This window comes from Pantoea sp. PNT03 (assembly GCF_014852515.1).
Lineage (GTDB): Bacteria > Pseudomonadota > Gammaproteobacteria > Enterobacterales > Enterobacteriaceae > Pantoea > Pantoea leporis.
Genome location: NZ_JACVBT010000001.1, coordinates 1379892 through 1437562, shown reverse-complemented (window position 1 = coordinate 1437562; position 57671 = coordinate 1379892). Strand labels below are relative to the sequence as shown.

Sequence of the window (57671 nt, the reverse complement as noted above, 5' to 3'; positions counted from 1 at the left end):
AATGACCGCTGGTGTCTTTTCTTACTCTGCCGTTCTGATGGGTTCGCCCATTCTGCTCAAATTGTTTGATGACAATCCCACGCTTGCCCGCCACGTATTTCAACTGATTAAACAGCAGGAAAACCTGTTCACCGTTAACCGCGCTGAATCCGAAGTGATGTCGGTCAACCACGCCGCAGGCCACCATCCGGTGATCGTCAGCGAAGCGGTGTTTGCGTTAATTAGCGTGGCACACGCCGTGAGTTTACTGCCGGACAGCGCCTTCAATTTCACCATTGGGCCGATTGTGAAGCGCTGGAAAATTGGTTTTCAGGGACGTGCGGTGCCGCCTGCGCCAGAAATCGCATCCCTGCTAAAGCTGACCGATCCGCATCAGGTCGTGCTCAACCCACATGATCGCTCAGTGTTTTTGCAACAGCCAGGCATGGAGATCGATCTCGGCGCCATCGCCAAAGGCTACATCGCCGATCGCGTGCAGGCGTTTTTACGCCAGCAGGGCGTGCAGCAGGCGCTGATCAATCTGGGCGGCAATGTGCAAACGCTGGGTTCGCCGCCGCACGAGCCGCAGGGTTGGGGCATTGGCCTGAAAAAGCCGTTTGGTCGTGATGATGAGCTGTTAGGCGTGCTGCAGGTGCAGGGCAAATCGGTGGTGACGTCGGGGATTTATGAGCGCTACTTCGAACTGGACGGCCGCTGCTGGCATCATATTTTTGATCCGCAAACCGGCTATCCGCTTGATAACGAACTGCTGAGCGTGACGGTGATTTCCGATCGCTCGATTGATGGCGATATCTACACCACGCTGCTCTTTGGCATGGGCGTGGAGCAAGGGCTGGCTTATCTCGCTGACCAGCCCGACATCGACGCGGTGTTTGTCACGCGCGATCGGCAGATCATCTGCTCCTCGCCGCAGCACTTTCACTTCCAGCAGCTCGATGTCGACTGGCAGCTACGTTACTGACAATATTGCTGCAGCAGCGAATGGTATTCCGGCTGCAGGCGATAGCGGTACACCGGACGGCCGGTCGCGCCATAGTGAATGCTGGTGAACAGAATATTAATCTGCGCCAGCCAAATCAGGTATTTACGACACGACACGCGCGAGATGTTCACTTCAGCTGCCAGTTCGTCAGTCGAAAATTCATGCCCCGGATGCGCATCAATCCACTGACACAGCGTGCGCAGCGTTTGCGGCGTTAAGCCTTTTGGCAGGCGCTTATTGTCGTGCTGCGTCGCCGGGCTGCCGTGAATCAGCAGATCCACATCCGCTTGCTGATAATAATGCTGATTGTCCATCAGCGATTTCTTCTGCCGCCAGCCGGTCAGCGCCTCTTCAAAACGTGGGAACTGGAACGGTTTGATCAGGTAATCCACCACGCCGTAGTGCAGCGAGGTTTTGATATTCTCCGCATCGGCCGCCGACGAAATGATGATCACTTCCACCGCGCTCTGCGCCGTGCGCAGTTCCGGCAACAGATCGAGGCCATTCTCCTGCTGCATATAGATATCCAGCAGCACCAGATCGACCGCAGTATCGCTATTGAACAGGATCTCTTTCGCCTGCTTCAAGGTTGAGGCGGTGCCACAACAGTGAAAGCCCTGAATTTGGCCGATATACGCGCGATTAAGCTCGGCGACCATGGCGTCATCATCGACCACTAACACATTGATCATGCGGATTGGTTTCCTCCATCCCAGGGAAGTTGGACTAAAAATTGGGTAAACACGCCGGGTTCTGACTCCACACTCACGCTGCCACCGATATTTTCGGTTTGCTGCTGCAGCAGAAACAGCCCGACACCGCGGTTTTCACCTTTGGTGGAGAAGCCTTTTTCGAAAATGGTGCTGAGATGATCGGCTTCAATGCCTGGACCATCATCACTCACTTCACAGGTCAGCCAACCGTTTTGGTAGTGCAGCATCACGTGAATCTCGCCTTCTACCTGCTCGCTCATCGCATCCAGCGCGTTCTCAATCAGATTGCCGATCACCGTAATCAGCGCCGCCATCTGCTGCTCATTGCCGCTGTCGGGCAGGAAGCTGGCATCGCTGATGGTCAGGCGATGGCCGCAATCCGACGCGCGGTTGATTTTGCTCAGCAAGAAACCAGCAATCACCGGCGACTTAATCTTATCGAGCAGGAAACCGATCTCCGTCTGGTAATTATTGGCGGTTTTGAGAATGTAGCTCTCCACCTGCGTGTAGTTTTTCATATGCAGCAGGCCGAGGATCACATGCAGCTTGTTCATAAACTCGTGCGAGCGCTCACGCAGCGCATCGACGTAGTTTACCATGCCCGTCAGACGCTGCATCAGTTGACTGATTTCCGTCTTGTCCCTGAAAGTGCAGACCGCGCCGATAATCCGTCCCTGCGTGCGCACCGGTACGGTGTTGCTTAGCAACACGCGGCCATTCACATTCAACTCTTCATCACGCCGCGCCCGCCCACTGTGCAGCACATCCCGCAGATGATCGTCAATCACTGAGGCATCGTAGATGCGGTCGCCGCTGATGGTGCCCATCGAATCGTTCAGCAGCGATCGCGCCGCCTGATTCACCAGCGTCACCTGTGCCTGATCATCCATCGCCACCACGCCTTCTTTTAGCGAGTTGAGAATCGCCTGACGCTGTTCAAACAGGGTAGAAATTTCGTAGGGTTCGAGGCCAAACAGGATGCGCTTCAACACACGCACCAGCACCAGGGTGCCGATGGCGCCCGCAAAGGTGCCAATCAGGATAGTCCACAAGATGCTCCAGCGGCTTTGGTTAATCTGATCGGTAACGGCGCTGAGTGAAATGCCCACTACCACGACACCAATCTGCTTATGCTGCGCATTATATACCGGCGTATAGACGCGCATTGCCCGGCCCAGAACACCTTGATTGACGGAGACGTTTTCATGACCGCGTATCGCGGGCTCAATATCAGTGCCAATAAAGTGCTGGCCGATGAGTTCAGGATTCAGGTGCGAATAGCGGATGGTATCCATATTGGTCACCACCACAAACAGCAGGTTATTGCTCTCCTGCACGGCTTTAGCAATGGGTTGGATGCTGGTGGCATTTGGCGGCAATATCAGCGCGTGCTGAATCTCAGGAAATTTGGCCAGCGTGCGCGCCACCGCCATGGCTTTATCCTCCAACTGCGCGCGCGTCGCTGCGCCAATCTGGAAGAAATAGAACATATGCACGCTGAGCAGCACCAGCACAATCACTGCGCTGAGCATCAGGGTGACCAGCGTATTGAGCTTCATCGGCTGCTTGCGCGCCGCGATTCCTTGCTGTGAAGAAGACATGATCGCTCTCGGAGGAGAAGAGGGCACATATTATGACGGATAAACAGAAGAAGGTCGCGCACCATGTAAGGCCGCCATTCGTGGCGGCCTCGACATTGGCGGTACTGAATTAACTCGATTTAACGCGATTCGCAAAGCTCTTACGCAGCTTTTGCAGTTTCGGTGGGATTACCGCCATGCAGTAGCCGTTGCGCTGACCCGCGCCTTGCCAATAATCCTGATGATAACCTTCTGCCGCATACCACTCTTTCAGCGGCTCGATGGTGGTCACTACCGGATCGCTCAGATTCTCCTGCGCGCGCGCAATCGCGGCAATCGCTTCGGCTTCCTGCTCAGCATTCGCCGGGAAAATCGCAGAGCGATATTGGGTGCCAACATCGTTGCCCTGGCGGTTCAGCGTAGTGGGATCGTGGGTGGCAAAGCTGATATCCAGCAGATCGCCGTACTTCACCTGCTCTGGATCGAAACCGATGCGAATCGCTTCTGCGTGGCCGGTCGCACCGCTGCACACCTGCTCGTAGGTTGGATTCGGGCGTGCGCCGCCGGTATATCCACTCTCGACTGACTCCACGCCAATCACATCTTTAAACACTGCTTCAGTACACCAGAAACAGCCACCTGCGATCACCGCATATTCGGTTGCCATTATATCTACTCCTGTCAGGGCGAAAGAATCAAAGTGGGGGCAAGCCCATATCAATTCAAGCAGTTAAATTAACATTTCAGGCTTAAAGTCGCCGCGCTTGTCGAGCCGCAAATTGCTCATCACGCTGAAGCGTCCTTCGCCGGTGTAGTGCAGCGTCGGCGGAAACTCCGGCGTTTCGGCTACATGCGCTTTAACGATCTCAAAGATAAAGAAGTTGTAGTTATCTACCATGGAATCGTCATACAGCTGGCACTCAAAGCTGGCAAAGCAATCGCCGATTAACGGCGCATTGACCACGCTGGCCGGTTCGGGTGTCAGATTGAAGGCATCAAACTTATCGAGACGATCGCCGTGGCTGTTACCGATCGCCACCACGCTGTCCACCAGATTGGCCGACGGCACGTTAATCACGCACTGGCCGCTCTGGCGAATCAGTTCATGGCTGTAATTGCCGCCGGCAATCATGCAGCCAACCAGCGACGGCGAGAACTCCAGAATGGTGTGCCAGCCGAGCGTGATGATGTCGCGATGATCCTCAAACTGGGAACTCAGCAGCACCACCGGACCCGGCTCCAGATACTTCCGCGCTTTGCTTACCGGAAAGTCGATTTTATGCATCGGGATTCTCCTGTTGTAGGTACAGACACATTAAGTGTAGATGCCAGCCTTTACCGAGCCGAAAAATCGCGGCATGTTATCGGCTACCTCTTACCAACAGGCCAATAATATGAACAACATCCTGTGTCAGACCCTTAACCTTCGCTATCCGATCGTTCAGGCGCCGATGGCGGGCGTCTCGACGCCGGAACTGGCGGCGGCGGTGAGCACCAGCGGGGCGCTGGGTTCGATCAGCGTGGGCGCTTCAACGCCGCAACAGGCGGATAGCATGATCCGCAAAACGCTCGCCCTGACAGCCGCGCCCATCAACGTCAACGTCTTCTGCCACGCGCCGGTGCAGCGCAATCCTCAGCAAGAACAGGCGTGGATCGCACGTTTCAAGCCGGTGTTTGCTCGCTATGAAGCGACACCGCCCGATGCGCTGTCAGAAATTTATCAAACGTTTGTGGATAACCACGCGATGCTGGAGGTCCTGCTGGACACCGCGCCCGCCGCAGTAAGTTTCCACTTTGGCTTGCCGTCCGCCGCTGTTGTGCAGCGCTTGAAACGTCGCGGCATTATCACACTGGCGAGCGCCACCAGCGTTGCTGAAGCAGGTGCCATCGAAGCCGCTGACATCGATTTTATTGTGGCGCAGGGTATTGAGGCGGGCGGGCATCGCGGGATATTCCATCCAGAAAATGACGATCAGCAGCTCAGCACCTTTACGCTGGTGCGGGCGATTCGTCGGGCCTCGCGGCTACCGGTGATTGCCGCCGGCGGCGTGATGGATGGCGCGGGCATGGCTGCCATGCTCAAGCTGGGCGCGGCGGGTGTACAGCTGGGTACCGCGTTTATTCTGTGCCCGGAATCCGCCGCCAATGCGGCATACCGTCAGGCGCTGAAAAGCGCGCAGGCCAACAGCACCGAAATGATTGCCGCCATTTCTGGCCGATCGGCAAGATGTCTCACCAACGATTTTTGCCAGCTGGCGCGCGAGTTCGCGCAGGATGCCATTCCCCCTTATCCACTCACCTACGCGCTGGGCAAAGCGCTCGCTGCCGCCGCCGCCGCTAAAGGCGCGCACGGCTTTGGCGCGCAGTGGGCCGGGCAGGGCGCCGCGCTGGCGCGGGAAATGCCGGCGGCAGAATTAATTAACACGCTGGTGGCGGAGTGGCAGGCGGCGTAACGCAGCTTTTCTGCTGCGACTATCTCTATGGTTGAGGAGACGATGATGACAAACCCAGCTGGGATAAATCCCGGAGAACAGGTCGTTTTATACGACGGCGTATGCAAACTGTGCAACGCGTGGGTGATGTTTCTCCTGCGTCACCGCATTCCACGCCATGTACGTTTTGCGGCGGTTCAGAGTGAGCAGGGGAAAGCGCTATTACGTTTTGTCGGTCTGCCAGATGAAGATATTCGCACCATCGTCCTGATTGATGGGCAAAATCATTGGCTCCGTGCGCAGGCAATTTTCCGCATCATGCACTATATGCCGTGGCCGTGGCGCGTTTTGTCTGTCGTGAGGTTTATGCCTGACGTTATCAGCAATTATTGTTACGACCGCATTGCGCTAAATCGCTATCGGCTTTTTGGTCGCTACAACGAGCATTACCCCATTAAATCCGATTATCACGGACGATTTCTAGACCAGTAAAAATCGTCCGTTAATCCTCGAAACGGTACGCTTGCTGCGTAATGGTTTTAGCCATCATCGATTTAATCCATTCCGTAGGTTCCCGTTTACCGCTGCGTTTGTGTGAATAGATTTTCACGGTGAACTTTGGCGCGGGAAACGGCAACCTGAATGAGGTCACATCGGCGGCCTGTTTAATTTTACTGGCAACGAAAGACGGGATCGCCATCAGCAATTCACTTTCCGCGATAATAAAGGGCGCACTCAGCATTGACGGCGTTCTGATGGCGATGCGGCGTTTAAGGCCAATGCGCGCAAGATGGGAATCCAGCAATCCCTGTTTTTCATTCCACGGCGTAACCACCAGATGCCCGGCGGCAAGATAGTCGTCAAGATTCAGACTGCTGCGTCGCGCATTGGCAATCACCATAAATTCATCACTGAATAAATCGGTCTCTTCGAGATCGGGATGATGCATGCCATCCGGCTCGCTAAAACTCAGCGCCATATCGATTTCACCCGCCAGTAATTCAATCAGCGCCGGATTATGCGGCAAATGGCAGAGTTCAAAACTCAGGTTGGGTGCCGTATCAGTCAGCGCATGCATCAGCCGCGGAAAGACACAAAAAGCGGTGTAATCCGTTACCGCAATTCTAAAACAGTCATCACTGGTCAGCGGATCGAAAGGCTGCAGCGGACTGAGATGCCGATTTAACCCGGATAACGTTTCGGCAATATAGGGCGCCAGCTGGCAGGCATAAACGCTGGGACACATTTTGTGGCCTTCGCGGTAGAACAGCGGATCTTTAAAAAACTCACGTAATCGGGACAGCGCATGGCTTAACGCGGAAGTACTCAAACTGAGCTCAATCGCCGCCAGCCTGACCGAACGATGTCTGAAAACTGCGTCGAAAACGGGGAGGAGATTCAAGTCCAGTCGACGCAGCACATGATGCATGAAATTCACCTATCATTGATTTTATTGCACTTATTTCATCGAACATTACCCATTATGCTGGGCAGCATCAATCTGATTAAATAAGAAAATAATGCATGAAGATGACTATTCGGCCAGCCAATCCTGATGACGCGGACGCCATTTACGACATGATTGCTGAGTTGTCGGTTTATGAACATGGATTACAGCCGTCATCAACTACCGTTGAAGAGATCAGATCGACGCTATTCAATCCCGAAAGCCATAGCGAAGCGTTGATGTGCGAGATTGATGGCATAACCGCCGGGTATGCGGTGATTACCCGCAGCTACTCGGCGTGGCTGGGGCGTCGCGGACTCTATATGGAAGATTTGTACTTCTCGCCCAATTTTCGCGGCCTCGGCGCAGGCAAAGCGCTGCTGCAGTATGTCGCTCAGCACGCGGTCAATCACCAGTGCAACCGTATTGAGTGGAGTGCGTTAGATTGGGATCAGTCGGCCAGAGAGTTCTATCTCAGTATTGATGCGTTGCCGTTAAATGAGTGGGTGCGTTATCGGCTCGACGGGGCGGCATTAGAGAAATTTGCTGCCGCCACGCCGCAATAGTTCTCTGCCACAAAAGGCCCGCCAAAATGGCCTAATGCTCATGTCAGCCAGGCCAACGACGAGTGTGCAGGCCGGTGGCACTTTTGGGCCGGCTGTCCTCGCGCCGCTAACGCGGTTCCTTCACTTCGCTCGTCAGCCTAACGGACCGGCGAAGACGGGACTTCCCTGTCCCGGCTTCGCCTTTCGCCCGCGTCCTGCGGGCTCTCCTGGCTTCCTCGCTTCGTTCAGCGCTGCGAATTGCCGGCCCAAAATTGCCCCCGGCCCGCTTCGACGCTTCAGTGCGTGACGCAGCAGATGTGTCAGAGCCCGCACGATTAATGCAGCCTTAAAGCCAAATTCTTTCATAACTGACAAGTATTAGGCCAAACCGGCCGATTAATGTTATTCCCGTTAAAGCGATTGCAGGAACGTCAGCAGATCGGCGTTGAGCTGATCGGTATGCGTCACCGCAAAGCCGTGCGGTGCGTTGTCATACACTTTCAGCTGCGCGCCGGCGATCATTTCGGCGGCGACTTTCCCGGTGGTTTCGAACGGCACGACCTGGTCGTTGCTGCCGTGAATCACCAGCGTCGGCACGTCGATTTTTGCCATATCAGGACGGAAGTCGGTTTCCGAGAACGCGGTAACACAATCAATCGTCCCTTTCAGTGACGCCAGCAGCGCAATATTCAACGTCTGCGTCAGCGCGCCTTCTGAAACCGTTTGACCGGCGTTGGTGCCGTAAAACGGTGTCGCAAAATCACTGATGAACTGCGCGCGATCTTTACGTAAGCCCTGACGAATGCCTTCAAACACCGACAAATCGACGCCTGCTGGATAATCATCGGCCTTGCCGAAGATCGGTGTCACCGCGCCCAACAGCACTAAGCTATCCACGCGCGCTGTGCCGTAATTGTTGATGTAGCGCGCCACATCGCCGCCACCCATTGAGAAGCCCACCAGCGTCACGTTTTGCAGATCCAGATGGCTAATCAGGTCGTTAATATCCGATGCAAAAGTATCGTAGTTGTAGCCTTCCCACGGTTGATCGGAACGGCCAAAGCCGCGGCGATCAAAAGCGATAACGCGGTAGCCTTTCTCCGCCAAAAAATTCAACTGGCTGTCCCACATATCCCCGTCGAGCGGCCAGCCGTGACTGAATAGCACCGGCTTGCCGGTACCCCAATCTTTGAAATAGATCTGCGTACCATCCTGCGTCTTAAATGTGCTCATGTTTCGGCCTTATTAATGTCGATGAATGAAAGCGCCTTATTCAGGCGCCACGAGATAACGAACTTCCGGAGCTGCAGTGCCTTGATGAAATCCCAACACGCGGTTCTGAATCTTTTGATCGTTCATGGTGTAGCGCTCGCGCTGACGCAGATGCTCCATCCATGAGCCAACCACAAAGGTCTCGACAAACATGTCGGGTTGCAGCATGTCCTCATACAGAGACCAGTTCAGCGCGCCGCCACGCCGTCTGACGCGACGCATATCCTGCATGCACACCGCAAAGGCATGCGCATCACTGCGGTTGATCTGATAATGATAGCTGACCATCACCGGCCCGCGATCGTGACGAATCTCCAGCTCGGGCAAGGGATCGCTGACCGTGCTGAGGTCGAGGTTCAGATCCGGATCCTGATCCAGCCGCCAGCGCAGCACCGTCAGGCTCGCCAGCAGCATGCCGACAGTGGCGACAGTCAGTGACAATGGAATGCTGAATGTCGATGCCAGCTGTCCCCAAATGGCGCTGCCTAACGTCATCGAGCCAAAAAACACCGTCAGATAGACCGCCAGCGCCCGGGCTTTCACCCATTTGGCGGCACTGCGCTGCGCGCCAAGATTGAGGGTGGAAAGCACGGCAATCCACGCAAAGCCGGTAAAGAACTCGAACGCATTCAGCAACCAGAGGTGACGAATAAACGCCAGCGCCAGCAGAGTGATGGCAAACATCAGGCTCGCCAGCACCATCAGCTGATCGGGATTAAAGCGTTTGCGCATACGCGGCAACAGCAGCGCGCCGCAAATCGCGCCGATGCCGATGCAACCCAGCATAATGCCGTAGCCGCCGGGCCCGAGGCCCAGTTCGCGTCGAGCCACCAGCGGTAACAGCGCCCAACCGGCACTGCCAAACACAAAGAAAGCGATGGTGCGCACCAGCACATTGCGCAGTACCGGCGCAGCATGCACATAGCGCACGCCGGCACGCACCGCCGGGAAGAAGTGCTCCGGCGGCAAACGCTGCACGCTGGGCTGTGCTTGCCACACATACAGCACCAGAAACACGCCGAGTACCGAAAGCGCATTCAGCAGAAACACCATCCACGGACCGGCAAACGACAGAATCAGGCCGCCGAGCGCCGGGCCGATAGCGCGACTGATGTTAATGCCGAGCGAGTTAAGCGCAATCGCCGGGCCGAGCTCCTCCTTACTGACCAAATCCGGCACGATGGCCTGGAAGGGCGGAGAACTCATGGCCGCGCCGGTACTCAGCAGGAACGCCGCAATCAGCAGCACCATCGGTGTGACCAGGTCTGCCCAGGAAAGGAATGTCAGGCTCGCGGCGGCAATAAACACCCAGATTTGCGAGAACAGCAGGTATTTACGCCGGTCAACGATATCCGCCATCACGCCAGACGGCAGTGCAAACAGAAACATCGGTAAGCTGCTGGCGGCCTGCACCAGCGCCACCGAGAGCGGATCGGCGCTCAGTGTCAGCATGGTCCAGTTAACGCCTACGTCGTTCATCCATGAACCGACATTGGATACCACGGTAGCGATCCACAGCATGCGGAACACGCGCTGGCGCAGCGGCTGCCATGGTGAAACCGACTGCGAAACGGGCGGCAGATCCGCCTCGGGGATGTCATGAATGTCATTAACCTGCGCCATGAACAACCTCCGAAACGCCGCCAAACACGCGCCAGCGACCGGGGCCGGTCAGCGCCAGCGTGGTGAAAATGATCAGCAGCAGCCAGCCAAACTGTCCTTCTGCTATGCTCCAGTTGGGATGGACGAACAGCATCGCCACCAGCAGCACGCCGATAACCGGCAGGCAGGCGAGGCGGGTAAACACGCCGAGCAGGATAAACAGCGGGCAGACCACTTCAGCAACGATCGCCGCCAGCAGGCTGAAGTAGGCACCCAGGCCAAAGGGATCCTCGATACGCGTCAGTTCTTCACTGAAATGGAACACCTTCGGCAAGCCGTGCACGTGCAACAACAGCAGGCAGCCGGTAAGGCGCAGGAAGAACAGCCCCGCATCAATGCGAGGCGGCTGTGAGAGTGAATGTTTCATGGTTTAGAAGGCGAAGCAGCTGCAGCCGAGCGCGCCCCAGAAGGCGTTCTCTTCCGAAACCGGCAGGTTGGCGCCGCGCGCAATCTCGTGAGAATGCGTATGCACGCCGCACGGGCCGCTGCAGTGATGCGCTTGCTGCATCATGCCCACGCGTGTGGTGGCGGTCGGTGGCGCACTGCGATAGTGGCCGGGAACCTTGACCACCGGCGACCACTCCGGCAGCACCGGAATGAGGGGCGGCGCTTCAGAGCTGAAAGCGCCGGCGGCATAAACGATATTTCCGTCCACCACCGTCAGCACCGACTCAATGCCTTTGATCTCCTCTTCAGGCACGCTGAAGTAGTCTTTGCTCAGCACCACCATATCGGCCAGCTGACCGCTTTTAATCTGGCCTTTTTTACCTTGCTCGCTGGAGAACCAGGCGCTGCCCTGCGTCCACAACATCAGCGCCGTATCACGATCGAGGCGCGCGTTGACGTCGTACATCTGCATGCCGCCCACAGTGCGTCCCGATACCAGCCAGTAAAGCGCGGTCCACGGGTTATAACTGGCCACGCGCGTCGCATCGGTTCCTAAACCCACCGGCACGCCGGTCTCCAGCATGCGCGCCACCGGCGGTGTATGGCGAGTGGCCTCAATGCCGTAACGCTCGGCAAAGTACTCGCCCTGGAACGCCATGCGATGCTGTACGGCAATGCCGCCGCCCAGCTCTTTGATGCGGTCAAGGTTACGCTGCGTCACGGTTTCGGCGTGATCGAAGAACCAGTGCAGGCCGTTGAACGGAATGTCGCGGTTCACTTTTTCAAACACATCCAGCATGCGGCTGATCGATTCATCGTAAGTGGCGTGCAGGCGGAACGGCCAGCGATGCTCCACCAGATGACGCACCACACGCTCCAGCTCATCTTCCATGCCGGGCGCCAGATCCGGACGCGGTTCGAGGAAATCTTCAAAATCGGCGGCGGAAAACACCAGCATTTCACCGGCACCGTTGTGACGGAAATAGTCGCTGCCCTGGCCCGGCGTCAGCATGTCGGTCCACTTCTCGAAATCTTCCAGCTCGTGGCCCGGACGTTGGGTAAACAGGTTGTAGGCGATTCGCAGCGTCATCTGCTTTTTCTCATGCAGCTCGGCAATGACTTCGTAATCTTCGGGATAGTTCTGGAAACCGCCGCCTGCATCAATCGCGCTGGTCAGGCCCAGACGGTTCAACTCGCGCATAAACTGGCGGGTGGAATTGACCTGCTGCTCCAGCGGCAGTTTTGGCCCTTTCGCCAGCGTGGCGTAAAGGATCATGGCGTTCGGGCGCGCAATCAGCATGCCGGTCGGGTTGCCATTGCTGTCACGCTGGATCTCGCCGCCCGGCGGATTGGGCGTGTCTTTGGTGTAGCCGACGACCTTCAACGCGGCGCGGTTGAGCAGGGCGCGATCGTACAGATGCAGGATAAACACCGGCGTATCGGGCGCGGCTTCGTTGATCTCATCCAGCGTCGGCATGCGACGCTCGGCAAACTGAAACTCGGTCCAGCCGCCTACCACGCGCACCCACTGGGGTGACGGCGTGCGCAGCGCCTGTTCTCTCAGCATCCGCAACGCATCGGCGATCGAGGGCACGCCTTCCCAGCGCAGTTCGAGGTTGTAATTCAGGCCCCCGCGGATCAGGTGCAGGTGAGAATCATTCATGCCGGGAATGGCGGTATGGCCTTTGAGGTCAATCACTTTGGTGCCTTCGCAGTGATGCTGCATCACGTCGGCCAGGCTACCCACTTCGAGAAATTTGCCATCGCGCATCGCCACGGCCTCGGCAATTGGGTTGCCGCGATCGACAGTATGAAATCGCCCATTGGTCAAAATGATGTCTGCTTTGCCTAACGTAACCATAAAAGCTCCTGAATAAGAGGTCCTGCCAATTTCGCAGGTGAAATACTGGGTGGGATTATGTTCAGGCGGTGCGGAAAGCGTCTAGTTATACAAAAGGATAGGTATACCTTCGTATAGTTATACCTATAGATAATGGTTCGTGTGCCCAAAGGTTCTTACACTGCGCCCAGACATTCACCTCAATGGGCATACAAAAATGACAACCAGTAAATTAGAAGTACTGACGCCGCACAACTGCCAGATCATCTTCATTGACCAGCAGCCGCAAATGGCATTTGGCGTGCAGTCCATCGACCGTCAGGTATTGAAAAATAACGTGGTCGCGTTGGCAAAAGCGGCGAAGGTGTTCAACATTCCTACCGTACTGACCACGGTGGAGACCGAGAGCTTCTCAGGTAACACCTTCCCGGAGCTGCTGGATGTGTTCCCCGGCCAGGACATTCTTGAGCGTACCTCGATGAACTCGTGGGATGACCAGAAAGTGCGTGATGCGCTGGCGGCCAACGGTAAGAAGAAAATTGTGGTTTCCGGTCTGTGGACCGAAGTGTGTAACAACACCTTCGCGCTGTGCGCCATGCTGGAAGGCGACTATGAGATCTACATGGTGGCTGACGCCTCCGGCGGCACCACCAAAGAAGCGCACGACTATGCCATGCAGCGCATGATTCAGGCGGGCGTGATCCCGGTGACCTGGCAGCAGGTGATGCTGGAGTGGCAGCGCGACTGGGCGCACAAAGAGACCTACAACGCGGTGATGGATATCGCGAAAGAGCACTCCGGTGCTTACGGCATCGGCGTTGATTACGCTTACACCATGGTGCACAAAGCGCCATCGCGTCAGAAGAGCGAGCATCGCACGCTGGCACCGGTTGCTGCGCCCGTTCGCTAAATCGTCACCCAGGCGAGCGCTTACGGGCTCGCCTTTCTTTTTCAAGGAGGACCGGTGAGTCCTTTACTGATTTCTCTGGCGGCGGGTGTGTTTATCGGCCTGATTTACGCCTTGCTCAATGTGCGATCGCCGGCGCCGCCCGCCGTGGCGCTGGTGGGCTTGCTGGGCATGATTGTGGGCAGTTCGCTGGGTGGAAAATTGACGCATCCCGTAGCGCCCGTCGATAAAACCTCACGCGCGATGGCCGCTGACAGGCCGCTACCTCCCGCCACGCTCACCGCAAAACAGGCGGGTTGAACATGCTGAAAACCTATGCGATATCGCTCTCGGTCGGTATTTTAGTCGGCATCATTTATGCCGTTATCGACGTCAATTCCCCAGCGCCGCCCGTGATTGCGCTGCTTGGTCTGTTTGGTATGCTGGTCGGCGAACAGATTATCCCGCTGTGTAAGCGCCTGATAAACCGTCAACCGGTCACGCTGGCCTGGTTTCGTCAAGAGTGTGTGCCTAAAATCAGCGGCACGCCGCCATCGAGTGACAAAAACTCCTGAGGACGCGCCGCAGGCAGTGAATAATAATGAAGGAACACAGCATGCAGCTGTCGCAGCGCATTGTCGTTGTTGATGATGAACGATCGGTTCGCAGTGGTTTGAGCAATCTGCTTCAGTCGGAAGGTTACGCAACGCAGGCATTTGAGTCGGCTGAAGCGCTATTAGCGGACGAGACGGCGCTAAATGACGCTGCGCTGTTTATTATTGATGTTGAGCTCAAAGGCATGTCGGGCTTTGAGTTGTTCCGTGCGCTGGTACAGCGTCGCGCGAACCCACCCGGAATTATCATCTCCGGCAATGGCGATGAGAATATGCTCTGGTATGCCATCCATCTAGGCGCGATCACCTTTATGCGAAAGCCCATTGATATCGACCTGCTGTTTGAACATATCCGTCTGGCGTTTTCCTCCCAGGCAGCGCGCCAATGAGCACGCTTTTCCTGTCGTTAAATATCGCGGATGACGCGGCGCTGGTGCTGGCGGATGACATCGTTTTCACCCCGCTGGCGCAGGAAGGGCAGGTTGAGTGGATCGAATGCCGTCACCCGATCTCCGATGAACGCTTCGTGCTGGCCACGGCTGCGGCCGAAGAGGCGGAGTTTCCGGTAACGCAACTGCTGAAAAATGAGTATGCGCTGCGCGCCTTATTAGCAGAAAGCTGGGCGCTAAAACCGCTGCGTCACACCTTATATCAGGGGCGCTACGCCCTGATTTATCCCGCGTTTCGCTACCAAACCCTGGCGGATTATCTGCGCCTGCCAGCGGGTAAAATTCAGAAGTTCATCAGCTGCGCCGTGCTGCTGTGTAATGCGCTCAGCAAGCTGCATCAGCAAGGTTTGGTGCACGGCGACATCAAACCGGCCAATTTCTTCTTTACCGATCAAGGCGACGTGGTGCTGGGCGGCTTTGGCCTGGCGTTTATCGAAGCGGACTCACAGCAGCCGCTGCGCGCCTCTGTGACCGGCGGCACGCTGGCCTACATGTCGCCCGAGCATACCTCGCGCACCGCGCACGCGGTCAGCCGGGTCAGCGATCTCTACAGTCTGGGCATCGTGCTTTACGAATTACTCACCGGCAAGCTTCCCTATGGCAGCGCGGAAGGGGGCGCGGCTGAATGGGTGCACCATCACATTGCCTCCGAAGCGCTGCCGCCGCACCGGCTGCGCAAAGATGTGCCGCTGGTACTCTCATCCCTCATTTTACGCCTGCTAACCAAATCGCCGGAGCAGCGTTATCAAACCGTCGAAGGGGTGCTGGCCGATCTGCGCCGCTGTGAATCCAACCTGATGCCTGACGGCGTAGTTGAATCCTTCGCGCTGGGCTTACAGGATGTGCCAACCACAACGTTGTTATCCGATGTGCTGTACAGCGACCATGCTCAGGCCAGCGAGCTGCTGGCGGCGTTTGATGAGGTGTGCAGCAGCGGGAAACACTGCATGGTGGCGATTGGCGGCGCGCCCGGTGCCGGAAAATCGGCGCTGATGGCCTCGGCGCTTAAAATCCTGCGGGAAAAAAACGCGCTGCTGACGGTGACCAAAGCCGACCAGCACTCGCCCATTTTGCCCTACGTGGTATTTACCTCGGCGTTTCGATCGCTGACGCTGCATCTGCTCGGGTTGCCCGCCGAAGAGCTGGCGCGCTGGAAAACACACATTGCGCGCCAACTGGGGAATTATGTTGGGCTGGCCGTTAATCTGGTGCCCGAACTGGGCATCTTGCTCAACCACAAAGCCAGCGTGCAGGCGGATGCACGCTCGTTAGATGCACGCAATCGCCTGAATCTGGTGGCCTGCAGCCTGGTGAAAGCCTTTACGGTGCCGGGGCGGCCGCTGATCCTGCTGATTGATGACGTGCACTGGGCCGATCAGGCGACCTTGCAGCTGCTACAGAATTTGCTGCGCTCCAGCGACGATATTCCCTTATTGCTGGTGATTTCTCATCGCGATCGCGCCTCGTTGCCCTGTCCGACGGTGGTCGCCAGCCTGGAGCGCATTCGTGCGGCGGCCACGCGCATTGTGGATATCACGCCCGAGCCGCTGTCGGTGAAAAATATCGCCAGCTGGCTGGCCGGCATTTTTCACACGCGCAGCGCGGAGACCACCGAGCTGGCGCAGATCATCCATGAAAAAACCGCCGGGAATCCGCTCGCCACGCGTGAGTTTTACCGCCAGGCGGTGCGCGATCACCACATCACACACGCTGCATCCCATAAATGGACCTACAATCCGCACGCGTTGAGAAACTGCCATTACACCGCGAACGTTGCCGCCAGCGTGCTGCAACAGCTGCAGTTGCTCGCGCTGCCGCTGCGCCAACTGCTGGGCCGATTGGCCTGCATCGGCAGTAGCGGCGATCTGCCGGTGTTGGCCGGCATCCTCGATACGGCGCTTAGCGCCCTTCGCGCCACGCTGCGCCCTGCGGCTGAGGCCCGGCTGATCTCGCTGACCGATGACAGCTACACCTTTATGCATGACAGCATGCATGAGGCCGCGCTGAAGTTGCTTTCGTCGGCGGCAAAAGATGATTTTCACTTTGCCGCTGCGCGCTATTACATGCAGGCCGCGCGCCAGGATAATGCGCATGCGCTGCTGTTCAGTGCCGCGCATCACACCATCACGCTGCAAAACCGCGCACTTTTAGCGCCTGATGCCGCTGCGTTTAGTCTGCTGTTATTAAACGCCACCCGACGCGCGAAAATTATGGGCGATTACGCTTCCGCGCTGCGTTTCTTACACGCTGCCCGAGCGCTCAACGCAGCGTCAGGCGCGGAGGAGAGCGGCCCGTTTTTGTTTGAGCAAGCGGAGTGTGAGTTTTTAAACGGCAACTTATCGGGCGCGCTGGCGTTGAGCTCTGAGATTCTCGCCACGCCCGGTGCGGTCACCGATAAAGCCGAAGCGGCGTCGCTAATTGCTGAAATTCATATGCGTCAGTCCGACAGCCAGCTGGCGCTGGAAACCGCGCTGGCCTGGCTGGCGGTGTTTGACATTCATCTGCAGCGCTATCCGGATAAAGCCGAGTGCGATGTCGCCAGGCAACGGTTGAAAAAAGAGGTTGGCAAAAATCCCTACACGCGCTTCCGTTCCCTGCCGCGAGTGACCTGCCATAAAACCGAAGCGGTGATGAATTTGATGGCCAGCGCCAGCACCTTCGCCGCATTTATCAGCCCACGGCTGCAGTTCATCATCCTGTGCAAACTTCTGCATCTGACGATGGAGAAGGGCATCAGCGGTGCCTCCACGCTGGCGCTTGCCTGGTACGGCGTGGTGTGTGGTGATCAGTTCAACGAATACAGCCGAGGATTTGCCAGCGCGCTGCTGGCCCGCGAGCTGGTGTATAAGCACGACTTCGTTAGCTACAAAGCGCGCACGCTGATGCCGCTGGACCAGGTGAGCGTCTGGACCATGCCGCTCAGTTACGCCATTGAGTGCGCTAAAGCGACTTTTGATGTGGCGGTTGATATTGGCGATCGCACGTCGGCGTGTCTGGCGCTGCGTCATCTCACCATGAATTGCCTGGCGCGCGGTGACCATCTTGATGGCGTGCATACTTCGATCATGCGCGGCATGGTCTATGTGCGCAAAGCGCAGTATCGCGATGTGGAAGTGATACTCGGCATGCAGCTGGATTACGTGATGTTCCTGCGTAAGCCAGCCGGTGAGACCTTGTCCGGCGATGATTTCCATACGCCCGCGCTAAATGTGGTGCAACCCGAATACGCCATTGAACCGCTGTTTTTGATGCAGTTCTGGACGCGGCTGTATAAAGGCATGGCGCACTTCTTTGCCGGTGAGTATGCCGCCGCCCAGCGCCAGTTCAGCGACGCCGCACCGCTCACAGACGTGATTCCCGGCCATGTGCATATGCTGGATTTCCATCTCTACAGTGCGCTTTCACTCAGCATACCGCTGCAACCGAATGAGCTTGATGCCACGCAGCGGCAGCAACTGCAGCGCCATCTTGAAAGAATCATCACCTGGGCAACGGAGAACCCCGGCACCTTCGCCGACAAAGAGGCGCTGCTGCGCGCCGAACTGCTCAGGCTGGAGGATAACAGCGGCGCGGCGCTGGAGCAGTTTGAAAAAGCCATTGAGCTGTCGCGCAAAGGGCAGTTTCATCCGATCAACGCTCTGGCATGCGAACTGGCTGCGCGCTGCGCCAGTGCGCGCGGCATGGCGTTCGCCGCCGAGGGCTACATCAAAGGCGCGCTTGCCGCCTGGGATCGCTGGGGCGCGGGCGCCAAGGTGCGTCAGCTTGAAATACACTATCCGCATCTGGTGGCGCACCCGCCGCAGAGCGCGTTAAACACCGTGACCTTTGAGCAGAGCGCGGTGATCAGCGACCTGCAAAGCCTGGTCACGGCGATGCGCGCATTGACCGAAGAGATCAATCTTGATCGGCTGATCCATATTTTGATGATGATGTTGGTGGAGCGCGCCGGTGCGCAGCACTGTATTTTGATCCGCCTCATCGACGGCAATGTGCCGGAAATTCAGGCGCGCGCCTCCTCCACGGTGGAAGGCGTCAGAGTCAAAATCGTTAATGAACTGCCGGTGGCGACCGATCTGCCGCTGTCGATTCTCTCGGCGGTGATCCGCACCGGACAGGAAATCCGTACCGGTCGGCCGGAAGTGTTTAGCCCGTTTAGTCAGGATAACTATCTGGTTGCCTCTGGCGCGGCAGTGATGTGTGTGCCGATGTTTCGCCAGGCGCAAATGGTGGGCGTGCTCTATCTGGAAAACCGGCTGATGCCGGATGTTTTCACCGCGGAGCACTCGCGCATTGTCTCGATGTTAGGTGCGCAGGCTGCGGTTTCTCTGGAAACGGCGCGGCTGTATGCCGAGCTGGTGGAGGAGAACATCCAGCGGCGGAAAATTGAAAAACAGCTGCGTGCCAGCCAGACATCCCTGATGCTGGGTGAAAAAATCAGTAATACCGGTACCTGGCACTGGCATCTTGAGCCGGATATCCAGCTGATATCGGACGAATATAAACGCATCATGGGGCTGCCCGCCGGGCAGGTGAGCACCTCGATGGCCGAGTTTCAGCGGCGGGTGCATCCAGACGATCTTCAGTGCCTGAAAGCGCTGATTGAATCCAGCGTGGCGCATGGCGTGAGCATGCAGGCTGAATTTCGTATCATCCGTGATGACGGCGAATGCCGTTATATCAAAGGCATAGGTGAGCCGGTGGAGAACTGGCCGGATGTCGCCGAATATTTCGGCACGCTGACGGATATCACCGCGCAGCGTCAGTCCGAAGATGCCGCCAGAATTGCCCAGGCCGAGCTGGCTCGCGTGGCGCGCGCCACCACGGTAGGACAGCTGACCTCATCGATCGCCCATGAAATCAATCAGCCGCTGATGTCGATTGTGGCCAATGCTGGCGCCAGCCTGCGCTGGTTGAAACGCGATCCGGCTCAGCTGGAGAAAGCCAGTGAAAGCATTGAGGAGATCATTAACGAAGGGCGGCGCGCTGGCGAAATTATTCGCGGCCTGCAGTCACTGACGCGCAATAATGTCGCGGAGTATGCATCGGCCAGGCTACATCTGCTGGCGCGCGATATTCTAACCTTGTCGCGTCTGGAACTTGAGCGCCGCTCGGTGGCACTCGAACTGGATATTCAAGCGCCATGGGATGAGGTGTTTTGCGAGCGCGTACAGATTCAGCAGGTGCTGCTGAATCTGGTGATTAATGCCATTGAGGCGATGGCGGATAATGGCGGAGCGCGTATTCTGCGGCTCTCATCCTCCAATCCTGACGCGAATCATATTCGTATAGCGGTGGCCGATAACGGCAGCGGATTATCGGCAGAGGTTATCGGCAAGATATTCGACTCTTTCTACACCACCAAAGCGGAAGGAATGGGAATGGGCCTGACCATCAGTAATGAAATCATCAAACGTCATGGTGGTGTGCTGAGTGCGGAAAACCGCCCGCAGGGCGGCAGCATATTTAGCTTTACCCTACCATTAAATCTGGGGAAATAGTTTATCTGATCCTCCCGCGCTATTTCGCGGCAGGAAAATCGGACCGTTATCACTATAACGCGCGCGTTATTCATCTTGCAGTAAATGAAGTTTCTCAGCGGCTCTGACTAATTCTGATACTGAACGCACCGCCATTTTTTCCATTACGCGGCGTTTATGCACTTTTGCCGTAATTTCACTGATGCCCATTTCGGCGGCAATCTGCTTATTTAATAAACCGCGAATGACAAGCAGCATCAATTCCATTTCCCGTGGCGTTAAAGAGTGATAACGCCCGGTGAGTACAACTCTTTCCTGTGCAAGTGCTGCGCTTTTTTCGGCCAGCGCCATGGCAGCGGATACCACTTGTATCAGGTCATCCGGCATCACGGGCTTGGTGAGAAACTCAAAGGCGCCAGCCTTCATCGCGCGAACCGTCAGAGGAATGGTGCCAAAGCCGGTGAGGAAAATGGTGGGAATGGTGTATCCGCGTGCGGTGATATCCTGCGAGACATCAAAGCCGTCGAGGCCCGGCATATTCATATCGACAATTAAACAGCTCGGGGTGCGGTAATGCGGCTGATGTAAAAATTCAGCGGGGGAGGTAAAGGTCGAAATCAGGTAGCCTTCTGAGCTCAGAAGATTTTGCAGCGCGTTGATGACAGCGGGGTCATCGTCAACAATATAAATCGTTCTATCCATAAAAACTCATTCAGACTCTTACGAGTTCTATTCACTACATGCGCGCTAATATACCCGCAAAATAGTGCTGTAGGAATGGCGAAAAACGTATATGTGAATGTGATTATCTGCTGCGCTGTCAGGCCTAAAAAGGGTGAGGATGTAAAGCCATGCACTCACCCGCTATTCTTAAGGTAATAAATGCGTAACCTTAAGGTTCTTCAATTCGCGATACCCTCAAGGTGGTTTGTTCGCCACGCCCATACACTTTTCCACTGACGCGAACTTTATCACTGGCTGAATAGGTTTTCTCTTTGAAGGCCGGCTTCTCAGCATTAATGATAATCGTGCCGGTATCATCGCGGAATTTGTAGCTATCACCTTTCAGCTTTTCAATAATATGGCCTTCGAGCGTGACATAGCCGCCCTGACGGAAATCACGAATACGTGAAATCGGGGTTTGTGCGGTGTCTTCCGATCCTTTATAACCGGCATCCTGATTCTTCTGCGGCGGTGCTGTTTCACCTGATTGGTATCCGCCTTCCGCTGCGCTCACGCCAACGCTGAACATCATGATTACTGAAGCTAAAACAACCTGTTTCATACGCTCTCCATAGATTTTCCTGCTGACACGGTGTTAAGTCTGGCACAAATATGCGCGACTGCACGACAAACGCAGCGGTAATTGAAAAAAGCACAACTGACTTATTTATGCCAGGGTATGTAGACGCGGTTTTTATTTCTTTGGCTAAGCGCGACGTTAAATTAGCGCCGTGCTTATCTGCTCATTCGAATTAAGAGTGCTAGCCACTCAGGAAAATAAATCATGAAAGCTATCGTCTATAACGGGCCTTTTGATGTCTCGGTTAAAAATGTTCCTGATGCAAAAATTGTGCGTCCTACCGATGCGCTTATTCGTATTACCACCACCAATATTTGCGGTTCCGATTTACATATGTACGAGGGGCGCACCAGCTTTGAACAGGGACGCATCTTTGGTCATGAAAACCTTGGCGAAGTGGTGGAAGTGGGGAGTGGCGTCGAGCGACTTAAGGTTGGCGATTACGTTTGTATGCCGTTCAACGTCGGCTGTGGTTTCTGTGAAAATTGTGAGAGAGGGTTAACCGGTTTCTGTCTGACAGCCAATCCCGGCACCGCAGGTGCGGCCTACGGTTTTGCTGAAATGGGTGAGTGGGAAGGTGGCCAGGCCGAGCTGCTGCGCGTGCCGTTTGCCGATTTTAACTGTTTGCTGCTGCCACCGGATGCGGTGGAGAAAGAGGAAGATTATGTGATGCTGTCAGACATTTTCCCCACCGGCTGGCATGCAACCGAGTTGGCAGGCCTGCGACCGGGCGATAGCGTCGCCATCTACGGTGCGGGCCCGGTAGGCTTGATGGCCGCGCATTCGGCGATCATCAAAGGCGCGTCGCAGGTGTTTGTGGTGGATACGCACCCCGATCGCCTGGCGCTGGCGGAGCAGATGGGCGCAACGGGCATCAATGCCGTGGGCGACGCAGCGGTGCAGCAAATCCTTGATCTGACGGATGGACGCGGCACGGATTGCGGTTGTGAATGCGTGGGTTATCAATGTTGTAATCAGCATGGACACGAAGATAACAGCGCCACCATGAACAGCCTGGTCGCCTCCACCAAAGCCACCGGCGGCATTGGCGTGGTGGGCGTGTTTATCCCGCAGGATCCCGGCGCGGCCAGCGAGTTAGCCAAAGTGGGTAAAATGCCGTTCGATTTCGGCAGCTTCTGGTTTAAAGGGCAGTCGATCCGTACCGGCCAGGCCAACGTCAAAGCCTATAACCGCCAGCTAGCGCGATTGATTGCCACCGACAAAGCGCATCCGGCGAGCATTATTTCTCATCGACTGTCGCTGGCCGAAGGCCCCGAAGCGTACCGCCATTTCGACGATCGTGATGCGGGCTGGACCAAGGTGATTTTGAAACCTTAACGCATTCATAGCGCCTGTTATGCCGCATGATATTTTTGGTCGCCATTAATGGCGACCCTGTGGAGGGTGCGAAAATAATTGAAATAAAGCGCAACGGTATTTATCAGGATTAATCTTATTAATAAAACGTTAAAGCTACCATTCGGTTAAAATACCCTCGCTTTACATTCTCCTCATTAATCTCTTTAAACATCATTTCTAAATCAGGCGAAATATAAACGTTTTTATGCTCTACAGTTAATAGGGTCTTAACTGGAGGAGCATGTCACATGTCGAAAGATAAAAAAGAACAGAATTTAACCCATACCGCGCCGCATAAAGGGCCAGAAACCTCTGAGCCAGGATTAGGTGATTTAGCACCGCAAGGCGGTGGACATAAACCTGCCGCTGAACCGACGCCGCCGGGCAAGCAGCCTACCGCGCCCGGCAGCCTGAAAGCGCCCGCCACGCAAAACAGCAAACTTGAGCAGCTCGATGAGTACCGCAAAAATGGCGAAAACGCCGACCTGACCACTAATCAGGGCACCCGCATCGCCAACGATCAGAACTCGCTGCGTGCCGGTTCGCGCGGGCCCACGTTGCTTGAAGACTTCATCATGCGTGAAAAAATCACGCATTTTGACCACGAACGCATTCCTGAGCGTATCGTTCATGCGCGCGGTTCGGCGGCGCACGGCTATTTCCAGCCCTACCGCTCGCTGGAAAAACTGACCAAAGCAGGTTTCCTCAGCGATGCTGAAAAAATCACACCCGTCTTCGTGCGTTTCTCCACCGTGCAGGGTGGCGCAGGATCGGCTGACACCGTGCGCGATATTCGTGGATTCGCCACCAAGTTCTATACCGATGAGGGCGTTTTTGATTTAGTCGGCAACAACACGCCAGTGTTTTTCATTCAGGATGCGCACAAATTCCCGGACTTCGTGCATGCGGTGAAACCCGAGCCGCACAACGAAATCCCGCAGGGGCAGAGCGCGCACGACACCTTCTGGGATTATGTGTCGCTGCAACCTGAAACGCTGCATAACGTCATCTGGGCGATGTCGGATCGCGGTATTCCGCGCAGCTACCGCACCATGGAAGGCTTTGGCATCCATACTTTCCGCCTGATTAACGCTGAGGGTAAAGCCACCTTTGTGCGTTTCCACTGGAAACCGGTGGCGGGCAAAGCCTCGCTGCTGTGGGATGAAGCACAGAAGCTGACCGGCCGCGATCCCGATTTCCATCGTCGCGATCTGTGGGAAGCGATTGAAGCCGGGGACTTCCCGGAATATGAGCTCGGCCTGCAGCTGATCCCGGAAGAGGACGAGTTCAAATTCGATTTCGACATTCTCGATGCCACCAAACTGATCCCTGAAGAGCTGGTGCCGGTCGAACTGGTCGGCAAAATGGTGCTCAACCGTAATCCGGACAACTTCTTTGCCGAGACCGAACAGGTGGCGTTCCATCCGGGCCACATTGTGCCGGGGCTGGACTTCACCAACGATCCGCTGTTGCAGGGCCGTTTGTTCTCCTACACCGATACGCAAATCAGCCGTTTGGGTGGGCCGAACTTCCATGAGATCCCGATCAACCGTCCTGTTTGCCCGTACCACAATTTCCAGCGTCAGGGCATGCATCGCACGGAAATCGATACCAATCCGGCCAACTACGAACCGAACTCCATCAACAACAACTGGCCACGTGAAGTGCCGCCAGCGGCAAAAGAGGGCGGATTCGAGAGCTATCAGGAGCGGGTGGAAGGCAGCAAGGTGCGCGAGCGTAGCCCATCGTTTGGCGAATATTACTCGCAGCCACGGCTGTTTTGGCTGAGCCAGACCGCGGAAGAGCAGCAGCATATCATCGGCGCTTATTCGTTTGAGCTCAGCAAGGTAGCGCGTCCTTACATCCGCGAACGCGTGGTCGATCATCTGCTGCAGATTGACGTCACGCTGGCGCAGGCTGTGGCCACCAATCTGGGGCTGAAGCTGAGTGATGAGCAGCTCAACACCGTTCCGCCGAAAGATGTCAACGGCGTGAAAAAAGATGACAGCCTGAGTCTGTATGCGCAACCGAGCGGCGACATTAAAGGCCGTCAGGTGGCGTTACTGCTGAGCGACGGTGTGAAAGCCGCCGACGTGCTGGCGATTCTGCAGGCGCTGAAAGCGCAGGGCGTGCATGCCAAAATTCTGGCAGCGCACATGGGACAAGTGCTGGCGGATGATGGCTCGGTGCTGCCGGTTGATGCCACCTTTACCGGTCTTCCTTCGCTGACCTTTGATGCGGTGATTGTGCCGGATGGCAATATCGATGCGTTGCTGCTGAGCGGTGATGCGCGCTACTTCCTGCTGGAAGCCTACAAGCATCTCAAAGCCATCGGTCTGAGCGGTGATGCACGCCGGTTTAAGGCGCAGTTCAACGTGCAGGACAATGAGGTCGAAGAAGGGCTGGTGGAAGATGTGAAAGCCGAGGGCACCTTTATGGCGGACTTCCTTTCTGTCATGGCATCCCATCGCGTCTGGTCGCGCAGCAAAAAAGCGCTGACCGTCGCAGCCTAATGCGCGGGGCGGAGTTGATTGCTCCGCCCCGTTTTCCCTGCATCTTAGGCAAAAAAAAGCCCGCTCGTAGCGGGCTGGTCGAGATGGATACCGAAGTGATCGTGTAAACGCGTACTGTGTGTTGCTGCCACTCAATGTGGTGGAACCAGACTACAGTAATATTTCGCAACTGGTCATAGGAGTTATCGATGGACCGAAAAATAACCGTATTCGTCCACTGATGCGTGGTTTACCTGCTTAACTCTGTTGGTGGGGAAGACAGAGGACAACATGCAGTTTAAAAGAAAAATGGATAAGCCGGTTTCTTCTGACGGCGGTTTACTGAAAAGCATTGTGCTCTCTGGACTGCTGCTGTTGATCACCGTAGCCAGTATGAGTATCTGGACCTTGCGTGAAGACTGGCTGGCGACCGTGCGTCAGACCCAGGAATCCGCGATGAATCTGGCGTTATCACAATCGCGTCAGGCGGAAGACACCTTCCTGCAGACCGAGCTGTCGCTGCGTCAGGTACAGCGTGATCTGCAGCTACAGCTGGCAACGCGCATTCAGGGCGCTGACCTGAGTAATACCATGCGCGAATTACAGCGCCGCTTACCGCAGTTACACGGCTTGTTCTACTACGATCAAGATGGCAAGTGGATCGCCACCTCCGCCCAACGCGCACCCAACAATATCAATAATTCCGATCGTGAATACTTCACTTTTCAGCGCCATAACCGGCGCAACAGCGTGCATATCGGCCCGGTGATCAACAGCCGCAGCACCGGTGATTTGGTCATCCCCGTTTCCCTGCGCGTCAGTGATGCCAGCGGTGGCTTTAAGGGCGTGCTGCTGGCCACCATCAAGGTCGATTTTTTCCGTCGCTTCTACAGCTATTACGAGCTCGGTGCGCGCGATGTACTGGTGTTGATGCTGGCTGACAGCACGGTGCTGTATGCGCGTCCGATGCCTGACAGTTACATCGGCAAAAATCTCTCAGCCAGCCCGCTGTTTCAGGAGATGCTGGCGAAAATGGATCGCGGCAGCGGGCAGTGGAAATCGGTGCTGGATGGCCAGGCGCGGATCTTTGGTTTTGCGCGTTCCGATCGCTATCCGATTATCGTCGCCGCCGGTTACAACAGTGACGATCTGTTCCATGTGTGGGTTAACCGTCGGGCGCAGGATATTCTGCTCAGCATTATCCTGCTGCTGACCATCTTGCTGCTCGGTATTTTCCAGCTGCGTCAGGCGCGTAGCGTGTTGCGCTATCAGCAGGAATTGACTCAGCTGCGCGACGAACTGCACAGCGCCAACCTCGCCCTGAATCAACTCGCGCACGTTGATGGTTTAACCGGTCTGGCGAATCGAAGGGAGTTTGATCGTTTCCTGCATCAAGCGCTGGCCCACGCCGCCGCCAGCGGTAAACCGCTCACGCTGATCATGATGGATATCGATTTCTTCAAGCATTACAACGACACTTACGGCCATATTGCCGGGGATAAGTGCCTGAAAGCGATCGGTGAAGTATTAGCTGCCGTGGTTGCGCGGCGCTCCGATATCGCCGCGCGCTATGGCGGCGAGGAGTTTGCGCTGATCCTGCCTGATACCCCATTCGATGAGGGCATGACGATTGCGCATCGGGTGGTTGAGGCGGTGCGTATCAGGCAGCTTGCGCATATTTCTTCGCCCATAGGGCAGGTGACGATCAGTGCCGGCTGCGCCACCACTGCGACGTCTGCCACCCTCAGTGCGGTAAAACTGCTGGAGTACGCCGATCACGCCTTGTACCGGGCAAAGCGTGAAGGGCGTGATGATGTGAAAGGGATTAATATAGATGAATCGCAAGCGTAATTGGCTTATTCCACGGCGGGCAGCTGGTATTTGATATATTGACGCAGCGCCTCGTGCATCTGGCTATTCCTTTCGTCCTCTAAGCCGCGCTCTTCATATTCTTTCGCCAGTTGAATAATCACCTCATCATATTTCCCTTTGAAGGTGATGTTATTTACCGCCACCTGCTTAATCATTAACTCGCGCAAGGCAGCGACTTCAATCTGCAGCTGGTTTACCGTTGCTTCCAGCTCGTTTACGCGTTCTTCATTCGACATAGGTTCTCCGGATGTTATTAAGCTGTGACCGTATCAGGGGCTGAATATCGCATTCGCATGCGTGTAATTCAAGCGTGAAGCGCTTACTTCGCTACCGGCAGATCCGCTCAGGGCTTGAGTCTGTGACGCGCTGCGAAAATAAAAAGCCAGACCTGTTTCCTGTTGAGAAACATATTATATGCTGTTCTCAGCAGGAAACGCGGAGGCGTGACGTGATTAAAAGCTGGAAGCATAAGGGATTACAAAGTTGTTTGAGGAAGATGATAGCAGCGGCGTCCAGGCGCAGGACGCGGAACGCATTCGGCTTCGCCTGGAGTGACCCCGGGACCATAGACAAATCTGCCCTATATTTTGAGCATAGGAGGAGTCTATGGGCACACCACGATTTACCCCTGAGTTTAAAGAAGAAGCTGTCCGCCAGATCACCGAGCGGGGCTATTCCATCGCCGACGTTTCTGAACGCCTGGGCGTCTCGCAGCACAGCCTTTATAAATGGGTCCGCTCCATAAAACCTGATGACACCGGGGACCAGGCGCAGGATCTGCTGGATGCCCGGACGGAGATCCTCCGGTTGAAAGCGCAGCTCAAGCGAACTGAGGAGGAGCGGGATATCCTGAAAAAGGCGGTGCGGTACTTTGCAAGGGAGCCCGACTAAAGTACCGCTTCATTAACGATCACCGTCAGGTCTGGTCGGTCGCACTGATGTGTCGGGTTCTGAAGGTTGCCCGTTCCGGTTTTTACGTCTGGCTCCACTGCCCGTTATCAGCTGGAGAGCAGGATAATCAGCGGCTGCTGACGCTTATCCGCGACTCTTATACCCTGAGTGGCGGCGTCTATGAGTACCGGCGTGTCCACAGTGACCTGCGAGAAATCGGAGAGGTATGCAGTAAAAACAGGGTAGCGAAAATGATGCGGCAGAACAGAATCAAGGCCGTATATGGCTGTAAAATCCCGCGAGGAGCACGGGGACGTCCGTCAGTCATTGCTCCTCACCGGGTATAGCGGGAGTTCACAGTCGTTAAACCGAACCAGGTCTGTGTAACGGATATTACCTACATACGGACCTGGCAGGGCTGGCTGTATCTGGCCGTGGTGATAGACCTGTTTGCCCGCAATGTGGTGGGCTGGTCAATGAAACCCTCACTGTCGCGCGAACTGGCGCTGGATGCTCTCCTGATGGCCGTCTGGCGACGAAGGCCTGAGGAAACCGTTATCGTACACAGCGACCAGGGCAGCCAGTATGGCAGCGATGACTGGCGACGGTTCTGCCAGGCTAATAACCTGTCACCCAGCATGAGCCGGCGCGGCAACTGCTGGGATAATGCAGTGGCAGAATCCTTCTTCAGTTCGCTAAAAAAAGAGCGCATCAGAAAGCGGATCTATAAAACCCGGGACATGGCCCGGGCTGATATCTTTGATTATATCGAAGTGTTCTACAACCGGACCCGACGCCACAGCCACCTGGGAGGTGTCAGTCCAGAGGCCTTCGAAAAAGCCTCGTCGTGAGGACAGTGAATGTCTACGGGAACGGGGTCACTCCATTAACGGCGACCGTTATACCTTACAATCCGCGTTTTGCCATCAACCGCGCTAAATCCACCAGACGATTGGAGAAGCCCCACTCGTTATCGTACCAGGCAAGAATCTTCACCAGATTGCCGCCAATCACCAGCGTAGAGAGACCATCAATAATCGATGAACGAGCATCGCCCTGATAATCGCTTGATACCAGCGGCTCGTCGCTGTATCCAAGAATCCCCTGCAGCGGACCTTCCGCCGCCGCGGCTTTAAACGCGTCATTCACCTCTTCTGCGGTCACGTCGCGTTTCAGCGTCACGGTCAAATCCACAATCGACACCACCGGCACCGGCACGCGCAGGGAATAGCCGGTTAATCGACCCTCCAGCTCCGGAATCACCCGACCGAGCGCCTTCGCCGCCCCGCTTGAGTAAGGCACAATCGACAACGCCGCCGCCCGCGCACCGCGCAGATCTTTCTCCGGCTGATCGTGCAGCACCTGGCTGTTGGTATAAGCATGCGTGGTGTTCATTAAACCGTGCTCGATACCAAACGCCTGGTGCAGCACTGCCGCCGCTGGCGCTAAGCCGTTGGTGGTGCAGCTGCCGTTACTCACCACAAAGTGCTGCTGCGGATCGTAACGTTGATCGTTCACGCCCAGCACAATTGTCAGGTCATCGTTCTTGCCCGGCGCGGAGATAATCACGCGTTTCGCGCCACCGCTGGTGATGTGCACTGCGGCTTTGTCGCGTTCGGTGAAGAAGCCGGTGGCTTCAATCACGATATCCACGCCGACATCGCGCCAGCGAATATTCGCCGGATCGCGCTCGCTAAACACGCGCACCGCTTTGCCATCAATGCGTAATTCGCCTTCACCGGCTTCCACTTCCGCCGGTAGCCTGCCGAGCAGGGAGTCGTGTTTCAACAGATGCGCGAGGGTTTTACTGTCGGTGAGGTCGTTAATGGCGACGATTTCAATATCATCGCTGCCCAGCGCTGCACGAAAAACGTTACGTCCGATACGGCCAAAGCCGTTAATGCCGATCTTAGTCATGATTGACTCCTTTTCCGAAGATGCTGGAGTCACTCTAAGCCGATGGTGTGATGGCGTAAACGCCAAAATAGGATCACTTTACGCCAATTTCCGACAGTGGAAGCGCTGGCGATATTCGCCCGGCATGAGATGCAGCTGACGCTCAAAGCTGCGGCGTAAATTGATGCTGCTGCCAAAACCGGTCTGTTGCGCGATGCGATCCAGCGTGTCGTTGCTTTGTTCCAGTTGTTCACGCGCGGCGGCGAGGCGCGCTTCGGCCACATAGCGCGCGGGCGGCGCGCCGGTTTCACGGGTGAACACGCGGGTAAAGTTGCGCGGGCTCATGGCGACGCGCTCCGCCAGTTTCTCGACTGAGAGATCTTCGGCGAGGTTGGCGCGGATCCAGCGCTGCAGTTCACCGATCGGGCCAATGCCGCTCGGCGTTTGCAGATGAAAACGGCTGAACTGCATCTGTCCGCCGGGACGGCGCAGATACATCACCATATCCTGCGCAATATCACGCGCCACGCTAAAGCCGAAATCCTCTTCCACCAGCGCTAATGTCAGGTCAAAGCCCGAGCTGACGCCGCCGGAGGTCCAGATCGGTCCGTCCTGAATAAACAGCGGACCGCCTTCCACCTGAATCTCTGGATAGCGCGATTGCAAGGTATCGAGCAAGCGCCAGTGTGTGGTGGCGCGGCGACCTGCCAGCAAGCCGGATTCCGCCAGCAGCATCGCGCCGCCACATACCGACACCACGCGGCGCGCCTGCGGAGCCGCCAGCTTGATGAAATCGACCACCATATTGCCTTCTTCCGCGCTGTCGCCGCGCCCGGTGATCATGATGGTGTCCCACGCAGTGCGCGGATCGAGATCGGCCAGTTTGAGGTCGGCTAATAGATTGAGGCCGGATTGGCCGTGGATCACCTGATGCGATTGGGTGGTGGCGAGGCTGACGCGATAGCGCTGCTGATCGACGCCAGCCGGCAGATGCTGATTGGCGCGCATCAGGATATCGGCGATACCTGCCGCTTCAAACAGCATGCCGCCGTCGGGCACAATAATCAGAAAGGTTTTCATGGCGTGAAATAGATATTTTGACGGAATAAGCCAGAGTGTCTCATGGCGGCAATATTATGCACAATCCGTAGCGGCGCAATTTATTGCGCAATAAATTGCGCCGCTTCGTGAGGGTGCAATCATCCATCGATTAAACGGATGATTTATCCGCTATACCGATGCGCCACTGCTCGGGTGGCAACGTGCCGTTCACCGCGAAATCACCGACGATGCGATCCTTGTAAATGCGTGGATTGTGCGAGGAAAGGGTGCGCACGTTGCGCCAGAAGCGGTCCAGCCCCAGCGGTTTCAGCGTGGCTGACGCGCCCAGCGCATCAAACAGCGTCGAGCTGGCATTGAGCAGCAGATCGCTCACCACATTCAGCGACTGCGATACTTCCAGCTCGGCGATCGCCACCGCATGGTTCTCCACCTCCTGATCGCCACTAAAGTGGGCGTCATACGCTCGCTGCACCGCGCTGGCGGCGTGCAGCACAATCGCGCCGCTGCTGTAGGCTGCGCCGCGCAGGCGTCCAACCACTTGCAAAATCTGCGCATCCTGCGCGGCACGCGGCGCATTGCCGTTGCTGTAAGTGCGGGTGCGCGATGCCACCTGCTGCGCCACTTCACCGCTCTGCGCGCGGCCAATGCCAGCCAGCGTCGCCAGATGAATCAGCTGATAAAACGCCGGTGAATACCTGAAATGAATCTCTTCGTTGATGTCATCGGCGGCGATCGCCACGTTGGCAAAAATCGCCGTGCCGCTGGCGGTCAGGGTTTGGCCAAAGCCGTTCCAGTCGTCGAGCACCGTCACGCCCTCGGCGGTGCGGGAAACCGTCACCGATACGCCTTTGCCGTTTTCATCGGTGATGCCGATATCAATCCAGTCAGAATAGAGCGAGCCGGTGGTGTAAAACTTGCGGCCATTGAGCCGCCAGGATTCGCCGCTGCGTGCAATGCGCGTGGAGAATTCAGACTGGCGCGCATCGCCGGTTTCGCTCCACGCCGGCCCAACGATTTCACCGCGTCCGAGGCGCGTTAGCCACTTATCCCGAAACGGGCTGCTGCCGCTGTTCAGCACGTTCTCCACAAAGCCGAGATGACCGCGAATCGATTGCACCAGATTAGAATCCGCCTCGCCGAGCTCAATCAGCAGCGCGAACAGCTCAGGTAGCGTCGCGCCGAGTCCGCCATAGCTCTCCGGCACGCGCAGTGCGGTAAAGCCGCTCTGTTTCAGCCACGCAATTTGCTCCAGCGGCAGTTGACGCTGCAGCTCTCGCTCAATCGCGCCCGCGCGTATGTTCCTGAACACAGGACGGAAACGCTCCGCCAGCTGTTCATAACGGGATGACGGGCCAGCTCCCCAACCTGATTCGATGTGCGACATGACGCTTCTCTCCAGCATAGAAATTTTCATTACTATGTCATCGCCATCGGGCGCGATTTAATGCTTTTTCTGCGCAAGCTATTTCGCCAAATAACTAAACTCAGCTTATTTCACTATATGGAACAGATGATTCATTTCTGCATATTGACTGCCACTATTGTTATTTGCCGCGCTTTATATCTGTGTTCTATTCAAATGCGACTCCGAAAATTACCCATTAATTTCCAGAAAATATAATTTCAAGCGGAATAGATCCACGCGAAATCTGTTATTAGCGTTTGACCGGGAAATAGTGAGAAATGAAATATCAGGTTCTTCAGCGCTTATTCATACCGATATGGGCGACGATAAGTGGTGCGTTGCCCTTTAGCGTCAGCGCGCAGACCGTGCCGCCCCATTATAGTGACGGCACGCTGTTTTATCTGCACGAGCAGGAGCCGCCATGCTTGTGGGGCGGCTGGGTGCAGCAAGCTTATTTATCGCGTCAGGTTTTTGATTATCTGGTGAGTTATGACAACGGAAAAATTCGTCCGTGGCTGGCTGCCAGCTGGAGTGAATCCGCCGATCGTAAAACCATTACTTTTCATCTACGCCACGACGTTAAATTTACCGATGGCGATCTGTTTAATGCCGATGCGGTTATTGCGAATTATCCGGCGTGGCAAAAAGGCATAGGCTGGCACGGTTTTACTTATATGACCGGATTTACCAAGGTCGATGATTATACCGTGGCGCTACATTTATCTGAGCCGAATCCTGAAATCTATAACGTGCTGGCAAATGGTCATTATGGATTTCAATCACCCGATTCACTGGCGCATAACAGCAGCGAGCAGAAGTGCTTACGACCGGTCGGCACCGGACCGTGGAAAGTGGCGCGCTGGGTGCGCGGCGATGGCATCAGTTTTGTGCGCAATGACGACTATCGCTGGGCACCGCCAAACGCGCACCACAACGGCCCGGCATATCTCAAGCATCTGGAGTGGAAGTTCGTGCCGGATGCCACCACGCGCTGGGGCGCACTGGTGAGCGGCGGCGCGGATGTCATTTATCAGCCGCCATCCGCGCAGTGGCAGGCGCTGCAGCATCATTATCAAACGCTCTCCTACGTCGCCACCGGAAGGCCGCAGGCGTTCTCCTTTAATGTGCAGCGCGGTCCGTTTACCGATCAGCGGGTGCGCCAGGCGTTTGCTTACGCGCTGGACCGCAAGCAGATCGTCAAAACCGTGTTCAAAGGTGCGGTACCGTATGAGGGCAACGGCTCGCTGAGTAAAAGCACGCCGCTCTATCTCAATGTCGACGATCGCTATTCACTCAATATCGCCAAAGCCAATCAGCTGCTGGACGCTGCCGGCTGGACCGGGCGCGATGCCGCCGGCTATCGCACCAAAGACGGCAAAACGCTGGATGCGCGCTTGCCGTTTATTCAGGCGATTATCGACCAGGAGGGCGCGCTGATGCTGCAGGCGGTGCAGGATCAGGTCAAACGCGTTGGCATCAAGCTGGATCTGATCCCGCTAACGCAAACCGAAGGCTTTGCCGGCGCACGTTCGCGTCCGGCAGATAAAGAAATCAGCTTTGGTTACTGGGTTTGGCCGTCGCCCAACATCCTCGACATCGTCTACAACCATGCGCTTAACGGCGCGTTCAACGGCAACAACACCAGCTTTTTCAATAATCCCGAAGTGGAAGCGCAAATCCTTGATGCGCAGCGTGAGCCGAATGCGCAACGGCGCCAGCAAAAGTTCGACCTGCTGCAAAAGTGGTTTGACGATCAGGCGATTGCCATCGGCGGCTACAACTTCACCTACAACGTTGCCATTGCCAACAACATTCGCGGGCTTTGGCAGGATCAGGGCAACGGATTGCTGAACTTTAACGATGCTTACTTCGTGCAGGAGCAGCCATGAGTGAATTAACGTCATCGTCGCCGCAAAACAGCACCGCCGATGTGGCCAGCGTTGCCGCGCCACGCAGCCGTACGGCGTCGCTGCTGCGGCGGATTTCACTGCGCATCGCCTCCGCGCTGTTCGTGCTGTGGGGCACCATCACCGTGACGTTTTTGGTGCTGTCGGTGCTGCCGGGCGATCGCGCCACCATCCTGCTGAATATCACTTCCGGGCAGGTGATTGAACGCACGCTGGCGGAGCTGGCACCGATCAATGCGCAATACGGTTTCGATAAGCCGATTGTCGAGCAGTATCTGCACTATTTCTGGCGGCTGCTGCACGCCGATTTTGGTTTCTCCTTCGAGTTGCAGCGGCCGGTGGTGCACATCATCGCCGAGCAGCTGCTGCCGACCTTTACCCTGGCGATTGCCGCGCTGCTGCTGGCGTGGATCATCGCCATTCCATGGACGCTGCTCACCGCCGGACGCCATCGTCGGCTGGCGGCATTCGGTTCGGCAGTGGAAACCATCATGGCCGGATTGCCGCAGTACTGGATTGGCATTCTGCTGCTGATTGTTTTCGCCATCGGTCTGCGCTGGTTCCCAGTGGTCGGCGGCACCAGACTGCTCGGCACCGTGCTGCCCGCCATCACGCTGGCGATTCCGCTGGCGGGCTTTATTGGTCACGCCATTCGCGGCGAATTTGAACGCAGCATGCAGCAGCCGTTTGTGCTGTCGGCGCGGGCGCGCGGCATGAGTCTGGCGGGCGTGCGGCTGCGCCATGTATTACGCCACGCCCTGATTCCGGCCATCACGCTCAGCGGCTGGGCAATTGGCAATTTGCTCTCTGGCGCGGTGCTGGTGGAAGCGGTGTTTGCCCGGCCGGGCCTCGGCAACGTGCTGGTCAATGCGGTGAGCAACAAGGATTTTGCGCTGGTCTCCGGCATCGTGATTCTCATCAGTTTCCTCTACATCGTCATTAACCTGGTGGTTGACCTGATTTACCTGATCGTCGATCCCCGCCTGCGAGGTCGCCCATGACAACTCATCTCACGGATTACGCCGGACCGCGCATTACGCGCTTCAGCTGGCAATTGCCGCTCTCAGTGCTGCTTTCCGCCATTGTCGCGCTGTTCTTTATTGTCGCGGCCATCGCGCCTGGCGTGCTGGCGACGCACGATCCCTTCAGCACCAATCTCTATCGCGCGCTGCAAGCGCCTTCGTGGGACAACTGGCTCGGCACCGATGACATCGGCCGCGATCTCTACAGCCGCATTATATGGGGCACGCGTCAGTCGCTGCTGATTGGCATCGGCGCGATGGTGATTGCGCTGTTGGGTGCGGTGGTGCTCGGCTTTAGCGCCGCGCTGGGACCGCGCTGGCTGGCGGAGCCGGTTAATCGTCTGCTGGAAATCCTGCTGGCGTTTCCCACCTTGCTGCTGGCGCTGCTGTTTGTCGCGCTTTTGGGTCCCTCCGCCAGCAGTTTGCTGATCTCGGTCGGCATTGGCACCGCGCCCGGCTATGCGCGATTGGTGCGTGCCCAGGCATTGCAGGTCAAACAATCCGGTTATGTCGAAGCGGCGCGTGCGCTCGGACATCCGTGGCCACGGCTGTTTACCCAACACATCGCGCCAAACGTGTTCCGGCCGCTGTTCTCGCTGGTGGCGTTAGGCATCGGGCAATCGGTGGTGTGGGCATCCGGTCTGTCGTTTCTTGGATTAGGCGTGGTGCCGCCGTCGCCGGAGTGGGGCGCGCTGCTTGAAGCCGGAAAAATTAACGTCACCGTCGCCTGGTGGCTGGAAGTCTTGCCGGGCATTGCCATTGTGCTGGTGGCGCTGTCGTTTACGCAGATTGGCCGCTACATCCAGCAGCGAGCGGAAGGAGAGACGCGCTAATGAGCAACAATGTGATTGATGTGCGCGGCCTGAATATCTGGGCCAGCAGCGAAAGCGGGCAACCGCGCCATATTGTGAAGAACGTCAGCTTCGCGCTGCAACGCGGGCAATGTCTGGCGCTGGTGGGTGAATCGGGGTCGGGGAAAAGCGTCACCGCCCGTTCGCTGGTGGGATTAGCCGGTGACGGATTACACGTACGGGCTGACACGCTGAGCCTGCACGGTGAGACGCTGCAGCAGCGGAGCGACAGTTGGTGGCGCAAGATGCGCGGCAGCAAAGTGGGTTTCATTTTGCAGGACGCGCTGGTGTCGCTGGATCCGCTGCGCCCGGTGGGCAAAGAGATCGCCGAAGCGCTGGCGCTGCATGGTTGGGGCAACGCCGCCAGCCGCCAGCAGAAAGTGCAGGCCTTGCTGGAAGAGGTTGGCGTGCCGCAGGCGGCTTATCGCGCCAGCCAGCGGCCGGGAGAGCTGTCGGGCGGTTTGCGCCAGCGCGCATTGATCGCCTCGGCGATTGCGCTGCATCCGGATGTGCTGATCGCCGATGAGCCCACCACCGCGCTGGATGTCACGGTACAGGCGCAGGTGCTGGAAGTGCTGCGCCAGATGCTGGATCGCGGCACCAGCGTGATTTTGATTAGCCACGATCTGGCGGTGGTGGCAAAAATCGCCGATCAAATTCTGGTGATGCAGGGCGGATCGATTGTGGAGGCGGGCTCGGCGCAGCAGGTGCTGCAACAGCCGCAGCATGCGTATACCCAAGGTTTGATAAACGCGATTCCCAGCGAACACACCAAAGGACAACGCCTTTCCGGCAGCGCGCCCAGCGTGCCAATCCCATCCGTATTGCCCTCGGATGAAGTGCTGCTGGAAGCGCGGCATATCATGAAGCGTTTTCGCGGGCACCGCGCCGTCGATGACGTTTCCTTTACCCTGAAGCGCGGCGAGACGCTGGGAATTGTCGGCGAGTCGGGTTCGGGCAAAACCACCTTGTCGCGCATCGCGCTGGCGCTGGAATCCCCGGACAGCGGCGAGGTGCTGTTTGCCGGTCAGCCGTGGAGCCATGCGTCCGCCGCCGATCAGCGCGCCATTCGTCGCCAGATTGCCGTGGTGTACCAGGATCCGCTCTCTTCGTTCGATCCGCGCTGGCGCGTGGCCGACATCCTGCTGGATGCGATTGCGCTCGATCGGCAGGCGCCGACGCAGACGCCGCGCGAGCGGGCTATTAGCCTGCTGCAAGCGGTTGGGCTCGGCGCGGAGCATCTCAACCAATGGCCGGCGCGCATGTCGGGCGGCCAGCGGCAGCGTGTGGCGATTGCCCGCGCGATTGCGACCCATCCCAAAGTGATTGTGCTCGACGAAGCGGTCTCGGCGCTGGACGTCACCATTCAGGCGCAGATTCTCGATCTGCTCAGCGATCTGCAGGCGCAGCTCGGCGTCAGCTATCTGTTTATCTCGCACGATCTTGGCGTGATCCATCACATGAGCGATCGCGTGCTGGTGATGCAGAACGGCCAGGCGGTCGAGCAGGGCGCCGCCGATGAGGTGTTCTACCGCCCGCGCCATCCTTACACCCAGACATTACTTGCCTCGCTGCCACGCCTGGCCGCGCTGGAAACCGCTTAACTTTGCTACTGGAGCGAACATGTCACGCGAACTGATTTATAACGGATTTTTGCATCTCACGCCGAATCATCACAGCCACGGTTACTGGCGCACGCCGGAAGGTCAGGTGCAGTACAACTACAACCAGCTTGATGCCTATGTGCAGACGGTGAAAACCCTGGAAAAAGGGCTGTTTGATACCTTGTTCATCGCCGATGTAGTGGGCGTGTATGACATCGAATATGGCGACGGCAAAACCACCATGCGCGCCGGCACCCAGTTCCCCGAGCCCGATCCGATCACCATTCTTTCGGCGCTGGGTTTAGCGACTGAAAATCTCGGTCTGGTGGTGACCAGCAACGTGATTCAGACTCATCCGTTCTCGTTTGCGCGCCAAATCTCCTCGCTGGATGAATTTACCCGCGGTCGCATCGGCTGGAATATCGTGACTTCGTATCTCTCCAACGGCTTCCGCAACTACGGTTATCAGGACATTGTGCCGCACGATGAGCGCTACGAATGGGCGCAGGAGTATCTCGATGTGGCATATAAGCTGTGGGAGCTGTCGTGGGAAGAGGGCGCAGTGCTGCACGATCCCGCGACTAACCGCTTTTTCGATGCCGACAAGATCCACAAAATCAACCACGTCGGTAAGCGCTATCGGGTGGAAGGGCCGCACATTGTTGAGCCGTCGCCGCAGCGCAGCCCGGTGTTCTTCCAGGCCGGCAATTCCGACGCCGGACGCCGCTTTGCCGCGCGCAACGCCGAAGTGACGTTCCTGCCATCGCAAACGCCAGACACCGCGCGCAAAGATATCGCTATCCTCAATCAGGATGTGGTCGATTACGGTCGCCAGCCGGAGGATTTGAAGAAGCTGGTGATGCTTTCCACCGTGATTGGATCGACCGAGGAAGAGGCGAAGCGTAAGCAGCAATATCTATTCGACAATATTGATATCAATGCATTGCAGGGCTTCTACAGCGGCGGTTCGGGCATCGATCTGGCGAATATCGATACCGATACGCCGCTGACCGAATTGAGCCGCCGCGAGGAGTTCAGCCAGCACATGCGCTCGAAATTCCGTATCGCGGTCGATGCCGATTATGGGCAAGGCCGCGTGCTGACCTGGCGCGAATACCTGATTCAACATGCGCTGCTACCGGGCCGTTTCGCCGGTACGCCAGAACAGATCGCCGACCGGGTGCAGCAGTTTGCTGATGCTGGCGTTGATGGTTTTAACGTGGTGCCGGTCACCACGCTCGGCTGGTGGGATGAGTGGGTTGAACACGTGGTGCCGGTGCTGCAAAAACGCGGCCTGGCGCAAACGGCGTACAAGCCAGGCACGCTGCGCGAGAAGATTTTCCGCAAGGAGAGCAAGCTGCCGGCGACGCATCCGCAACGGAAGTTGACGCTGAGTTAATGCGGTCGCGCAATAAATTGCGTCGCTACGGAATCAGTGCACGTATTGGTAGCGGCGCGATTTATCGCGCAATAAATATTAATGAATTCTCATAGACCCAATACTCTTCAGGCCATTATCTTCACAATTCCTTCCGCTAACACCGCGATCCCGGAGTGGCTGACAGGCCGCAAACTCGACGTTTAACGCATAGCCTGCAATGTCGAAGCATTTTCGATTGCATCGACATTTTTTTGTATTTGACGTTTTTTTCTCAGTGGGTATGCTCAGCCACGTCAGGATCCCCCGGCCAGGGTTGGTTGAGACGATTACAGAGAGCCCATGAAAAACAGTAATGACAAACAGTTATGCGACATCGCGATTGGTGATGCGGTGATGGAATTATTTAACCAGGATGCGCCGGTTTCGCGTACCACGCTGCTCGCGCAATTAGAGAAGATGATACATGCGGGTGTGACGGCGGAAGAGGTACGGATCGCCAGACTGGCTTTAGAGCTGGTGACGAACAGCAGCACAGCCGACAAGGTTGAGCAATCGGAAGAGAACGTGATGAGCTTTAGGGCGAAAAACGTTTCGGCGGATGACTCAACGCAGCACTGATCGCTGTATGCCGGACAAAGGTTGTCCGGCATAACGGCGCGGCGTTACCAGCGGTACTTATTCGAATCTTCCCACTCTTTAACTTCTTTCTCCGCACGGTCTTTTTCATAACCGTAGCGTTCCTGGATTTTGCCGACCAGCTGATCGCGTTTTCCTTCAACCACGGTCATGTCATCATCGGTCAGGTCGCCCCATTTTTCCTTCACTTTCCCTTTGAACTGCTTCCAGTTGCCGCTAATACGATCTTCGTTCATGTTGATCTCCCTATTTCGTGGTGACTGTGTGCTGCCCTTCGCTGGCCTGATGCCAGCGGGTGAATTAATCCTGGCACAGGATTTGCGCTTTGCTTGCCTGAGCTGTGAGCTGACTCATAAATTTGCGAATGTGTGAGCCAGCGTGGAGAAAAAAGCCGTTAATAGCAAAAAGTGATTCTCTAACTCTTTGCTATATAAGGCATTATGTTTGCCCGGCTATACAGACAATGCCGGGTTGCGATATAGTAACCGCCGGTAAGACATTTCCGTCAACTTTTGGAAACCCGCATTCCCTGATGCCATCCGTATGAGTAAAACGCAACCCGCCGACATGAAAAGCAGAGAACGTGGCCGCCCAAGAGAGTTCGATATCGAACAGGCTCTGGACAAAGCCATGATTGTTTTTCGTCAGAAAGGGTTTCATGCGGCTTCACTCAACGATCTGGGCGAAGCGATGGGGTTAACTGCGGGCAGCATCTACAAGGCTTTTAAAGATAAGCGCAGCTTGTTTCTGCTGGTGTTTGAACGCTATCTTTCGGTGCGCAATGCCGATCTGCGCCAGCGTCTGGCACAGTTCACCAGCGGCCGTGAGAAGCTCGGCGAGCTGCTGCAGTTTTACCTTGATTCCGCGCGGGCGGTGGAAGGTCGCACCGGCTGTTTAGTGGTGGGCAGCGCGGTAGAGCTGCAGGTGCTGGATGACGATCTTTCGCAACTGGTGAGTGAAGCGGTCATTCGTAATAAAAACTTCCTTGCCTCGCTGCTCAAACTGGGCCAGGAAGATGGCTCGGTCACGCCCAATCTGGATGTGGACACCGCTGCGGGATTGATCCTCTGCATCGCCTTTGGCATGCGCGTTGTGGGCAAGATCACCGATGTAAAAGATGAACCAGAAACCATCAAGTTAGTTATGAAGCTGCTGGACTAAAATTTGTCTAATTAGGAGTCGGATACTTCCTAAATAAGCGAAGCGTAAAGACGGAGGGCAAGTGAAAGACGAAGATTCAGATATTACGGAAGAGATTCGCGCATTGGTGGGCAGGGTAGTGACACGTATCCTGCGTCCTGATGAAGCGCTTACCGTTCAGGAACTCATAGGCGCGTTGTATCGCCTAAGTTTGCGCTCCACCGACAGCAAAACCAAAGTCGCCTGCGAGAAAGCCATTCGTATCCTGGCGAAAAAACTGCACTAATAGGGTCGCGCGTGCCGCGCCTTGTTGTTCTCCTCTGCTGAAGTCTGGCAATCCCTCGCCAAACACCTCTCTGATTAAAGCGGGCGATGCGCGGTCTCTTTCGCCTTCCACAGCGCAAACAGTGTGATCAGCAACGCCAGGCTGACATACAGCGATACCCACAGCGTGCTGCCCATCTCTTTATACAAGGTCGTGATGATCAGGGGCGCAAAGCCACCGCCAATGATTCCTGCCAGCGTGTAAGCCAGTGACGATCCGGCGTAGCGCACGTGGCTGGGGAACTGCTCGGTGACAAACGCCGCCTGCGGTCCGTACATCACCGCATGAATCAGCAAGCCGCCAATGACCGCCAGCACAATCAGCACCGGCTGTGAGCTATCCAGCAGCACAAAGAACACAAACGACCAGACCATCGCCAGCAGCGCACCGGCAATGTAGACCGGACGACGGCCGAGCTTGTCGGAGAGCGCACCAAACATCGGCACCGTAATCGCATTGCCAATTGCGCCGAGCATAGTGGCCATTAACGCCAGCGGACGCGGCAGTTGCAGCACGGTGGTGACGTAGGTGAGGGTAAACACCACCACCAACGCGTACAACACGTCGGAGCCGATACGTGAACCGCCAGCGATCAGTAGCTCACGCGGATAGCGAACAAACACCTCTTTCAGTGGCGTATGCGTGGTTTTCTCCGCCTGCTGCATCGCGACAAAGGTTGGCGTCTCTTCTACGCCGCGACGCAGCCATAAGCCAAACATCACCAGCAGCAGACTCAGCAGGAACGGAATGCGCCATCCCCACTCCTGAAACTGCTCGCCGCTCAACGCAACCGTAACCAGCGTGATAAATCCGGTGCCAATCAAGGTACCGCACGAGGGACCTACCTGCGCAAACGAGGCGTTACGGCCACGCTTGTTGGCATCGCCATGCTCCATCGACAGCAACACTGCACCGGCCCATTCGCCGCCTAATGCAATACCCTGAATAAAGCGTAAGGCCACCAACAGCACCGGACTCCAGATGCCCCACACCGCATAGCCAGGCAGCAGGCCCATTAGCGCGGTGGTGACGCCCATAATCACCAGGGTGGTGATCAATACTGCTTTACGCCCGGCGACATCGCCGAGATGACCAAAGATAAAGCCGCCCACCGGACGGGAAATGTAGCCGACTGCATAGGTGGAGAACGCCAGAATGGTACCGACCAGCGGATCAAAGCTGGGGAAAAAGACGTGGTTAAACACCAGCGCCGCCATGATGTTGTAGACCGTGAAGTCATACCACTCCAGCGCGGTACCGATGGAGCTGGCCGCCGCGAGGCGACCGGTTTTGCTGTGGCTGGCGCGCGCGCCTGACGCGTGCGGCAACGTTGAATCGGTATTAGCCATGAGCCATCTCCTGTTGGGTTAACTGCCAGCTGAGGGAGTAGAGCTGTACGTCCGCGTTGAGTGCCTGCGCGGCATCGGCGGCGAGGGTTTTACACACTTGGGCATCGCGGCAGGTCAGCAGCAGCATCGGATGCATTGGTCGCGTTGCGCTGGTTTCCCGTGGCAGCGGCGAGCTCAGCGTGGTGTCAGGCGTCAGCAAACGTGAGGCGATATAGCCGGGCGTTTGCTGCACGCTGCTTTGCCAGCTGCCTAGCGATGCAACATCTGTACCCGCTTTTAAGGTCAGCACCGCCAGATGGCTACCGGTGCCTTGTCCATGCTGATGCGATATGGCGCAGACGCGGCGCATCGGATTGACCATTTTGTTGAGGTTCTTCACCGACCATTCGGTCTGGCGCGTGAAGGCGGCGTGATAATCCGCGCTGGTAAAGGCTTCCAGCGATGCGGTTTCATACAGGCCGAGGTATTTGCGTTCGGCATCCACCGCCTGGTAACGCGTGCCGCTAAGAAAGCCGCTGATGGCCACGCGCTCTTCAACGTGTTCGTGGTCGTACCATTGGTTGAAATCCGCTTCATCTGCAGCATCGATATGGGTGGCGACAAACAGCATGCCGTGGGGTTGAGTCATGATCAGCTACTCCGTTTCAGGGTGGTTTCAATCGCGGCAGCCCAGCTGAGTAACGCAGCATCGTTGCCATGGGTGGAAGAGAGCATCAGGCCAACCGGCGCAGCGCCGGGCTGATGACAAGGCAGAGAAATCGAACAGCCATCCAGCATGTTGATCACGCTGGTATTGCGCAGCATCAGCAGATTGACCTGCATATAACGCGCGGGATCGTCGAGCTCAGTCAGCGTCGGCGCGATCAACGGCACCGTCGGCATCAGGATGCCGTCGAAAGGCGCAACCGCCTGCTCGACGCGCTGTTTCCAGTCGGCGCGCAGTTGGTAAAGTTCGGCGGCATCCTCTTTGTTCAGTAAGCTGCCGCGATTAATGCGCGTCAGAACCTGCGGATCGTAGGCTTCTGGCTGGGATTGGGCGTAATGCTGATGCCATTGCCAGGCTTCCCACGCGGTAATGCCGCCACGCGCGTTAATGGAGTCCAGTTCTGCCAGCTCTTGCAGCGGCACCTCGGTGATTTTCACGCCCTGCGCGCGCAGCACATCAAGCGCATGCAGCCAGGCGGCGCTGACGTGTTCGTCAAGGCTAGCCAGCACGCGCGTCTGCGGGATAACGAAATGCGCGTCCGATAGAGTGCGTTCATCCAGCGTGAGCGGCCGATCGGCAATCACGCTATCGAGCAACCAGCAGCTGCGCACGTCGTGAGCGATCACACCGATGCTGTCGAGCGATGCCGCCAGCGGCAGCGTTCCGCGTTGATCGATGCGGCTGGCGCTCGGTTTAAAACCGGTTAAGCCGCACAGCGCCGCCGGAATGCGCACCGAACCGCCGGTATCGGTGCCAACCGCCGCCAGACACATGCCGTCGCTCACCGCCACCGCTGCACCGGAAGAGGAACCGCCCGGAATGCGCTGCTGCGCGCGCTGCCACGGATTGGCGGGTGTGCCGTAATGCGGATTGACGCCGAGGCCGGTGAAGGCGAACTCGCTCATATTGGTTTTGCCAACGATGGCGGCACCGGCCTGCTGCAGCCGATCCACCATGCTGGCGTTCGCCGTGGCTGGGCTGGTGTTGCTGAGCAAGCGGGAACCTGCGGTAGTGACTTCTCCGGCGACATCAAACAGATCTTTGATGCTGATGGGCAGACCATCAATCGCGCTGCGTGGCTGTTGCTGCTGCCAGCGCGCGCCGGCTTGTGCGGCCTGCTGCTGCGCAGCAGCGGTATATACCTTGGTGTAGACGCGTTTGCCTTCTCCGCTTTCCGCTGCAATGGCACTCAGTGCATCCTGGGTCGAGGTTTCAGGGCTGATTTGCCCGGCGAGCAGCTGCTGGCTCGCTTGCCATAACGTTGTCATAGAGAACCTCAGGCGATAACCGGCAGCGAGCCAGTGATGTAGGTGTGTTCCAGCGTGCGGTTCAGCACCGGATCGTGCAGCGCCATACGGAATTTACTGGCAGGGCGAATCCCGCCGATGGCGCTGAGCGTGCCGCACGACATGGCGAAACCTTCCTCAACCTGGCCCGCGGCAAAATAGCGGCTTAGCAGATCAAGTGGCGTCAGCAGCGAGGAGAGGGCGCCTTGCTGATAAGTCACCCAATCACCGTTGACGTTGATCCAGGCGCGCAGCTCCAGCTGATCCCAGTGCGCTTTGACGTCCGCCATGCGCCACGCGTGACCGGCCACCGGTTTGATGCACGCCTGTTTCGATAGCGCTACGCTGAACGTTTCCAGATGACGATCGGTATGATCAGAAATCAGCGAAACCCAATATTCGCCGCGATGGAAAAACACAAAGGGTTCAGCTTCACCGGACGTCTGATCGCCGACCACCTCCAGCTGCGTTTCCTGAGTTAATTGATTGGTTGCGACGCGATAAAACAGCGGCACTGCACCAGGAGCGGGCACGCCCAGCGCTTCCAGCTCCCTGATATGGTGCAGCACCGCTTCCTGATCGCGTCCTACCCAGCCCGCGATAACAAGTTGATTAATCTCAACATCCAGCACTGCCGCATCGGCGTAATCTGTTGTAAACCGTAATTGCATGGGATCGATCTCCAGGTGAGAAATGCGTGTGAAATTTCACTGTGATTTCAATCTAGCCATTTTCATGCCAGGTTTTTGTGTAATATGTCTCAGTTACCTAATAAGGATTTGCGTGATGAGTAATGTGATGGCTGAAAATGTGAGCTCGCCGACGACCCCGAAGAGCATTTCGCTTAACGAGCGCGCCTATCTGGCGTTCAAGCACCGGCTGATCACGCTGCGCTACAAACCGGGCGACTATCTCAATATCGCGCAGGTGATGGATGATCTTGAGATGGGCAGAACGCCGGTGAATCAGGCGGTGCATCGACTGGAGACGGAAGGGCTGTTGCAGATTATCCCGCGCAAGGGCGTGATGGTGTCGCCGCTGTCAATTGATGATGCGCTGGAGTTAATTGAGGTGCGTCTGGTGAATGAGGCGCTGTGCTTGCGGCTGGCTTCGCAGCGGGTCAATGCGGCGCAGATCGTCTATCTGCGGGAGATGAATCAGCGCATTGCCAATGCCAGCGCCTCACGCGATCGCGAACAGATGATGCTGCTGGATCGCGAATTTCATCAGGTTCTGGCGGACATCGCCGCCAACGGTCGGCTGGCCGATATTCTCAGCATTATCCACGCGCAGGCGCAGCGCTTCTGGGCCACCACGCTTTCCAGCGCTGCGCACATGAACGAAGTCATCGCCGAACACGAAGCGATCATTGCGGCGCTGGAGCAGGGAAATGCCGAGCTAGCGGAAGAGGCGGCGCGGGTGCATATCTATTCGTTTAAACAGGCGCTGCTGAATAATTAATATTCGGCTTCTTCACCCGGCAGCGGAATAGAGAGTTCCATGCCCTCAACCCCGGCGTAGAAAATAATCAGCTCGGCACGCTGATCCGTGGTGAAACCACGATGGGCAATGTCGATGGATTCATTAAAGGCTTCGCCAGCGTTAAACGTTTTAGTCTCGCCGCTGGCTTTGTCTTCGATAGTCAGCGATCCCGATAAAATATACGCGGTATTCGGCATCGGATGCGTATGCCACGGCAGCTCGGAATGGGCAGGAATGGTCATCTTCATCACCGTGATCTCGGGCTTACCGGCTGGATAGTGTTCAATATGCTGGCCATTCCAGGCTTGCCCGCTTTGCAGTAGCGTTTCTGCACTGTTTTCATGTTCGTTATCGGCGCTCATCCCATTCCCCTGAATCGTCATTAACAATCTCTCCCGCACAGGATAGTGCAAATCAGCAAGGCTGCGCGTGCAATCACTGTCAGCCTAAGCCGCTCGGTGATGCTCGGGTCACTTGTAAAAGAATTGTGATCGGTCACCAGGAACTGCTCAAAGTAATCGATTACTTTGTTTCTCTCTGTGGAATGTAATCGATTTCTTTTTGGCGCGAGGTCAGCATGGTTTCGACAACTACAGGTTCTGAGATTGCGGTGAGACAGCAGCGTCTGCTGATTCCCCGCTTGTCATTGATGATGTTCATGCAGTTTTTCATTTGGGGAAGCTGGTCCGTAACGCTCGGGCTGGTGATGACGCAGCACAACATGTCATTGCTGATTGGTGATGCTTTCTCAGCAGGGCCGATCGCCTCAATTCTGTCGCCTTTTGTGCTGGGCATGTTGGTTGACCGCTTCTTCCCTTCACAGAAAGTCATGGCGGTGATGAACCTGGCGGGCGCGGTGATTTTATGGTTTGTCCCGGGCGCGCTGGTGGCCGAAAACGGCGCGCTGCTGATTGGCTTGCTGTTTGGCTATACGTTGTGTTTTATGCCGACGCTGGCGCTCTCTAACAACATTGCCTTTCACAGCCTGGCCAGCAGTGACAAAAGTTTTCCGGTGGTGCGGGTGTTCGGCACCATTGGCTGGATTGTGGCGGGCATCTTTATTGGTGTTACCGGCATCGCCTCCAGTACCGCGATTTTCACCCTGGCCGCAATCTGCTCGGTGGCATTGGCGATTTACAGTCTGACGCTGCCGCATACGCCTGCACCGGCGAAAGGCATGCCACTAAAAGTGCGCGATCTGTTCTGTGCGGATGCCTTTGCGCTGCTGAAAATCCGTCACTTCTTCGTCTTTGCTCTCTGCGCCACCTTGATCTCCATCCCGCTCGGCACCTATTACGCCTACACCGCGTCCTGGCTGGCGGATGCGGGCGTGAGTAACGTCAGTACCGCGATGTCATTTGGCCAGATGTCGGAAATCTTCTTTATGCTGGTGATCCCGCTGCTGTTCCGCCGCCTTGGCGTCAAATACATGTTGCTGGTCGGCATGGTGGCGTGGTTTGTGCGCTATGCGCTGTTTGCCTTGGGCATGAACGATGAAAGCCGCGCACTGATCTACATGGGCATTCTGCTGCACGGTGTCTGTTACGACTTCTTTTTTGTGGTGGGCTTTATTTACACCGACCGCATCGCCGGCGAGAAAGTGAAAGGGCAGGCGCAGAGCATGGTGGTGATGTTCACCTACGGTATTGGCATGCTGCTGGGCTCGCAGATCTCGGGCGCGCTGTATAACCGCCTGATTGCCGGACAGGGCACGGCGCAAAACTGGGCAACATTTTGGTGGATCCCCGCAATTGCCGCAGCGGCGATCGCCGTTCTTTTCCTCTTCACCTTTAAATACCGGGATGAAGCGGTTTGATTGACGGGAGGTGTAGGTGAAAACGTTAAAAGGACCGGGAATTTTTCTCGCGCAGTTTATTGGGCAGCAGCCACCGTTTAATTCGCTGGCAGGGCTGGCGCAATGGGCCTCTGCGCTCGGTTACAAGGCGCTGCAGATGCCCTGTAATCATCCGATAATTTTTGATCTGCCGCGCGCCGCAACCAGTCAAACCTATTGCGATGAAGTGACAGGTTTGCTGGCCAACTACGGCTTGCAGATCAGTGAATTATCGACGCACCTGGAAGGCCAGCTGATTGCCGTCCATCCGGCGCACGATCGCGCCTTCGACGGCTTTGCACCCGCCGCTTTGCGTGGCGACAAAGAAAAGCGCACCGCGTGGGCGATTCAGACGGTGAAGCTGGCAGCGGCCGCGTCAGCCAACCTGGGATTGCAGGCCCACGCGACGTTCTCCGGTTCGCTGGCCTGGCCGTATCTCTATCCGTGGCCGCCACACAATCCTCAGCTATTGAGTGAAGCTTTCTCAGAGCTAGCGCGGCGCTGGCTGCCGGTGCTGGACGAGTTTGAGCGCTACGGCATTGATGTCTGCTACGAGATCCATCCCGGTGAGGATTTGCATGATGGCGTGACGTTTGAACGCTTCCTGGCGTTAGTGAACAATCATGCGCGCTGCAACATCTTGTTCGATCCCAGCCACTTGCACTTGCAGCATATCGATTATCTGCAGTTCATCGATATCTACCATCAGCGCATTAAGGCCTTTCACGTTAAAGATGCCGAATATCTGCCGAACGGACGCAGCGGCGTGTATGGCGGTTATCAGCGCTGGATAGATCGTGCTGGTCGCTTCCGCTCACCCGGTGACGGACAGATCGATTTCCCGGCCATTTTCAGCAAGCTGGCGCAATACGATTATGCCGGTTGGGCGGTGCTGGAGTGGGAGTGTTGCCTGAAAGAGGCGGAAACCGGCGCGCGCGAGGGCGCCGACTTCATTCGTCGCCACATCATTCCGGTGGCCGAACGGGCATTCGATGACTTTGCCGCACAACCGCAGCAGGCGGCCAGCATCCGCGCCCAGTTAGGGTTAAATGCGGCAAAGTCGCATGATTAAGGCGGGCGCGAAATTATGCTAGCCTCCGTAGTATCTGACTGAGCAAGAGTTGCAAGCATGTCCATCCAAAAAATCGCCCGCTTAGCGGGCGTTTCTGTGGCAACAGTTTCACGGGTACTGAATAACAGCGATACGGTAAAAGCGCTGAATCGTGAGAAAGTCCTGCACGCTATTAAAGCGAGTAATTACCAGCCAAATTTATTAGCGCGTCAGTTGCGAACTGCACGTAGCTCAATGATTCTCGTGATGGTGTCGGATATCTCCAATCCCTTTTGTGCCGAGTTGGTAAAAGGCATTGAGGAGCAGGCGGAGAAAAACAGTTATCGCATTCTGTTGTGCAATTCTGGCTCAGACATCGAGCGCTCCCGCTCCAGTTTGCAATTGCTGGCCGGGAAAATGGTGGATGGCATTATCACCATGGATGCGTTCAGTAAGTTGCCAGAACTGGCGCAGCTGATTGGCGAAACGCCGTGGGTGCAATGCGCGGAATACGCCGATGCCGGTGATGTTTCCTGCGTGGGCATTGATGATGTGCAGGCATCAAAGCACGTCGTGGCGTTTCTGGCGGGCAGGGGACGACAGCGTATTGCCTTAATCAACCACGATCTCAGCTATAAATATGCGCAGCTGCGGCAGGCGGGTTATCAGCAGCAACTTATCCATGAAGCACGCAGCTGGCAGGCCATCACGTACGCCACCGAGCTGAGTTTTAATGCAGGTAAAAAGGCGATGGAAGCCTTGCTGAGAGCGCCCGAGCGTCCAGATGCCGTGTTTGCCGTGTCGGATACCTTAGCGGCGGGCGCGCTGTCAGCCATTCATGCCGCCGGGCTGCGCGTGCCGCAGGATATAGCGGTGACGGGGTTTGATGGATCCGACCTCGCCGAAATGGTCACGCCGCCGCTGAGCACGCTGGCGCAGCCGTCGCGCGCTATGGGACGCAAGGCGTTTACCTTGCTGCTGAATAAGATCGATCAACCTGATTCGCCGGCTCAACGCATTATGATGGACTGGCACTTTGTGGTGCGCGCCAGTACTTAATCGGCGTTTACGAACGCTGCGAAGTTGATGGTTTGATGATGTTAAGGTGACGCTTAGAGCTTCAGGTCCGTATTTTTCAACCAAACAGGCGCTGGCGGTTTTGCGTCAGCGCGTGCGCCACATCAGGCAGCATCGGGAAAGAACTCTGACCGCCATATTTCTGGATTGAGCAGGAACTGATTTCAGCCGCGAAAGGAATCGCTTCTTCCAAAGCGATGTTGTTCACCAGGCAATAGGCGATGCCGCCAATAAAGGAATCCCCTGCGCCGGTGGTATCCACCACATCCGGGCAGAACACGGCGGGATAATGTCTGGCAGCTGCATCACCGGATAACACCGCGCCTTTCTCGCCCAGCGTGATAATCACCCGGCCATTCACCTTCTGCTGTAGCGCTGCCGCACAGGCCATCGCCTCTTTAACCGACGTGACAGCGGTTTTACTCATAAAGCTGGCTTCGGTCTCATTCACCACCAGTAAATCGACCTGACTCAGCGTCTGCGGAGAGATTTCGCGCGCCGGCGCGTTGTTGAGCAAAATCTGGCAATCATGACGGCGTGCCACGCTGATGGCTCGTTCAACCACACGATCGGGAATTTCCGACTGCAGGATTAATAGAGGCCGATCGCTAAATAATCCATCGTGAATATCGGGTTCGCTAATCAGGTAGTTTGCGCCCTTAATAATGGTGCTGCAATAATCGCCGGATTCCAGAATCTGCACGATGCCAATGCCGGAGGTTTTTCCGCGCTGGCTAATGTTATCTACCGATACGCCGTTTTCATTCAGTGATTTTATGAGTTCGCTGCCATAAATATCATTGCCCACACAGCCCACCATGTTGACGTTCAGTCCCAGCTTAGCGCACTGAACCGCCTGGTTTGCACCTTTACCGCCCGGCATCAACATTAATTCGTTGCCGGTAAACGTCTCCCCAATTTCCGGCAGGCGATCCTGCTGGACAAGAATGTCGTAGTTAAGACTGCCAATAACAACAATATTATGTTTCATCATTTCGGCCCTTAATTGGCGGTGCGCTTGGACGCAACCGCATTTCTGGTGTTGTGTAAACTGGTCTGACTTTTTTCGCTGGTCTTGCTGGCGATAAGGGTAAAGATGGCATCCAGAATATTCAGATGCACAATGCGCGTGGTGGCGTTCTCTCCGGTAATCGGATTGTTTTTAACCGACGAGATAATCGAGTGCCGGGCAATTAAACTCAGTGGGCTGTTGGGATAATTGGTCAGGCAGATGGTTTCTGCGCCGTTCTCATTCGCCGCTTTTACCATCTGAATAATGTCCGTGGTTTGGCCGGAGTGAGAAATCGCCAGCAGGATATCGCCGGGTTGCATCAATGAGGCGGTCATCAGCTGCTTGTGGCTGTCACTAAACACCGACGAGAAGATGCCGATCTTCAGCAGCTTATGATTGAAGTCATCACAGATAGAACCTGAGCCACCGCACCCGGCAATAACTATGCGTGCGCTTTCTGGTTTATTAATAAACAGATACGCCACTGCTTTTATCACGGCACTGTTAATCACGCTCAGGGAATCCTGCAGTGCCAGCACCGAATTTAAAAAGGTGCTTTCAATCACCTGCTCGACATATTTTTCTGAATCGGGGATTACCGGAATATCGATGATATCTTCCTGCGTGCTGACTTGCCGGGAAATATTGATTTTCAGATCGTGAAAACCGGTAAAGCCGAGTTTCTTCGATACTTTAGTAATGCTCGATACGCTAACATTCAGATAATTCGCAATATCAGTGATGCACATTTTAGATAATGACTGTGGATTGTCGTCAATAAAACGTGCAATTGAACGTTCCTTTTTTCCCAGCTCAGGCGCAAGGGTGCGAGCCAGCAGGAATATCTCATTGCCTTTAAGTCGATTATGCATTTTGCGCGCTCATTAAAAATGTTGTCGCTAAGCTAGCATGGCAGTTAGGGGAAAAGTGTTAACTGGATCACACGTTGTAAAACGTTTTACTGATGCATTTTACTGGCAGTAAAACAAAACTATCCTTATTGCGATTGTAATTTCATTAACAGTAAAATAGCTATTTAAGCTATTGTATTACAATGATTTTACTCGCAGTAAAATTTTTACTATTATAAATCTACCGTTTATTTTATTAGCGGTAGTATTTAGCTGATCGCATTTACCTGATGAATATTCTCATTTATAAGAACATGGAAATCCCATTAAAGGTAATTTAAAAAATGAAATTCTCATCACGTATAAATTCATTTCGCTCCAGAGCCGATCTGTTTGCGGCAAAGAACAATATGGATACTTGCGATCTTATTACGCGTATGGGTAGCGTTGCGGGCTTAACGCATATCGAGCTGAATTATCCGGAACACTTTATTGGTCAGGATAAAGCGCTGATTAAACAGACCATCGCTGATAACAATTTGCAGGTGGGCGGCATCGCTCTGCGTTATAACAAAGAGTTCATCGAGGGTGAATTCACCAATCCTGATGCCGCACTGCGTAAAAAAGCGATCGAAATTACCCTCGAAGCCGCAGAGATGTGCAAATACCTCGGCGGCAATACCGTCACGCTGTGGTTTGGCTATGATGGTTACGATTATCCATTTCAGCAGGATTATTTCCGCGCCTATGAGTGGCTGGTCAGCGCACTGCAGACCGTGACCCAGGCACACGCGGATATGCAATTCAGCTTTGAATATAAGCCGTATGAACCACGCACCTTCTCCTTTATTGGTGATGTCTCTTCAACGCTGATGCTGATTGATGATGTAGGCTCCGACAATCTTGGTATTACCCTCGATTTCTGTCACATGATCATGAAGAAAGAGAATCCCGCTTTCTCACTGTTCCAGTCGGCACGCAAAAACCGTCTGGTGGGCTTCCACCTGAATGATGGTTATGGCCATTTTGATGATGGATTGATGCTGGGTTCCGTGCACCTGATGCAGACGCTGGAATACATCTATTACGCAAAACGCGTTAACTTCAGCGGCCTGATCTATTTCGATACCTTCCCAAGCCGTGAAGATCCGGTTGCCGAATGCGCGCAAAACATTCGCATGTATAAAGCGCTCTCCAGCTTTATTGATCGTATGAGCATTGATGAAATCGATCAGCTGATTAAAAGCCAGGATGCGCTGAAAGTGCAGGGCATGCTGATGAAAATCATCGCTGAATAAAAACAAAATCAAAACTTACCTCTATTAACTACCACCAGTCAGTGTCTGACACGGGGGAAACTATGTTCGACAAAATAGGTTTGCCTAAAAACTTGCTTTGGGGCTATATCGGCCTCGCGATATTCATGATCGGCGATGGTGTAGAACAAGCGTGGATTGCCATCTGGCTGGTGGATAAAGGGCTGTCTGTCGCGCAAGCCTCTTATCTGATCACCGCATACGGTGTCACCGTGACGCTGGCGGCCTGGGTGACCGGCGTACTGGTGCAAACCCTCGGCCCGCGCAAAGTGATGCTGTATGGGTTGATCACCTTTGTTATCGGCAGTATCGGGTTTATCGGCGTTGGCCTCAAGACCATGCACATGGCCTGGATGCTGCCGTTTTATGCCATTCGCGGCATCGGTTATCCACTGTTTGCCTACTCGTTTCTCATCTGGATTAACTACAGCACGCCGGTGGAGCGCCGTTCTACCGCAGTGGGTTGGTTCTGGTTTACCTTCTCGCTGGGTTTGAGCGTCATCGGTCCGTTCTTCTCCTCGCTGGCATTGCCGGTGATGGGCGAAATTCATGTGCTGTGGGTCGGCATGGTATTTGTGGTCGTCGGCTCCGTGTTAGGCATTTGGGTGAACCGCGACGTGGTACCGGCATCTGAAATTCATCCTTTCAGCGCGGCGGAGTTAATTAAAGGCATCACCATTCTGCAGCATCCGGTGATTGCGATGGGATTGGTGGTGAAATCGGTCAACGGCATCGCCCAATATGGCCTGGCGACCTTCCTGCCGCTCTATCTGATCAGTTTCGGCTACAGTAAAACCGAATGGCTGCATATGTGGTCGGCGGTGTTCCTGGTGGCGATTTTCGCCAACTTGTTCTTTGGTTTCTTTGGCGATAAGTTTGGCTGGCGTACCACCATCATGTGGGTCGGTGGCTTTGGCTATGCCGCGGTGCTGATTTTGGTCTGGGCCGTGCCGCAGCTGCTGGGCCATAACTTCTATGTGATGGCATTGGTGCTGTGCCTGTGCGGTATTACCATGGCCGGTTATGTGCCGCTGTCGGCGCTGTTCCCGTTGCTGGCCCCGGACAGCAAGGGCGCGGCCATGTCGGTGCTGAATCTGGGCGCAGGTTTGGGCGCATTTATCGCACCTGCCATCACCGCGCTGTTCTACTCATCGCTGGGTGCGGGCGGGGTGCTGGGAATTTATGCCGGGCTTTATGTTCTGAGCGGTGTATTGACGCCATTCCTGAAAACGCCTGAAGAGCTGGATGCGCGAGTGGCGATGACGGACAAAGCGGCCTGAAAGACGTGAGATTTTCGTTATAAAAAAAAGCCCAGTTAATTAACTGGGCTTTTTATTGCGATTAAGAGATTAGACGTTGAACAAGAAGTTCATCACATCGCCATCTTTTACAATGTACTCTTTACCTTCTGAGCGCATTTTACCGGCTTCTTTCGCACCTTGTTCGCCTTTGAAGGCAACGAAATCTTCAAACGCGATGGTCTGAGCGCGGATAAAGCCTTTCTCGAAGTCAGTGTGGATTTTACCCGCCGCCTGTGGCGCGGTGGCGCCAACAGGAATGGTCCATGCACGCACTTCTTTCACGCCTGCGGTGAAGTAGGTTTGCAGGTTGAGCAGCGCATAACCGGCGCGGATCACGCGGTTCAGGCCCGGCTCTTCCAGACCCAGTTCAGCCATGAACTCGTCGCGTTCGTCATCTTCCAGCTCAGCGATATCAGACTCAACGGCAGCACACACTGGCACCACCACCGAACCTTCGGCTTCGGCAATCGCACGCACCTGATCGAGGTACGGATTGTTTTCGAAACCGTCTTCGTTGACGTTAGCGATGTACATGGTTGGCTTCAGCGTCAGGAAGCTGAGGTAGCGGATGGCCGCTTTCTCGTCAGCATCCAGATTCAGTGCGCGCAGCATGCCCGCTTCTGACAGATGTGGCAGGCACTTCTCCAGCGCAGCCAGCTCGGCTTTCGCATCTTTGTCGCCGCCTTTGGCTTTCTTCTGGCAACGCTGAATCGCACGTTCGCAGGTGTCGAGATCCGACAGCGCCAGCTCGGTGTTGATGACGTCAATATCTTCCGCCGGGTTAACTTTACCGGCAACGTGGATGATGTTGTCGTTTTCAAAGCAGCGCACCACGTGACCGATGGCTTCGGTTTCACGGATGTTAGTCAGGAACTGGTTGCCCAGGCCTTCACCTTTGGACGCGCCTTTCACCAGACCGGCGATATCGACGAATTCCATGGTGGTGGGCACGACGCGCTGTGGCTTAACAATCTCGCTCAGCTGATCGAGGCGCAGATCGGGCATTGGCACCACACCGGTGTTTGGCTCGATGGTGCAGAACGGAAAGTTGGCTGCTTCGATACCCGCTTTAGTCAGCGCGTTGAACAGGGTGGATTTACCGACGTTCGGCAGGCCCACAATACCGCATTTAAATCCCATGGTCTGATTACCTTTCTCACTGAGTGCGCAGCGCTGTTCAATAGCGCCGACAGATTCAAAAAATTTCGCGCATTATACACAGAATTGCCTTCTGCGGCGCGGGAATTGGCCTTAGCCCGCCTTGAACGCGTGCAGGCGGTTCATCGCCTTAATCTTGTCTTCTTTCAGCCACAGTTCGGTGCAGCGCACCGCTTCGTCTACGGCATCATCAATCAGCTTTTGTTCGCTGGCTGGCGGCTTACCCAGCACGAAACCGGTCACTTTATTGCGGTCGCCAGGATGACCAATACCCACGCGTAAACGGTGAAAATTATTGTTGTTGCCCAGCTTGCTGATGATGTCTTTCAGGCCGTTATGGCCGCCGTGGCCACCACCTTGCTTGAATTTCGCCACGCCCGGCGGTAAATCCAGCTCATCGTGCGCTACCAAAATCTCTTCTGGCGCAATGCGATAAAAGGTCGCCATCGCCGCCACCGCTTTGCCGCTGAGATTCATAAAAGTGGTGGGCACCAGCAGGCGCACATCTTCTCCCGCCAGCGACAGGCGCGCGGTGTAGCCATAAAATTTTGGCTCGTCTTTTAACGACTGATTGTTGCGGCTCGCCAGTAAATCGACATACCAGGCGCCAGCGTTATGGCGGGTTGCGGCGTATTCAGCGCCGGGATTGGCCAGCCCCACAATCAGTTTAATGCTGCTCACGATGTTTATCCTGTCTTGCTGCGGAAAGGGCGATAGTTTACTGCCTGGCGGCACGGATGACAAAGGCCATGCGCCACAGATAATGTCTCTACGTGACTAATCATTTTCTATCGAAATCAAAGCGCTGGCGGTAAAGATTTGTCAAAGGTTGTGAAGGATATGTGATCCTGTACGCAACTTAAGCGGCAGGTATTGCCTAAGCTTATGGCTAGTTAACCATACGTGCTGTTTTGCTTTTAAAAGGATGGAGGTGGATCATGAAACGTCAAAATTGCCGCTTTGTAGGTAACGGTTTGATGTGTTTGGGTTTACTGACGATGGTATTAGGCGTCGGCTATTCCATTATCAACCAGCTTCCTTCACTCAACCTGCCGCAATTCCTCGCGCACGGTGCGATGTTCAGCATCTTCGTTGGCGCTTTACTGTGGCTGGTGGGCGCGCGCGTCAGCGGACGTGAGCGCGTGGAAGATCGTTATTACTGGTTACGTCATTACGGCGATAAGCGTTGCCGTCGCAATCACTCATCACATTAAGTGAGTACGGTTTGCTGCAGCGGCTGTAACTGCGCGAGATAACGTTCGATGCGGTTACGGCCGCTGGCTTTTGCGCGGTACAATGCTTCATCGGCCAGCGCCAGCAACAGCGGGAAGGGTTCGCCAGGCTGCAGCGCGGTGGCATAACCGATGCTGACGGTATAACGCACGTCGTTGGGTTGCGACAGCTGTGTCGCCAAACGGATACGTTCACATACCCGCTGCGCCTGCTCGGCATCGCCGGGAATGATCGCAGCAAACTCCTCGCCACCCAAACGGGCAAAATGGCCACTCTCTGGCATCAACGCCTGCACCACCTGACAAAAATCGATTAATACTTGATCGCCTTGTTGATGGCCGAAACGGTCATTGATGCTTTTAAAATGGTCCAGATCGAACAGCACCGCGCTATAGACAAAGTGTTGTGACTGTCGCGCGCTGCGCAATAACATTTTATCGGCCTGCTCGAATAGCGCGCGGCGGTTCCACACGCTGGTGAGCGGATCGTGCATTGATGCCAGTTTATGGGCGATTTGCGTGCGTTCGTTGACCATCGCCAGAATGGTGAAACTCAGGCCAATAACAAACAGGATCGATTCAAG

53 protein-coding genes and 1 pseudogene (1 of these 54 only partly in view) are annotated in these 57671 nt (G+C 55.8%); 28 read left to right on the top strand and 26 right to left on the bottom strand.

All coding sequences use genetic code 11. From position 1 onward, the window contains the following. The first annotated feature begins 1 nt into the window (after position 1). Positions 2–961 carry an FAD:protein FMN transferase gene (locus IB226_RS06725; RefSeq protein WP_192234221.1) on the top strand — a complete coding sequence of 320 codons (960 nt, stop codon included), beginning with the start codon at positions 2–4 and terminating at the stop codon, positions 959–961. Here IB226_RS06725 and dcuR read toward each other — a convergent pair. From dcuR to IB226_RS06705, 4 genes are all read right to left on the bottom strand, one after another. After that, the gene (gene dcuR / locus IB226_RS06720; protein WP_008102769.1) at positions 955–1674 is read right to left on the bottom strand and encodes a two-component system response regulator DcuR; all 720 of its coding nucleotides are present in this window, start codon (positions 1672–1674) and stop codon (positions 955–957) included. The genes IB226_RS06725 and dcuR overlap by 7 nt on opposite strands. Continuing rightward, a complete protein-coding gene (locus tag IB226_RS06715; protein WP_192234219.1) occupies positions 1671–3296 on the bottom strand; it encodes a sensor histidine kinase in 1626 nt (541 codons plus the stop codon). Before IB226_RS06715 ends, dcuR begins: the two co-directional genes overlap by 4 nt. Positions 3297–3405: 109 nt before the next feature. Beyond that, entirely contained in the window at positions 3406–3942 is a 537-nt protein-coding gene (gene msrA, locus IB226_RS06710) for a peptide-methionine (S)-S-oxide reductase MsrA (RefSeq protein WP_101760767.1), read from the bottom strand. Positions 3943–4005: 63 nt separating this feature from the next. After that, a complete protein-coding gene (locus IB226_RS06705; RefSeq protein ID WP_192234217.1) occupies positions 4006–4560 on the bottom strand; it encodes a flavin reductase family protein in 555 nt (184 codons plus the stop codon). Positions 4561–4669: 109 nt separating this feature from the next. Between IB226_RS06705 and IB226_RS06700 the strand changes: the two genes are divergently transcribed. Continuing rightward, on the top strand, positions 4670–5728 hold the full coding sequence (locus tag IB226_RS06700; protein WP_192234529.1) for a nitronate monooxygenase family protein: 1059 nt from the start codon (positions 4670–4672) through the stop codon (positions 5726–5728). Between the two features lie 45 nt (positions 5729–5773). After that, entirely contained in the window at positions 5774–6199 is a 426-nt protein-coding gene (locus IB226_RS06695; RefSeq protein ID WP_110865972.1) for a thiol-disulfide oxidoreductase DCC family protein, read from the top strand. A 10-nt stretch (positions 6200–6209) separates the two neighbouring features. Here IB226_RS06695 and IB226_RS06690 read toward each other — a convergent pair whose 3' ends face one another. Continuing rightward, entirely contained in the window at positions 6210–7136 is a 927-nt protein-coding gene (locus IB226_RS06690) for a LysR family transcriptional regulator (RefSeq protein ID WP_192234215.1), read from the bottom strand. Between the two features lie 95 nt (positions 7137–7231). Between IB226_RS06690 and IB226_RS06685 the strand changes: the two genes are divergently transcribed. Next, the gene (locus tag IB226_RS06685; RefSeq protein ID WP_192234213.1) at positions 7232–7720 is read left to right on the top strand and encodes a GNAT family N-acetyltransferase; all 489 of its coding nucleotides are present in this window, start codon (positions 7232–7234) and stop codon (positions 7718–7720) included. Between the two features lie 390 nt (positions 7721–8110). On the opposite strand, the gene IB226_RS06680 is transcribed toward IB226_RS06685, so the two are convergent. From IB226_RS06680 to IB226_RS06665, 4 genes are read right to left on the bottom strand one after another with little or no spacing between them, the layout of a single operon-like run. Next, on the bottom strand, positions 8111–8932 hold the full coding sequence (locus IB226_RS06680; protein ID WP_101760762.1) for an alpha/beta fold hydrolase: 822 nt from the start codon (positions 8930–8932) through the stop codon (positions 8111–8113). Positions 8933–8968: 36 nt separating this feature from the next. Then, the gene (locus IB226_RS06675; RefSeq protein WP_192234211.1) at positions 8969–10594 is read right to left on the bottom strand and encodes an MFS transporter; all 1626 of its coding nucleotides are present in this window, start codon (positions 10592–10594) and stop codon (positions 8969–8971) included. After that, positions 10581–11000, bottom strand: coding sequence for a DoxX family protein (locus IB226_RS06670; protein ID WP_192234209.1), 420 nt, complete (start codon positions 10998–11000; stop codon positions 10581–10583). The genes IB226_RS06675 and IB226_RS06670 overlap by 14 nt, the downstream gene beginning before the upstream one ends. A 3-nt stretch (positions 11001–11003) precedes the next feature. Beyond that, a complete protein-coding gene (locus IB226_RS06665; protein WP_192234208.1) occupies positions 11004–12881 on the bottom strand; it encodes an amidohydrolase in 1878 nt (625 codons plus the stop codon). 196 nt (positions 12882–13077) lie between these two features. On the opposite strand from IB226_RS06665, the gene IB226_RS06660 reads away from it, so the two are divergent. The 5 genes from IB226_RS06660 to IB226_RS06640 are packed head-to-tail and all read left to right on the top strand — an operon-like array spanning position 13078 to position 20307. Next, complete coding sequence (locus tag IB226_RS06660) at positions 13078–13770, top strand: hydrolase (RefSeq protein WP_101760759.1); 693 nt, start codon at positions 13078–13080, stop codon at positions 13768–13770. 54 nt (positions 13771–13824) lie between these two features. Next, positions 13825–14067 (top strand): DUF1427 family protein, encoded by a 243-nt coding sequence (locus IB226_RS06655; protein ID WP_101760758.1) that lies wholly within the window; start codon positions 13825–13827, stop codon positions 14065–14067. 2 nt (positions 14068–14069) lie between these two features. Further along, the gene (locus tag IB226_RS06650; RefSeq protein WP_192234206.1) at positions 14070–14321 is read left to right on the top strand and encodes a XapX domain-containing protein; all 252 of its coding nucleotides are present in this window, start codon (positions 14070–14072) and stop codon (positions 14319–14321) included. Between the two features lie 41 nt (positions 14322–14362). Continuing rightward, positions 14363–14749 carry a response regulator transcription factor gene (locus IB226_RS06645; protein WP_192234204.1) on the top strand — a complete coding sequence of 129 codons (387 nt, stop codon included), beginning with the start codon at positions 14363–14365 and terminating at the stop codon, positions 14747–14749. Then, on the top strand, positions 14746–20307 hold the full coding sequence (locus tag IB226_RS06640; RefSeq protein ID WP_192234202.1) for an ATP-binding sensor histidine kinase: 5562 nt from the start codon (positions 14746–14748) through the stop codon (positions 20305–20307). Before IB226_RS06645 ends, IB226_RS06640 begins: the two co-directional genes overlap by 4 nt. Before the next feature lie 66 nt (positions 20308–20373). On the opposite strand, the gene IB226_RS06635 is transcribed toward IB226_RS06640, so the two are convergent. Then, positions 20374–20988, bottom strand: a complete 615-nt coding sequence (locus IB226_RS06635) for a response regulator transcription factor (RefSeq protein WP_192234200.1) — start codon at positions 20986–20988, stop codon at positions 20374–20376. A gap of 190 nt (positions 20989–21178) precedes the next feature. Further along, the gene (locus IB226_RS06630; protein WP_101760753.1) at positions 21179–21571 is read right to left on the bottom strand and encodes a YgiW/YdeI family stress tolerance OB fold protein; all 393 of its coding nucleotides are present in this window, start codon (positions 21569–21571) and stop codon (positions 21179–21181) included. A gap of 222 nt (positions 21572–21793) precedes the next feature. On the opposite strand from IB226_RS06630, the gene IB226_RS06625 reads away from it, so the two are divergent. The 3 genes from IB226_RS06625 (at position 21794) to IB226_RS06615 (ending at position 27291) form a co-directional block, all read left to right on the top strand. After that, positions 21794–22927, top strand: a complete 1134-nt coding sequence (locus IB226_RS06625) for a glutathione-independent formaldehyde dehydrogenase (RefSeq protein ID WP_101760752.1) — start codon at positions 21794–21796, stop codon at positions 22925–22927. 269 nt (positions 22928–23196) lie between these two features. Next, on the top strand, positions 23197–25461 hold the full coding sequence (gene katE, locus IB226_RS06620) for a catalase HPII (protein ID WP_192234198.1): 2265 nt from the start codon (positions 23197–23199) through the stop codon (positions 25459–25461). Positions 25462–25731: 270 nt separating this feature from the next. Next, positions 25732–27291, top strand: coding sequence for a sensor domain-containing diguanylate cyclase (locus IB226_RS06615; protein WP_192234196.1), 1560 nt, complete (start codon positions 25732–25734; stop codon positions 27289–27291). Between the two features lie 5 nt (positions 27292–27296). On the opposite strand, the gene IB226_RS06610 is transcribed toward IB226_RS06615, so the two are convergent. Further along, positions 27297–27548: a hypothetical protein gene (locus IB226_RS06610; RefSeq protein WP_101760749.1), complete on the bottom strand. Its 252-nt coding sequence runs from the start codon at positions 27546–27548 to the stop codon at positions 27297–27299. Between the two features lie 370 nt (positions 27549–27918). Here IB226_RS06610 and IB226_RS06600 point away from each other — a divergent pair. Further along, positions 27919–29054: pseudogene (locus tag IB226_RS06600) on the top strand (IS3 family transposase). A gap of 55 nt (positions 29055–29109) precedes the next feature. Here the strand turns inward: IB226_RS06600 and gap are convergent. The 3 genes from gap to IB226_RS06585 all read right to left on the bottom strand — a co-directional run bounded on the left by gap (position 29110) and on the right by IB226_RS06585 (position 32545). Further along, a complete protein-coding gene (gene gap / locus IB226_RS06595) occupies positions 29110–30120 on the bottom strand; it encodes a type I glyceraldehyde-3-phosphate dehydrogenase (protein WP_101764088.1) in 1011 nt (336 codons plus the stop codon). 78 nt (positions 30121–30198) lie between these two features. After that, positions 30199–31179: a GlxA family transcriptional regulator gene (locus IB226_RS06590; protein WP_192234192.1), complete on the bottom strand. Its 981-nt coding sequence runs from the start codon at positions 31177–31179 to the stop codon at positions 30199–30201. 130 nt (positions 31180–31309) lie between these two features. After that, positions 31310–32545, bottom strand: coding sequence for an acyl-CoA dehydrogenase family protein (locus IB226_RS06585; protein ID WP_192234190.1), 1236 nt, complete (start codon positions 32543–32545; stop codon positions 31310–31312). A gap of 299 nt (positions 32546–32844) precedes the next feature. Between IB226_RS06585 and IB226_RS06580 the strand changes: the two genes are divergently transcribed. From IB226_RS06580 to IB226_RS06555, 6 genes are all read left to right on the top strand, one after another. Beyond that, positions 32845–34455, top strand: a complete 1611-nt coding sequence (locus IB226_RS06580) for an ABC transporter substrate-binding protein (RefSeq protein ID WP_192234188.1) — start codon at positions 32845–32847, stop codon at positions 34453–34455. Continuing rightward, entirely contained in the window at positions 34452–35474 is a 1023-nt protein-coding gene (locus IB226_RS06575) for an ABC transporter permease (protein ID WP_192234186.1), read from the top strand. The genes IB226_RS06580 and IB226_RS06575 overlap by 4 nt, the downstream gene beginning before the upstream one ends. Further along, entirely contained in the window at positions 35471–36328 is an 858-nt protein-coding gene (locus tag IB226_RS06570; protein ID WP_192234184.1) for an ABC transporter permease, read from the top strand. Before IB226_RS06575 ends, IB226_RS06570 begins: the two co-directional genes overlap by 4 nt. Beyond that, positions 36328–37950 carry an ABC transporter ATP-binding protein gene (locus IB226_RS06565; protein ID WP_192234182.1) on the top strand — a complete coding sequence of 541 codons (1623 nt, stop codon included), beginning with the start codon at positions 36328–36330 and terminating at the stop codon, positions 37948–37950. The genes IB226_RS06570 and IB226_RS06565 overlap by 1 nt, the downstream gene beginning before the upstream one ends. A gap of 19 nt (positions 37951–37969) precedes the next feature. After that, positions 37970–39349 (top strand): NtaA/DmoA family FMN-dependent monooxygenase, encoded by a 1380-nt coding sequence (locus IB226_RS06560; RefSeq protein ID WP_192234180.1) that lies wholly within the window; start codon positions 37970–37972, stop codon positions 39347–39349. Positions 39350–39670: 321 nt separating this feature from the next. Next, positions 39671–39949, top strand: a complete 279-nt coding sequence (locus IB226_RS06555; protein ID WP_101764090.1) for a hypothetical protein — start codon at positions 39671–39673, stop codon at positions 39947–39949. 44 nt (positions 39950–39993) lie between these two features. Here the strand turns inward: IB226_RS06555 and IB226_RS06550 are convergent, their stop codons facing one another. Beyond that, entirely contained in the window at positions 39994–40203 is a 210-nt protein-coding gene (locus IB226_RS06550; RefSeq protein WP_007892931.1) for a CsbD family protein, read from the bottom strand. Between the two features lie 307 nt (positions 40204–40510). On the opposite strand from IB226_RS06550, the gene IB226_RS06545 reads away from it, so the two are divergent. Continuing rightward, positions 40511–41128 (top strand): TetR/AcrR family transcriptional regulator, encoded by a 618-nt coding sequence (locus tag IB226_RS06545; protein WP_192234178.1) that lies wholly within the window; start codon positions 40511–40513, stop codon positions 41126–41128. Between the two features lie 61 nt (positions 41129–41189). Beyond that, positions 41190–41393, top strand: a complete 204-nt coding sequence (locus tag IB226_RS06540) for a hypothetical protein (protein WP_101764092.1) — start codon at positions 41190–41192, stop codon at positions 41391–41393. A gap of 74 nt (positions 41394–41467) precedes the next feature. Here IB226_RS06540 and IB226_RS06535 read toward each other — a convergent pair whose 3' ends face one another. From IB226_RS06535 to IB226_RS06520, 4 genes are read right to left on the bottom strand one after another with little or no spacing between them, the layout of a single operon-like run. Further along, on the bottom strand, positions 41468–42781 hold the full coding sequence (locus tag IB226_RS06535; protein WP_101764093.1) for an MFS transporter: 1314 nt from the start codon (positions 42779–42781) through the stop codon (positions 41468–41470). Continuing rightward, positions 42774–43409, bottom strand: coding sequence for a DUF4286 family protein (locus tag IB226_RS06530; RefSeq protein WP_101764094.1), 636 nt, complete (start codon positions 43407–43409; stop codon positions 42774–42776). The genes IB226_RS06535 and IB226_RS06530 overlap by 8 nt, the downstream gene beginning before the upstream one ends. A 2-nt stretch (positions 43410–43411) precedes the next feature. Next, positions 43412–44755: an amidase gene (locus IB226_RS06525; protein ID WP_192234176.1), complete on the bottom strand. Its 1344-nt coding sequence runs from the start codon at positions 44753–44755 to the stop codon at positions 43412–43414. Positions 44756–44763: 8 nt separating this feature from the next. Further along, entirely contained in the window at positions 44764–45444 is a 681-nt protein-coding gene (locus IB226_RS06520) for a DUF2848 domain-containing protein (protein WP_192234174.1), read from the bottom strand. A gap of 115 nt (positions 45445–45559) precedes the next feature. Here IB226_RS06520 and IB226_RS06515 point away from each other — a divergent pair, with 115 nt between their 5' ends. Beyond that, the gene (locus IB226_RS06515; RefSeq protein ID WP_137385984.1) at positions 45560–46234 is read left to right on the top strand and encodes a GntR family transcriptional regulator; all 675 of its coding nucleotides are present in this window, start codon (positions 45560–45562) and stop codon (positions 46232–46234) included. Here the strand turns inward: IB226_RS06515 and IB226_RS06510 are convergent. Next, positions 46231–46617 (bottom strand): cupin domain-containing protein, encoded by a 387-nt coding sequence (locus tag IB226_RS06510; protein WP_167391207.1) that lies wholly within the window; start codon positions 46615–46617, stop codon positions 46231–46233. The two genes, IB226_RS06515 and IB226_RS06510, sit on opposite strands and share 4 nt — an antisense overlap. A 215-nt stretch (positions 46618–46832) precedes the next feature. Here IB226_RS06510 and IB226_RS06505 point away from each other — a divergent pair, with 215 nt between their 5' ends. Genes IB226_RS06505 through IB226_RS06495 form a run of 3 tightly spaced genes read left to right on the top strand, consistent with a single transcriptional unit; the run spans position 46833 to position 50199 of the window. Next, on the top strand, positions 46833–48071 hold the full coding sequence (locus IB226_RS06505; RefSeq protein ID WP_192234172.1) for an MFS transporter: 1239 nt from the start codon (positions 46833–46835) through the stop codon (positions 48069–48071). Between the two features lie 16 nt (positions 48072–48087). Next, complete coding sequence (locus IB226_RS06500) at positions 48088–49161, top strand: sugar phosphate isomerase/epimerase (protein WP_192234170.1); 1074 nt, start codon at positions 48088–48090, stop codon at positions 49159–49161. Positions 49162–49218: 57 nt separating this feature from the next. Next, complete coding sequence (locus IB226_RS06495) at positions 49219–50199, top strand: LacI family DNA-binding transcriptional regulator (RefSeq protein WP_101764101.1); 981 nt, start codon at positions 49219–49221, stop codon at positions 50197–50199. Positions 50200–50275: 76 nt separating this feature from the next. On the opposite strand, the gene IB226_RS06490 is transcribed toward IB226_RS06495, so the two are convergent. Both IB226_RS06490 and IB226_RS06485 read right to left on the bottom strand, forming a co-directional pair. Further along, positions 50276–51208, bottom strand: a complete 933-nt coding sequence (locus IB226_RS06490; protein ID WP_192234527.1) for a ribokinase — start codon at positions 51206–51208, stop codon at positions 50276–50278. An 11-nt stretch (positions 51209–51219) separates the two neighbouring features. Continuing rightward, positions 51220–52101 carry an SIS domain-containing protein gene (locus IB226_RS06485; protein WP_110866353.1) on the bottom strand — a complete coding sequence of 294 codons (882 nt, stop codon included), beginning with the start codon at positions 52099–52101 and terminating at the stop codon, positions 51220–51222. 323 nt (positions 52102–52424) lie between these two features. Between IB226_RS06485 and IB226_RS06480 the strand changes: the two genes are divergently transcribed. After that, positions 52425–53378, top strand: coding sequence for a sugar phosphate isomerase/epimerase (locus IB226_RS06480; RefSeq protein ID WP_192234168.1), 954 nt, complete (start codon positions 52425–52427; stop codon positions 53376–53378). A gap of 62 nt (positions 53379–53440) precedes the next feature. Next, entirely contained in the window at positions 53441–54676 is a 1236-nt protein-coding gene (locus IB226_RS06475; RefSeq protein WP_192234166.1) for an MFS transporter, read from the top strand. Between the two features lie 69 nt (positions 54677–54745). Here IB226_RS06475 and ychF read toward each other — a convergent pair whose 3' ends face one another. Next, positions 54746–55837, bottom strand: a complete 1092-nt coding sequence (gene ychF, locus IB226_RS06470) for a redox-regulated ATPase YchF (protein WP_008107633.1) — start codon at positions 55835–55837, stop codon at positions 54746–54748. 111 nt (positions 55838–55948) lie between these two features. Beyond that, positions 55949–56536, bottom strand: a complete 588-nt coding sequence (pth, locus tag IB226_RS06465; protein ID WP_008107639.1) for an aminoacyl-tRNA hydrolase — start codon at positions 56534–56536, stop codon at positions 55949–55951. A gap of 257 nt (positions 56537–56793) precedes the next feature. Between pth and ychH the strand changes: the two genes are divergently transcribed. Then, on the top strand, positions 56794–57069 hold the full coding sequence (gene ychH, locus IB226_RS06460) for a stress-induced protein YchH (RefSeq protein ID WP_061723496.1): 276 nt from the start codon (positions 56794–56796) through the stop codon (positions 57067–57069). Here the strand turns inward: ychH and IB226_RS06455 are convergent. Further along, positions 57066–57671: the 3' portion of a GGDEF domain-containing protein gene (locus tag IB226_RS06455; RefSeq protein WP_192234164.1), read on the bottom strand. The gene runs 570 nt beyond the window's last position; 606 of the gene's 1176 nt are visible here — the last part of the coding sequence; its start codon lies beyond the right edge, outside the window — the gene reads right to left on this strand; its stop codon occupies positions 57066–57068. The genes ychH and IB226_RS06455 overlap by 4 nt on opposite strands.

Excerpts from the sequence above, each read along its gene's own strand:
- msrA (WP_101760767.1), bottom strand. The coding sequence starts at position 3,942 with ATGGCAACCGAATATGCGGTGATCGCAGGTGGCTGTTTCTGGTGTACT.
- IB226_RS06505 (WP_192234172.1), top strand. The coding sequence starts at position 46,833 with ATGGTTTCGACAACTACAGGTTCTGAGATTGCGGTGAGACAGCAGCGT.
- IB226_RS06565 (WP_192234182.1), top strand. The coding sequence starts at position 36,328 with ATGAGCAACAATGTGATTGATGTGCGCGGCCTGAATATCTGGGCCAGC.
- IB226_RS06535 (WP_101764093.1), bottom strand. The coding sequence starts at position 42,781 with ATGGCTAATACCGATTCAACGTTGCCGCACGCGTCAGGCGCGCGCGCC.
- katE (WP_192234198.1), top strand. The coding sequence starts at position 23,197 with ATGTCGAAAGATAAAAAAGAACAGAATTTAACCCATACCGCGCCGCAT.
- IB226_RS06660 (WP_101760759.1), top strand. The coding sequence starts at position 13,078 with ATGACAACCAGTAAATTAGAAGTACTGACGCCGCACAACTGCCAGATC.
- IB226_RS06525 (WP_192234176.1), bottom strand. The coding sequence starts at position 44,755 with ATGACAACGTTATGGCAAGCGAGCCAGCAGCTGCTCGCCGGGCAAATC.
- IB226_RS06490 (WP_192234527.1), bottom strand. The coding sequence starts at position 51,208 with ATGAAACATAATATTGTTGTTATTGGCAGTCTTAACTACGACATTCTT.
- IB226_RS06675 (WP_192234211.1), bottom strand. The coding sequence starts at position 10,594 with ATGGCGCAGGTTAATGACATTCATGACATCCCCGAGGCGGATCTGCCG.
- IB226_RS06665 (WP_192234208.1), bottom strand. The coding sequence starts at position 12,881 with ATGGTTACGTTAGGCAAAGCAGACATCATTTTGACCAATGGGCGATTT.
- IB226_RS06680 (WP_101760762.1), bottom strand. The coding sequence starts at position 8,932 with ATGAGCACATTTAAGACGCAGGATGGTACGCAGATCTATTTCAAAGAT.
- ychF (WP_008107633.1), bottom strand. The coding sequence starts at position 55,837 with ATGGGATTTAAATGCGGTATTGTGGGCCTGCCGAACGTCGGTAAATCC.
- IB226_RS06575 (WP_192234186.1), top strand. The coding sequence starts at position 34,452 with ATGAGTGAATTAACGTCATCGTCGCCGCAAAACAGCACCGCCGATGTG.
- IB226_RS06510 (WP_167391207.1), bottom strand. The coding sequence starts at position 46,617 with ATGAGCGCCGATAACGAACATGAAAACAGTGCAGAAACGCTACTGCAA.
- IB226_RS06515 (WP_137385984.1), top strand. The coding sequence starts at position 45,560 with ATGAGTAATGTGATGGCTGAAAATGTGAGCTCGCCGACGACCCCGAAG.
- IB226_RS06625 (WP_101760752.1), top strand. The coding sequence starts at position 21,794 with ATGAAAGCTATCGTCTATAACGGGCCTTTTGATGTCTCGGTTAAAAAT.
- IB226_RS06585 (WP_192234190.1), bottom strand. The coding sequence starts at position 32,545 with ATGTCGCACATCGAATCAGGTTGGGGAGCTGGCCCGTCATCCCGTTAT.
- IB226_RS06685 (WP_192234213.1), top strand. The coding sequence starts at position 7,232 with ATGAAGATGACTATTCGGCCAGCCAATCCTGATGACGCGGACGCCATT.
- IB226_RS06715 (WP_192234219.1), bottom strand. The coding sequence starts at position 3,296 with ATGTCTTCTTCACAGCAAGGAATCGCGGCGCGCAAGCAGCCGATGAAG.
- IB226_RS06635 (WP_192234200.1), bottom strand. The coding sequence starts at position 20,988 with ATGGATAGAACGATTTATATTGTTGACGATGACCCCGCTGTCATCAAC.
- IB226_RS06570 (WP_192234184.1), top strand. The coding sequence starts at position 35,471 with ATGACAACTCATCTCACGGATTACGCCGGACCGCGCATTACGCGCTTC.
- IB226_RS06695 (WP_110865972.1), top strand. The coding sequence starts at position 5,774 with ATGACAAACCCAGCTGGGATAAATCCCGGAGAACAGGTCGTTTTATAC.
- IB226_RS06560 (WP_192234180.1), top strand. The coding sequence starts at position 37,970 with ATGTCACGCGAACTGATTTATAACGGATTTTTGCATCTCACGCCGAAT.
- IB226_RS06530 (WP_101764094.1), bottom strand. The coding sequence starts at position 43,409 with ATGACTCAACCCCACGGCATGCTGTTTGTCGCCACCCATATCGATGCT.
- IB226_RS06545 (WP_192234178.1), top strand. The coding sequence starts at position 40,511 with ATGAGTAAAACGCAACCCGCCGACATGAAAAGCAGAGAACGTGGCCGC.
- dcuR (WP_008102769.1), bottom strand. The coding sequence starts at position 1,674 with ATGATCAATGTGTTAGTGGTCGATGATGACGCCATGGTCGCCGAGCTT.
- IB226_RS06485 (WP_110866353.1), bottom strand. The coding sequence starts at position 52,101 with ATGCATAATCGACTTAAAGGCAATGAGATATTCCTGCTGGCTCGCACC.
- IB226_RS06645 (WP_192234204.1), top strand. The coding sequence starts at position 14,363 with ATGCAGCTGTCGCAGCGCATTGTCGTTGTTGATGATGAACGATCGGTT.
- IB226_RS06705 (WP_192234217.1), bottom strand. The coding sequence starts at position 4,560 with ATGCATAAAATCGACTTTCCGGTAAGCAAAGCGCGGAAGTATCTGGAG.
- IB226_RS06650 (WP_192234206.1), top strand. The coding sequence starts at position 14,070 with ATGCTGAAAACCTATGCGATATCGCTCTCGGTCGGTATTTTAGTCGGC.
- IB226_RS06555 (WP_101764090.1), top strand. The coding sequence starts at position 39,671 with ATGAAAAACAGTAATGACAAACAGTTATGCGACATCGCGATTGGTGAT.
- IB226_RS06480 (WP_192234168.1), top strand. The coding sequence starts at position 52,425 with ATGAAATTCTCATCACGTATAAATTCATTTCGCTCCAGAGCCGATCTG.
- IB226_RS06520 (WP_192234174.1), bottom strand. The coding sequence starts at position 45,444 with ATGCAATTACGGTTTACAACAGATTACGCCGATGCGGCAGTGCTGGAT.
- IB226_RS06670 (WP_192234209.1), bottom strand. The coding sequence starts at position 11,000 with ATGAAACATTCACTCTCACAGCCGCCTCGCATTGATGCGGGGCTGTTC.
- IB226_RS06590 (WP_192234192.1), bottom strand. The coding sequence starts at position 31,179 with ATGAAAACCTTTCTGATTATTGTGCCCGACGGCGGCATGCTGTTTGAA.
- gap (WP_101764088.1), bottom strand. The coding sequence starts at position 30,120 with ATGACTAAGATCGGCATTAACGGCTTTGGCCGTATCGGACGTAACGTT.
- IB226_RS06550 (WP_007892931.1), bottom strand. The coding sequence starts at position 40,203 with ATGAACGAAGATCGTATTAGCGGCAACTGGAAGCAGTTCAAAGGGAAA.
- IB226_RS06630 (WP_101760753.1), bottom strand. The coding sequence starts at position 21,571 with ATGAAACAGGTTGTTTTAGCTTCAGTAATCATGATGTTCAGCGTTGGC.
- IB226_RS06690 (WP_192234215.1), bottom strand. The coding sequence starts at position 7,136 with ATGCATCATGTGCTGCGTCGACTGGACTTGAATCTCCTCCCCGTTTTC.
- IB226_RS06725 (WP_192234221.1), top strand. The coding sequence starts at position 2 with ATGACCGCTGGTGTCTTTTCTTACTCTGCCGTTCTGATGGGTTCGCCC.
- IB226_RS06615 (WP_192234196.1), top strand. The coding sequence starts at position 25,732 with ATGCAGTTTAAAAGAAAAATGGATAAGCCGGTTTCTTCTGACGGCGGT.
- ychH (WP_061723496.1), top strand. The coding sequence starts at position 56,794 with ATGAAACGTCAAAATTGCCGCTTTGTAGGTAACGGTTTGATGTGTTTG.
- IB226_RS06495 (WP_101764101.1), top strand. The coding sequence starts at position 49,219 with ATGTCCATCCAAAAAATCGCCCGCTTAGCGGGCGTTTCTGTGGCAACA.
- IB226_RS06640 (WP_192234202.1), top strand. The coding sequence starts at position 14,746 with ATGAGCACGCTTTTCCTGTCGTTAAATATCGCGGATGACGCGGCGCTG.
- IB226_RS06475 (WP_192234166.1), top strand. The coding sequence starts at position 53,441 with ATGTTCGACAAAATAGGTTTGCCTAAAAACTTGCTTTGGGGCTATATC.
- IB226_RS06700 (WP_192234529.1), top strand. The coding sequence starts at position 4,670 with ATGAACAACATCCTGTGTCAGACCCTTAACCTTCGCTATCCGATCGTT.
- IB226_RS06610 (WP_101760749.1), bottom strand. The coding sequence starts at position 27,548 with ATGTCGAATGAAGAACGCGTAAACGAGCTGGAAGCAACGGTAAACCAG.
- IB226_RS06580 (WP_192234188.1), top strand. The coding sequence starts at position 32,845 with ATGAAATATCAGGTTCTTCAGCGCTTATTCATACCGATATGGGCGACG.